We start from the raw sequence: 57,671 nt of genomic DNA, 5'->3' as shown, positions 1-57,671 counted from the left end.
TTGTCCGCCTCCAGTTTAAGGCTCTCTCCGAAGCCTGCGAATTTATGTTCGAACTCGATCTCATCTTCCATGAGGTACCTCGCATAAGCTGTTGTTCTTATGTCTATTGAGCTGCAATGATCGATTGAAATGCCTGTGCCAGGATGACGGCGGCCACACCATAAACGGTCAACCAAAGCCGACGCTCCAGCCGTTCCAGCATCTGTTCCAGACGGTCCTGCCGTCGACCAAGCGTATCAAGCTGGATCTGGCTCACCCGCTCATGCGCCGACAGCCGCATGCCCGGGGCACAGTCAAAGGGCGGCCTTGGGTTATCAGGCATCCGTTTCCTCCTCACTGAGGGCTGGAAGGCCCAGCATTCGGCGTTTTTCGGCCGGGCTGAGGAAATCCGCAGTCGACACCCGCCGCCAGTGCCGGTCGCGTTCTTCGGCAAGGGCCGGTACCTGATCAAGATCCGGCTTCAGGACCAGCGTCTCGGTGCCAAATCCTGACAGCCAGTCAGACAGGCCGGCCGCCACCCGCGTCGCCAAAGGCAGAACTGTTAGCCGGTAGAAGGCACGATTTGCTTCCTGATAATTGGCATAGGCCGCATCCCCAGGCAGGCCCAAAAGCATCGGCGGAACCCCAAAGGCTAGGGCAATTTCGCGCGCGGCGGCCTCCTTGGTCTTTTGAAACTCCATATCGGAAGGCGAAAACCCCATTGGCTTCCAGTCCAGCCCTCCTTCCAGAACCATCGGACGACCAGCATTGCGCGCGCCCTGGAAATTCGTTTCAATTTCGTCACTTAGGCGGCGGAACTGATCATCAGACATCATGCCCTGACCTTCGGACCCGGCCCAGACCAATGCGCCTGAAGGACGGGCTGCATTGTCCAAAAGCCCCTTTGACCATTGCGTGGCAGCATTATGGACATCCAATGCCAGCGCCGCCGCCTGCATCGGCGCCAGACCATAGTGATCGTCCTGCGGATGAAAGTTTTTCAGATGCAGAATGGAACTTCGGCCGCCATCTGAAAAGAACCGATGTTTGCGCGCGCCGACTGTATAATCATAGGCCTGTGGCCAGCCATCAGGCCCGGGGACAATCGACATCCGGTCCGGGCGTAAAACGTGCAGCTCATCGGGCCAGTCTTCTTCTGCATTGACGGCCTCAACATAAGCATTGCCGGTCAACAGAAGATGGCCAAACAGGGCTTCCAGAAAGTCTTGCCCCGTCTGCGCTGGGTGGGGACGGTTCACAAGGTTTAAAACCGGATGGGTCTCATAGCGCTCCGTGACATCCTGCAAAACAAGGGGCACTGCAGCGGCGGCCTCGGCGACCATGCGTACTGCTCGAAAACCAATGGGGTTGCCAATGAACCCCAACCGGGTCAGCGAGGTGGTATCGCGCGCGCTCCACCGTGGCATGGCAGAGCTTTGCCAGGCCAGGATGCGGGCCGCAGCACTGGCTTTGGTTTCACTGGCTTTGTTTCCACTGGCCTTGTTTCCACTAGCCCCGGTGCCGGGGGCCGCAATTGCGCGGGCTTCGGTTTTGCTGGTCTGCGTCTTGCGCCAAGGTAGGTTGAACCCCATGGGCCACTCCTTTGATCCAACTGTCGGGGCACAGCGCCCTTTGCTGAAAACTGGTATGACGGCAGGAGTTGAACAATCCCGAAGCCCAGCGTACAGCCCCCTGGCAACACCGGTGCAACCTATTGCATTTGTTGCACTTACTCATTTCCCCACGTTGCATCCCGGCTAGAGCATCCGCGCCCGGGGCAGCCGGTGCTGGGCCGCTGGCGCAAGGATCAGTTCAAACACGGCCCAGACCAGCGCATCCAAGCGGTCCGGGGACCCCTGACCACCATAGCCCTGTGGCGTCATTTGACACATTTGGTCCTCGAGTTCTGCCAGCCCTGCCAGGTGGTGAATACGGCGCTGCTCATAGAGAGCAGCCACTGGCTCTGCACGCGCCGCCTTGCCCCGGCTGGCATGAAGCGCACGAAACGGCATCAACGGGTCCACCTGCCTCAACAGGCTCTCGACGAGAGCCCCACCCTGGTTGACTTCGGCCACCACCCGGTCGGCGTGAAACTCTGCCGCAGCAGCAGCGACCGCTTCAGCCCAGGCGAGCGGTCCTTGCCCCTGCACTGTCCGGTCAGCCAGCACATAGCCCTGCCAGTTCTGTGGCGGCCCCTGCAAAGTTGCCCCAACAACGACAATGCCGCAGGCATCCGAAGCTTTGCCGACGCTGACAGCAGGATCAACGGCGACCACAACCCGATCCAGACCCGGAGCAGCAGCAATCTGTACCTGCTGCAATTGCGCTGAACGCCACAAGGCACCCTCGACCTCCGACAGCAGAACCCCGTCCAACTCCTGTCGCCCCAAGCGTGACCCGGCATAGCGGGCACGGACTTCCGCCAGAAATGAGGGCGCCAGATTGGCGCGGTTGGCTTCGGTCGGGGCATGGCTTTGGACTGTTGAGGGCGTCGCCAAAATATCACGCAGAACCTGCGTATTACGCGGTGTTGTCGTGATGCAGGCCCTGGGAGAGACCCCAAGTCGCAAGGAAAACTGCAGCATATCCCAAGCCTCGCGGGCGCGTTTCCATTTTGCCAACTCATCCACCCAGGCCGCATCAAACTGCGGACCACGCAGAGCCTCGGGATCACTGGCCGAAAAGGCCTGTGCCATCGCGCCGTTGGCCCACAGCAGTTTGCGTTCTGCCGCCTTCCACTGGGGCCGCCTGTCAGGAGGCGAGCAGGCCAGAATGCCACTGTCACCCTGGATCATCACATCACGCACCTGGTCATAGGTTTCGCCAATCAGGGCCAGACGCCCCGACTGGCCCGCAGCCGCAGACGTGCTGCCTTCGACCTGGCTGCGAACCCATTCAGCCCCGGCACGGGTCTTGCCCGCCCCTCGCCCTCCCAGGATCACCCAGGCGCGCCAATCCCCGGCAGGGGGCAGTTGATGCGGCAGCGCCCAGGCCTCAAACAGATATGGCAATGCGCAGAGGCTGCGGTCACTCAGCTCCTGAAGCAGGTTCCTCTCGATCCAGGCTGGCGCGGAGGCGATCCAGGCGCCCGCTGATTTCAATCTGGGCCGCCGCAAGGTCGAGCCCGGATTGGTCGCAGGCTGAATGATCATTTTGCTCGACAAGGGTTTTCTCCACTTTCTGGCAATCCCTGATAAGTCCCTCCAGCTTTGCGATGCGTGGCAATGTTCCCGCCAGCGCCTCTGCACCGTCACAGGCAAGTTGCGCGCGCAGCTCTTCTGCTTCTTGTCGCAGACGCAAAATTGACTGCTGCAAGGATTGCAACAGATCACGCGTCCGCTGGACCACGGGGCCCGTTTGATTGTCATTCATTTGGGATTTAGCAACTCAGGCTTTGGGTTTTCCCCGGCACGTAAGAGGCTGACAGCAAAGGCCCGGCTTGGCGATTGGTCGTTCAGTTTTCTTCCAGCTGCGGGGTAAAATAGTCCTGCAACGCGTGAGAAGTCAAATTGTGCAGGGTTGCCGGCCGTGCGAAGCCATTGGGAAGAGTTAACAAAATGGGAAGCACTACCAAAAAGACCTGCCCCATTTTACATGGGACAGGTCATCTTGTCTCATTCTCAGAAGAGAGGTGATCAGTTGTTCTGGCTCAGTTATTTTGGCGCTGTGCTTCGATTTCGCGCCATTTGACGACATTGCGATTATGCTCTTGCAGGGTCTCTGCAAAGGCATGACCGCCGGTGCCATCAGCCACAAAGAACAGATAGTCCGTCTGATCCGGGTTAACTGCGGCTGTCAAACTGGCCTTACCGGGGTTGGCAATCGGCGTGGGCGGCAAGCCTTCGATTACATAGGTGTTCCAGGGGGTCACCTTGCGCAGCTCGCTTTGGCGCAATCCACGCCCCAACACACCTTCGCCCTTGGTGACGCCATAGATCACCGTTGGATCCGTCTGCAGACGCATGCCGCGGTTCAAACGATTGGTAAAGACACTAGCGACTTGGCCGCGCTCTCGTGCAACGCCGGTTTCCTTTTCGATAATAGACGCAAGGATCAGCATTTCTTCAGGAGATTGCACTGCGGCATCAGGGCTACGGTTTTCCCAGGCCGCCGCAATCAGCAAGGCCTGCCGGTCCTGCATCTGCTGCAAAACGTCAGTGCGATCCTGCCCGGCGACGATTTCATAGCTGTCCGGCGCCAGCGCCCCTTCGGCTGGGCGTTCGCCCGGGTCGCCATCCAGAATATCGATCGTCTTCAGCGCATCCACCACCTGCCAGCTGGTCACACCTTCAGCCAGAGCCACCCGGAACCGGGTATCACCAGCGGATTTCAGATCGTTGAATATCGCAGGAGCCTCATCCACACCGGGTTCAAACTCGGCGCGTTCGACAAATTTTCCAGAGGCCGGATCAAGTTCACGCACTTCGGCACGCATCCGGGTGACACCTACGCGATAGACGATCTCGGTTCCGCAGGTACTGGCGCCACCAAGGGTGATCTGATCTAGGATCTCCTCCATCGAGGTCCCGGGCTTCACCAGAAAGCTACCCGCTTTCAATTGGCTGGATTTTTCGGTGTATTTGGCGCTGAGCCGAAAGATCGTCCCCGAGGTGACAGCGCCCTGCTCTTCGAGCGAAGTACTGACACGGGTCATGTTGGACCCCGGGCGCACCTGGAGACAGATCGCCGTCTCCAGTGGGCCTTCGGCGGTATATTGCGACTTTCCCCAAAGGATGACGCCGCCCAAAAGGAACAGCATCACCACTAGCACCGTCAGCATATTGGAGGCCAGGCTACGCCACATTTATTTGGGTTTCCCAAAGACAACAGAGGCATTGGTGCCACCAAAACCAAAGGAGTTGGACAGCGCCACGTCGATCTTGCGGGCACGTTTTGCATTTGGTGCCAGATCCACAGGCGATTCCACTGCGGGATTATCCAGATTGATCGTCGGCGGGGCCACCTGATCGCGGATCGCCAGGATCGAGAAGATCGCCTCGATCGCGCCAGCCGCGCCCAGCAAATGACCGGTTGCCGATTTGGTCGACGACATTGTGACATTACCCGCGTGATCACCGAGCAGCCGCTCTACCGCGCCCAGCTCGATTGTATCCGCCATGGTCGAGGTGCCATGCGCATTGATATAGTCGATATCCTTGGGCTCCAGCCCTGCGTGTTTCAGTGCCGCCCGCATGGAACGTTCGCCGCCTTCGCCATCTTCGGACGGGGCAGTGATGTGATATGCATCGCCTGACAGGCCATAGCCCAGAACCTCGGCATAGATCTTTGCACCACGGGCCTTGGCGTGTTCATAGTCTTCCAGCACCACGATGCCGGCGCCTTCACCCATGACAAAACCATCCCGGTCAGTGTCATAGGGGCGTGATGCCGATTTAGGATCATCGGCACGTTTGGTCGACAGCGCCTTGCAGGCGTTGAAACCGGCAATACCGATCTCGCAGATCGCCGCTTCGGCACCGCCTGCAACCATCACATCGGCGTCGCCTGCCTTGATCAGACGGGCCGCATCACCAATGGCGTGAGCCCCGGTCGAACAGGCGGTCACAACCGAATGATTGGGGCCTTTGAAGCCAAACCGGATCGAGACCTGACCGGAAATCAGGTTGATCAGCGCGCCCGGAATAAAGAAAGGAGAAACCCGGCGCGGGCCTTTTTCCTTGATCATCACGGCAGTGTCGGCAATCGAGCTGAGCCCGCCAATGCCGGAGCCGATCATCACGCCGGTACGTTCGAGGCTCTCGGTGTCTTCCGGCATCCAGCCTGCGTCACGTACCGCCATATCCGCAGCAGCAATGCCGTAGAGGATGAAATCATCGATCTTTTTCTGATCTTTCTTGATCACCCAGTCATCAGGGTTGAACGTCCCCTCAGAGCCATCACCGCGCGGAACTTCGCAGGCGTAGGTCGTGGTTACACCGCTGGCCTCTGCGTCAAACAGCGTGATCGGTCCGGCGCCAGACTGGCCATCCAGCAGACGTGACCAGGTCTCTTCGACCCCGGTTGCCAATGGTGTGACCAATCCAAGTCCGGTTACAACTACTCGACGCATTCCATGCTCTCCTTTGCCTCGGCAATTCGTCCACTCAGATAGCTTGGATTGCCCAAGAGGTGCAAGTGCGCCAGTCGTACCGAAAGAGGGCGAACACCCGTAAATGGCGGAAAATACCCGATTGGGCATATCGGTTTATTCCAGAGACCGCTTGTTCAACCCAGGTTGCACCGCTCCAAGCCCCTTGGAGCGGCCAAGAAACGAACGCCAAAAGGAGGCTGAGCCGTACAGAAACATTCGGCACAGCCTCGCTTATGATCAATCATATTCCTTACAGGAATTCAGCGACTTGTTCCTGTTCAGGCTGCGCGGTCGCCAATGCTTCTTGCAGCGTGAGGCTTTTGCGGAACAGGGCACGCCCCACCAAAGTTCCGGCGATATTGGGAATATACTTCAGCCGTGAGATGTCATCCGCACTGCGCACAACGCCGCTCGCGATCACCGGCGATGCGGCATCGGCCGCCAGTGCTGATATCAGGCCTAGCTGGGCGTCGAGGTCCGACATGTCGCTGTCGATGTCGGTCACTATGATTCCCGCAAAGGGCGCCGCGCCAAAGGCAGCGATGTATGAGCCCGGCTCAAAGGCGCCAGCCTTCAGCCAGCCTTCGGTCATCACCTGCCCCTGCCAGACATCAACAGCCAGAACAATCTGATCCGGGTAGTGCTTGGCAAGTTCAGCCACCAAGCTGGGATCCCAGGCCGCAAGGGTTCCAACGACAACGCGGCCCGCGCCTTTGTCGATCCAGCTTTCGACGGCTTCACGGCTGCGCATGCCCCCACCAAGCTGAACCGGGATGCCAACCGTGCGGATAATTTCTTCGACCAGCTCCCGGTTGCCATCATCGCCCTTGATGGCATTGAAATCTGTCAGATGCATCCATTCGGCACCGGCATCGGCAAATTCCCGCGCCTTCTCGACAGGATCCACATGCCAGACCATCGGCTCATCCAGGCGCCCTTTTTCAAGGGTGACACAGCCTCCGTCCAGCAATTCCATTGTCGGGTAGATCATCATCGCAAAAGCCCTCCTGTTTGCTCAACTTAAACACGATACCACAGGGGATCATGTCTGAGGTCCAGCTTCTGCGAGATCAGCGCAACAGGAGAGACGCAAAACGGCGCTTCCCTAGTGGAAAGCGCCGTTCACGTAATCACAAAACTGTGAAGTCGACTTAGGAAGCTTCGGTGATGAACTTCACTGCGTCGCCAAAGGTCTGAATGGTTTCAGCCGCATCATCAGGGATCTCGATGCCGAACTCTTCTTCGAAGGCCATGACCAGCTCAACGGTGTCCAGGCTGTCTGCGCCCAGATCGTCGATAAAGGACGCGTTTTCGGTCACTTTGTCTTCTTCAACACCCAGGTGCTCTACAACGATCTTTTTTACGCGGTCTGCGACGTCGCTCATGTCTCTTCCTCGTTCTTCAGGGCATCTGCCCGGTTTTGCCCTTGCCCGCATGGGGTGGCGTGATTTTGCCCGTTGCGGGCGGTTCTGCCCCCAGCAACGAGAGCTTTCTGATCACAGCAGTAAACGGCTGGATCAGAACGAATATGGGCCGCCTATAGCACAGACCAGCGCAGAGGCAAATGGTTTCGCACCGCATCTCGCTGTTGCTGCACCCTCATAGTGGGCGACCCGATTTTGCAAATGGCGCCACCCTTTGTTCAAGACAAGAGGTCGCACCAATGTTTTTTGTTACACCGCTGATTAAATGCAACTTTTCTCCGAAACACCGAGGTAGATCCATCTGTCTGCCAGCGGCTACTTCGGCCTTTGTCAGCGACGAAATGCGCGGCGATTACGGCCCCGACCAAGAAAAATTCCGTTACAGCATCGCCATGCCACCATTCACGTGCAGCGTGGTGCCAGTCACGTAGGAGGCCTCTGGGCTGGCCAGATACAGCACCGCGGCGGCGATTTCTTTCGAATCTCCCATACGGGCGGCCGGGATCTGGGTCAGGATCGCGTCTTTCTGGCTGTCGTTCAGCTTGTCGGTCATAGCCGTGGCAATGAAACCGGGAGCGACCGCATTCACGGTGATGCCACGGTTGGCGACCTCATAGGCCAGGGATTTCGACATCCCCACCATACCCGCCTTGGAGGCCGCGTAATTGGCCTGACCGGGATTGCCGGTGGCGCCCACAACAGAGGAGATATTGATGATCCGGCCCCAGCGTGCCTTCATCATGCCGCGCAACACGCCCCGGCACAGACGCATGGTCGAGGTCAGGTTCACGTCCAGCACGCTTTGCCATTCCTCGTCCTTCATCCGCATAAAGAGATTGTCTTTGGTGATCCCGGCATTGTTGACCAGAATATCCACCCGCCCCAGCGCTTCGGCTGCCTGTTTAGGCAGCGCCTCAACGGCCTCAGCATCGCTGAGATTGCAGGTCAGCACAAAGGCCCGCTCGCCCAGCTCTGCGGCCAGTGCCTTTAGCGGGTCTTCACGGGTGCCGGACAGAGCCACGGTGGCGCCCGCTGCATGCAGCGCACGTGCAATATCGCCGCCAATGCCGCCCGAAGCCCCGGTGATCAGCGCCGTCTTGCCAGTCAAATCAAACATGTCATTTCCTCAATTTCAGATCCCAGAAGCACGCCGCATCTATTTAAGAGAACAGCTGCACTGCCTGGGCTATCGTTTATTGCTCGTTTCAGGCGCCTTTAACGCCGGCCACATCATCCGGAGTGCCAAACTGACGGCTGCTCAGGGACCGGTCGATCTTGCGGATCATCCCCGACAGCGCCTTGCCAGCACCAATTTCCCAGAATTCTGTCACGCCTTTGGCGGCCATCATCTGCACGCTTTCGCGCCAGCGCACCGAACCTGTGACCTGTTCTACCAGCAACTGGCGGATCAGCGCCGGATCCGTCACCTCATCGGCGCGGACGTTTGCGATCAATGGCACGGCCGGGGCTTTGATTTCGACCGCGGCCAGGGCTTCTGCCATCACATCGGCCGCAGGCTGCATCAGGGCACAATGGAACGGCGCGGACACAGGCAACATCACGGCGCGCTTGGCTCCACGTCCCTTGGCAATCTCTGCGGCGCGTTCAACGGCGGCCTTGTGACCAGAGACGACAACCTGTGTCGGGTCATTATCATTGGCGGCCTGGACGACCTCACCTTCGGCGGCGGCCTCGGCGGCAACCTCTTTCACGGTGGCAAAATCCAGCCCCAGAAGGGCCGCCATGGCGCCAACACCCACTGGCACAGCGCTTTGCATCGCCTGACCACGAGTGCGCAAAAGGCGCGCAGTATCCGCAACCGAAATCGCGCCAGCGGCCGCCAGAGCGGAATATTCCCCCAGCGAGTGACCCGCCACACAGGCCGCCTGGCTGATCGTGATCCCTTCGGCCTCGAGCGCGCGCATGGCTGCCATCGACGTTGCCATCAGGGCCGGTTGAGCATTTTGGGTCAGGGTCAGTGTTTCGATGTCTCCCTCCCAGATCAGGCCACTGAGGTTTTCCCCCAAGGCATCATCCACTTCATCAAACACAGCCTTTGCGGCGGGATATGCCCCTGCCAGCGCCTGCCCCATGCCGATGGTCTGGGCACCCTGGCCCGGGAACACAAATGCGATTGTCATGAATGACCTCATCTTTCACTGCCGTTTGTCTCGGTTTAGACGCAGCTGCCGCCCGGCACAAGAGAACTGCCCTGCCACGACTGCTCAGCGCCAGGTTTGGGAGAGTAGCCTGACCTTCCAATGCTTCGGAAACCGCAAGGTTTCGATCCCTCAGACATGCTTTGATAAACAAACCCTGTGCGGAGACTGACAGAGCAGCCCATTGCACGATAGCTGGCGATGGCTAGATTGAACCTATCCTCTTTTGCACAAGGATTATTCTCCCGTGCCCCATAGTAACTCCTCGTCCAGCTACGGCAGCGTCAGCAAGACCTTTCACTGGCTGACTGCTTTTTTGCTGATCACCGCTTTCCTGCTTGGGATGATTTCCAGCAATCTGGCCCACACCATCCAAAGCCCGGACTTTGACGGTGCGCAAGACACCATCGACCGCGCGGTTCTCCTGTTCTCGCTGCACAAAACGATTGGCTTGGCCAGCTTTTTTGTCGCTCTGGCCCGTATCCTCTGGGCCCTGCGCCAGCCTAAACCCGGTCTACTGCACCCCGACAACAAACCCGAAGCCCTCGCCGCCGAAGTGGTACACTGGATGCTCTACGGAGCCATGGTTGCCACGCCACTGACGGGTTGGATCCACCATGCGGCCACCACCGGTTTTGCCCCAATCTGGTGGCCCTTTGGCCAGAACCTGCCCTTTGTGCCCAAATCCGAGCCGGTATCGGCGCTGTTTGCCTCTCTGCACTGGATCGCGGGCAAGGCCTTGCTGATCTCGGTCGTTCTGCACGTAGCAGGTGCCATCAAACATGTGGTCATCGACCGCGATGCCACCCTCCGCCGCATGCTTCCGGGTACGCGCGCCCTGCCCGAACCGCCCGCGCAGACACACAGCGCGGTTCCGGCCTTTGTCGCCCTGGCACTCTGGGCTGCTATTCTGACAACAGGCGCGCTCCTGGGGGGGCAAGCACAGGATCACAGCACTCATGATCATGGGCACACCAGCAGTACCGTGCAATCTGCGCCCGAAGATGCATCGGGTTCAACAGATCCTGCTGAAACCAGCGTTGATGACGGTATTGGCAACTGGATTGTTGACAGCGGTAGGCTGGGACTGACCATTAAACAGATGGGCAGTGATATCACTGGAAGCTTTGCCAGTTGGGCCGCAGACATCCAATTTGATGATCCTGAAACCCCAGGCCCTGCAGGGCAAGTGGCCGTAGAGATCGACATCAAATCCCTTAGCCTTGGCACCGTGACCGATCAGGCCATGGGAGCGGATTATTTCGACAGCTCTACCTACCCAACAGCACGGTTTGAGGCCACGCTTGAAAAACTTGAAACCGGGTATCAGGCTGTTGGGCAGCTCACCATCCGCGACAAAAGCCTGCCGCTCACCCTGCCGTTCACGCTCGCGCTCAAAGAGAACCACGCCGAGATGTCCGGACAGGTGACGGTCAACCGCCTGGATTTTGACATTGGTCTGGGAACACAGGATGCCGCTACCCTAGGGTTTGATGTGGTCATTGAAATCTCGCTCAAAGCCGAACGGCGGGGCTGATTTAGCTCCTTCAATATCTGCTGAGAGCACGGCTTGCGGCCCTTTCCAATTCACTTTGGAAAGGGCTTTTGCACGTCCGCCGCCCCCTTCCCCCGCTGTAGCCTTGCCCTTCGTCGCACGGCCCAAAACTCTAGGTCGCACGGCTTTCTTGGCTACCACATTTGGCCAGCATCACTGGCAGTGCAAACCATTCAAATCTACCGGCCTGCCGACTTATTTTCTTCCGAGCACAAAAAGACCGCCGCCCTTTCGCAGGGCGGCGGCAAATTGCAGTCAAAATTGTTGCGGCGGATTACTCGGCTTTCATCGCTTCGATGGAAATCTGCAGCGCCACTTCATCACTGACGAAGGGGGCAAATTTGCCCAGCTCAAAATCCGACCGCACCAATGTCGTCGTCGCATTGAAACCAGCCCAGGGCTTGCCCGCCATTGGGTGGTCGCCCATCTGGTTGAGGTTGGCATCCAGAACCACAGATTTGGTCACACCGTTCAGAGTCAGATCGCCGGTAATCTTGGCTGTTGTATCACCAGTCACTGCGATGCTTGTGGAGGTGAAGGTGACCATCTCATCACCCGCAGCGGCAAAGAAGTCTTTGGACATGAAGTGATCAAAACGCGCCTGCCAGCCTGTCAGCATCGAGCTGAGCGGCATGGAAACCGAAACGCTGGACTCAGCCGGAGCCTCCTGATCGAACATGATCTCGCCTTCGAACCCAGAGAACATGCCCCAGGTGGTGGAATAGCCCAGGTGGTTATAGCTGAACAGCACCTGGCTGTGGCTGGAATCCAGAACATATTTTTCCGGAGCCGCGACGGCGGCGGATGCGGTCAAGCCTGCAAGGGCCGCTGCAAAAAAGATGGTTTTCATGAGGGTAGAGCTCCATTGGATAAGACGATCAGGTGATCAGGGTCTATTGAACTGATTGTTCCCAGTGGTTCAAACCTGTGTCGTTCCCAGCCAAAAGAAAAGTCGCATTTGCCAACATGTTCTGTTGAGAAAAAAACATTGGCCCTGCGCATCTGTGCAGAGCCCTTGGTTTATTAGCACTTTCCAACAACGGCCTGCCGCCCGATCACGTTTTGTTGAAACCCCGGATGGTCAGCCGAATGCCGACCTTGGGTACGGCTGTGCAAATAAGGAGGAGCGTAAAAAAGCTGAACAAGAGCTGCGCGAGACGTTCCACCAAGCCTCGCGGCCCCGTACTTCGCCGACGTTCTTTCCCCGCAACTCTCGCCTTTGCTCTCCCAACCCAAGTTTCGTGATTGGGATTCAAGCACTGTCTCAGTTGAACAGTTGTACAGCACCACTCAGCTGATCGCGTAGCTGGCTTCGGGCTGCGGCGCTGCCAAGCGGCACTTCGATCAGCAAACTGCCATCATTTTCATATAGCTCTACCGCACCGGCTGTCAGGCGAGCGCCACCAAGGGTGTCATACCCGCGACGCAGGACCGTTTTAGGATGCCCCCGCGAATCCATGCGCAGTATGCGCAACTCGCGCCGCACAGGATCAAAGCAGGCTTCGGGCTGGCCGCGCGGGTCACGCACCGTCAGCAAGACAAGTCCCAGCACAAAGAACAGCACCGAAACGCCGACTTTCATCAAGCTCAGCTCAGGGTCCGACGTTTCCCCCGGGAACAGCCACAGGCCGCTTGCGCTCAGCAGGATCGCAGCCCCGAGGGCGCGGATCAGAACCGTGCGCGCACGCCAGTTGGCCTCAAAATTCAGCACCAATGGCATGGCCGCTGCAATGTTCTTGCTGCCTGCCAAATCATTCAAGGCCGCTGCAGGGCGCGCAGCAGGATACGAAAGGGACGCCGGACTGGTAAGGTTCATTCTCATCTGCCTCGTTCTGCCTGCCCGATTTTGACCTGCCGTTGGTCTTCGGGCTATTAACTTTTCGTTAACCATACATGACCTTACGAATGGGGCAACATTGGGGCAGCACGTGAAGAGACTGTTTTTGTGCCAATTAAATCACCCAAAGATCATGTATTTCCAAGGCTTGCCCACTTTGACACACCTCTTTGGTCTCCATTGGCACCTCCCGGTCTTTCTGTGCGACGCCTGCCGGGATGATCCCCCTCGTCTGGGGCTGCGCCATTTGACCTTGCTCTTTGCGTCAAAGCCGCTATATGAGGCCATCCTTCCGCGACACATTCGATCCGCGCAGACTCTCGTGACAGGGCAGCGGAAGGCTCAACCGCCCCGTCTATGAAATGCGCCTTGAAACAAACTGGAGTTCGCATGCCCCTCTATGAGCATGTCATGATTGCGCGTCAGGACCTGTCCAACTCGCAAGCTGAAGGCCTTATCGAACACTTTGGTGCCGTATTGGCTGACAACGAAGGTAAACTCGTTGACAGTGAATACTGGGGCGTCAAAACGATGGCCTACAAGATCAACAAAAACCGCAAAGGCCACTACGCCTTCCTGCGCACCGATGCTTCTGCAGCGGCTGTTCAGGAAATGGAACGCCTGATGCGCCTGCATGATGACGTGATGCGCGTTCTGACCATCAAGGTCGACGAGCACGCCGAAGGCCCTTCGGTCCAGATGCAGAAACGTGACGAACGCGACACCCGTCGCGAGCGCCGCTGATCTAGCTTGAGAAAAGGACGCTAAACCATGGCCGCAAAACCATTTTTCCGTCGCCGCAAAGTCTGCCCCTTCTCGGGCGACAATGCTCCGAAGATCGACTACAAAGACACTCGTCTTCTGCAGCGCTACATTTCTGAGCGTGGCAAGATCGTACCTTCGCGTATCACCGCCGTTTCGGCAAAGAAGCAGCGTGAACTGGCCCGTGCTATCAAGCGCGCCCGCTTCCTCGCCCTGCTGCCTTATGCCGTTAAGTAAGGAGACCTGAGCAATGCAAGTTATCCTTCTTGAACGTGTCGCCAAGCTGGGCCAGATGGGTGACGTCGTAGACGTCAAACCCGGTTATGCCCGCAACTTCCTGCTGCCCCAGGCGAAAGCCAAGGTCGCATCGGAAGCCAACCTGGCAGCATTTGATGACCAGAAAGCGCAGCTGGAAGCACGCAATCTGGAAACCAAAGCAGAAGCCGCTGCTCTGGCTGAAAAGCTGGACGGTCAGCAGTTCATCGTGATTCGTTCGGCATCTGATGCCGGCGCTCTCTACGGTTCCGTCACCCCGCGTGACGCCGCAGAATCCGCCATCGAAGCTGGTTTCACAGTCGACAAAAAACAGGTCGTTCTGATCAACCCGATCAAAGACCTGGGTGTTCACACCGTTGTCGTCAAACTGCACCCCGAAGTCGAAGCACAGATCAATCTGAACGTCGCCCGTTCGGAAGAAGAAGCTGAGCTTCAGGCCTCTGGCAAATCGATCCAGGAGCTGGCCGCCGAAGAGGAAGCCGCTGCTGAATTCGAAATCGCCGAGCTGTTCGACGATATCGGCTCTGCAGCATCGGATGATGACGAGGGCGATGCCCCCGTTGCCGCCGATGACGAGACCAACGCCTGATCCGTAAGCGATCTTTTGCACAAATCAATGAGGCCACTCCCCTGCGGAGTGGCCTTTTTGCTGTCCAGTCGCTGACCAACTGCTGCCCTAAGGCCTTGCGGGGCTGGCTCTCTCCAGAACTCGGGCCTATTCTGCATGCGTATCATCTGTGAATTCCAAAGGAGCAGAATAATGAGTGGTAGATTTTTTGCGGCTCTGGCCAGCGGCATCCTTCTGATGGCGGTTGCCGCCTGCGACACCGTCCCACTGGAAGCGCCGCTTCAGGTCAGTGGGACACTCGGGGCCAGCTTCAACAGCGATGAAGCCCAGTGCCGCGCCGAAGCCCGTCGTGTCGGACAGGGGCATATCGGCAAGACTGCCGCGGTCGGTGGGGTCGGAGGCGCCTTGGCCGGGGCAACAGAAAGCCGTGATAAAGCCCTCGCGGGAGCTGTCATCGGGGCGGCAGTTGGGGCCGCGATTGGCGATGCCGAGATCAAACAGGCCCAGCGGAACTATCTGGTTCAATGCATGCAGCGGCTTGGTCATCCGGTCATCGGCTGACTTATGAAAACAGCCAGAGCACAGCTTCATCGCTCTGAAAAAACAGGTCGGGCTTGTTACAGTTCGGCCGCGTCGTCCGGCAGATATTCCAGAATATCGCCGGGCTGACACTCCAGAAACTGGCAAATCGCATCCAGCGTCGCAAAGCGGACGCCCTTGACCTTGCCGGATTTCAGCAAAGACAGATTAGCCTCAGTAATGCCCACGGCGGCAGCCAGAGCACGCGACGTCACCTTGCGACGCACCAGCATCATGTCGAGGTTTACCCGGATTGGCACCAGCGTCTCCTCATAGGAATTGATTGTTCTCGTCTTCGATTTCAGCTGCCCGCGTCAGTGTCCCGGACAAGGCGACCATGACCACGGCGAGAACCAGAAACACCGTATCAATTTCAAAAGGGGCCCACTGCACCTCCATGAGTTCCGGCGCAACCCGTCCCATGGACATCGCCAGGGGGACTACATTCATAAAGGCATAGAGCGCCGCCCACATCATCGCCAACCCAGCACCGCAGAAGCGCAGCCCACGGGCCAGAGCGCGAAACATGTGAGTGCGCCCAAGCTTGAGAAGCAGGTGCGCCTGCCAGAAGGTCGTGAGTATACCGCAGAGAAAAACCGTGGAGAAAAACAGGCCGAGCGCGATGCCCAGCGTGGCAGGAGCAAAGTCTTGCGGCGGAAAATCAGCCAGATCCCAAATCTCGTCATAGTCCCCGATGATCACCAGCCCAAAAATCATGGCCATATAGACCAACATCAACCCGCCGGTTGCCGCCATCAGAATTCTTGCGACCAAAGCCATGGCTTCTCCTCTCGTTACACAGGTCATCGCAGCCAATCGGCGCCAAAGCAAGTGTTTTCGTAATTCTTGTATGTTTTATTGTTTTACAGAAATTTATTGTTGCAGATCAAAAATTCCCCCCTATGTTCCAGGCCTATCAACAGAGGCTGTGTTGCGGCCTGCCATTTTAACAAGGAACTCCCCCATGACGCCCCAAAAGACGCCCAAATTGATCCTGACCGCTTCCGTCACCGCGCTTGGTCTGATTGTGACCGCCTGCGGTCTATCGCCCACAGCAGAGCCACTGCGCCTGAGTGGGCCTGCCAATGCGGCCTATGCTTCCGATCTTGCGGACTGTCGCCAAATTGCGATGCAATATGACAATGAGCTGACTTCTGAAGGGGCCATTGCGGGGGCGCTGATCGGGGCAGCGGCAGGGGCGACCGAGTCGCATGAAGATGCCTTGGCGGGGGCGGCCATTGGCGGGCTGATCGGCGCCGGCGAAGGCACCATGGAGAAAGAAGAAAAGCAGCGTGAAATGATCATCCGTTGCATGCAGAACCGCGGACACCCCGTCATCGGATAAACGGCCCGCAGCCAAGGGGGCAAAGCAGCATGACATTCCTGCTTTGCCCCTTTTGCCTGCTTTGCCCCTTTTGAATGCCACATCGGAAAGGAACCGCCGATCAAAAGCCTGCATCTTTTGTGTCCGTCACGAAAAAGATAGCATCCCACAAAACACTGGGCTGCAAGCCAGCCTGCACCGGTTGCACCCGAGTTAGACCGACGGTGAACCAGATCGCGGTGCCAGATCGAGGCGCCAAGCGCATAAGACCTCAGAGCGGAGCTTTCATTAGATGACCACATCCCTGCGTCGCAGATTTTTTCCTGTACTGATTTGCCTGCTTCCCAGCCTCGCAGTCACCGCCTGCAGTGACCCAACGCAGGGAGCCGGCAGCCGCGCTGACACAGGATCGGAAACGCAGCGCAGCCTACCGCTTTACCCAAATGAAACCCCTGCCCTGCGGCAACGCATCAATTTTTGGGCCGATGAACATGAGGTGCCGCGCGCATTGGTGCATCGCCTAGCCGTGCGCGAAAGCACCCATCGCCCGGGCGCCATCAACCCTCCCTATTACGGGTTGCTGCAAATCCATCCGGCTACTGCCCGCTCCATGGGGTTTCAGGGAGAACCGCGAGAGCTGCTCGATGCAGATACCAATCTGGAGTTCTCTGTCAAATATCTGCGCGGAGCCTGGCTGTTGTCTGACGGTAGTTTCGACACCGCCGTCAAACACTATTCCCGCGGCTATTGGCATGAGGCCAAGCGGCGCGGCATGCTGAAAGAGACCGGCTTGATTGAATAGGCGCGGGCACAAACAACACAGAATTGATCTGCCGCGCTGTCATTTTGCTGTTATCCTTGCTGGATACCAACAAGAAAACCGCTTTTGGGAGTAAAGTGATGCCGATCACCTTTAACCGCCGATCCTTTCTTGCCGGAACCGCTGGCTTGGTTGCGCTCCATCCATTCTCGTTGCAAGCCGCCAGTAATCAGGTGCATCTGCGCCTGATGGAGACGACAGACCTGCATGTCCATGTCTTTCCCTATGACTATTACGCCGACAAACCCCGCAACACCGTTGGCCTGGCGCGCACTGCCTCTATCGTCAAAGAAATCCGGGCCGAGGCGACTAATTCCCTGCTGCTCGACAATGGTGACTTTTTGCAGGGCAACCCAATGGGGGATTACATCGCCTACGAACGCGGCATGCGCGAAGGCGATCTGCACCCGGTGATTGCCGCAATGAATGCAGTTGGATTTGACGCCTCGACGCTGGGCAATCATGAATTCAACTATGGGCTTGAGTTTCTGATGAAATCCCTTTCGGGTGCCGGTTTCCCCGTGGTCTGTGCCAATATCGCAAAAGAGCTTGGTGCAACCCCGCGTGACGACAAGACCCTGCTTCCCCCCTACGTTCTGATCGAGCGCGAACTGGTTGATGGCGTCGGCCAGAAACACCCAATCAAGATCGGCCTCATCGGCTTTGTGCCGCCTCAGGTGATGAACTGGGATCGGCGCCATCTCGACGGAAGCGTCCAGGCACGCGACATCCTGCAATCGGCGCGCGCCTATGTGCCTGAAATGAAGGAAAAAGGCGCCGATATCATCATCGCGCTATCGCATTCCGGCATTGGCAGTGCGCGCGAAAGCGAAGGTATGGAAAACGCCTCTTTGCCACTGGCCGCAGTCGAAGGCATCGACGCCATCCTGACAGGCCACAGCCATCTGGTTTTCCCCTCCTCGCGCTATGCAGACCTGGAAGGGATCGACGCCGACAAAGGCACCCTGCACGGCAAACCGGCCACCATGGGCGGCTATTGGGGCAGCCATCTTGGCCTGATCGACCTAATGTTGGAACGCGACGGCAATGGCTGGCGTGTCGCCGGGCACGCATCAGAGGCGCGGCCTATTTCGCAACGCAACGACGATCGCTCCATCACCGCCCTAGTCGAGAGCGATGCGACTGTGCTGGCAGCCGCCGCCAAGGAACACGAAGAAACACTGGCCTATGTGCGCCGCGCGGTGGGCAAGACTGACGCGCCCCTGCACAGCTATTTTGCCCTAGTGGCAGATGACCCCTCGGTGCAGATCGTGTCGATCGCGCAAAGCTGGTACATCGCCCAGATGTTGCAGGGAACCGAATACGAAGGTCTGCCTATCCTGTCGGCTGCCGCTCCCTTCAAGGCCGGTGGTCGCGGTGGTCCGGAGTATTTCACGGATGTCCCCAAGGGGGATGTTGCGATCAAGAATGTCTCTGACCTCTATCTTTATCCCAATACAGCGCGTGCAGTTCTGGTCACCGGGGCGCAGGTCAAGGACTGGCTGGAACGCTCTGCTGGGATGTTCAACCAGATTGAGCCTGGCAAAGCCGACCAGCTGCTGCTGAACTCCGATTTCCCCAGTTACAATTTCGATGTCATTGATGGGGTGAACTATCAGATTGATCTGAGCCAGCCGTCCAAATTCGGCCCCAAGGGCGCATTGGATAACCCGGCAGCAAGCCGGATTGTCAATCTCACCTACCAGGGTGCGCCTGTTGATCCGGCTGCCCGTTTTGTCATTGCCACCAACAACTATCGCGCCTCTGGCGGCGGCGCCTTCCCCGGTGCGCTCGGCGATACTGTGATCTTTGAAGGGCCGGATACAAACCGCGACGTCATTGTCCGCTACATCGTCGAAAAGGGCACCATCAGCCCACGCGCCGACTCCAATTGGCGCTTTGTGCCGCTGCCAGGAACCAGTGTTCTATTTGACACCGGGCCAAAGGCTGCTGACTACGTCGATAGTCTCGAGGGCCTGAACATTCAGGCCGACGGCGAAAGCCCTGATGGCTTTGCCCGCTTTAAAATCCAGCTCTGAAAGCAGCCCACCAAATACGAAAAGGCCCGGCAAATTGCCGGGCCTTTTGAATAATATGAAAGCACAGGAACCCTAGAAATCGTCCCAGGCACGTGCACTGTCGGTACCCGTTGCTGTCAGCTTTCCTGCCCCCTCCAACTCTGTGTCCCATCCCTCGCCCATATCATCAGCGAGCGGTTCTGAGGAAACCACAGTCGGAGCTGCCCGCGCGGGGCCATTCAGGTTTGCTGTTGCAGTACTGATTTCGAAATGCGCCATCAGCTCAGTCAGTTTCGTCGCATCCGATTTCAGCAGGTGCCCGGCTGCCGTCGCCTGTTCCACCATGGCAGCATTCTGCTGCGTTACCTGATCCAGCTGGGACACACCTGTGTTGATCTCATGCAGGCCCGTGGATTGCTCCACAGCCCCTTCGGCAATGCCTGACACCTTCTTTGAGATTTGGCTGACCTGGGTCACGATGCTCTGTAGGGCTTCGCCTGCCCGACCAACCAGATCCACACCGCGTTCCACCTGGCGAGAACTGTCATCGATCAGCGTTTTGATTTCCATCGCCGCACTAGAGGAGCGCTGCGCAAGGGCACGCACCTCGGAGGCGACAACGGCAAAGCCACGCCCTGCCTCTCCGGCCCGCGCCGCTTCAACCCCGGCATTGAGCGCCAAAAGGTTGGTTTGGAAGGCGATATCGTCGATAACTGAAATGATCTGTGAAATGCTCTGCGAGGATTGCTCGATCTCGGTCATCGCCGCGACAGCATTCTGCACAACCTCATCGCTGGTTTCAGCCTCGACACGGGCATTCTCCATCGTCTGCTCCACCGAGCGCGCGCCTTCGGCTGCGGATTTCACCGATGCCGTCAGCTCATCCAGTGCTGCAGCAGTTTCTTCCAGCGTTGCAGCCTGGCTTTCGGTACGGTGTGACAGATCATCTGAGGCCTGGCTGATCTCGCCTGCGCCATTGCGAATACTGCCAGAGGTTTCCACGACCTTTCCAACGATATCGTTGAGCGTACCAACCGTGGTGTTGAAGTCACTGCGCAGCCCTTCATAGTCTTCAGGGAAGGCGTCTTCGATACGCACGGCAAGCTTGCCCTGCGACAGGAGTGACAACCGGTTACTAAGCTCCTGCACAACTCTGTTGAGTTCTGCATCCCGTCCTTCGGCCTTCTTTTTCTCCAGCTCCTGCATCTCAACCAATGCATCCCGGAACACTTCCAGCGCCCGAGCCATCTCGCCGACTTCGTCGCCACGATCCTGCCCCTGGATTTCGACGGCATTGTTGCCTGCGGCCAGCCCCTTCATCGAACCAGTGATCCGGTTAACTGCTCGCGCCAGACTTGTGCCGACGATCAGAGCAAATGCTCCACCCAGCAGAATTGCAATCCCGATCGCCGCTGGAATCATGGTCCGTGCGGTATTGGAAATGGCTGTATTTTCGGCCTGCCGGGCCTTCATCAGTGCCTGTTCTTCGATCTGCACTTTCGCCATGATGGAGGTAAAGCTGTCAAAATATGCAGCGCCATGGCCTTCGCGCACCAGGTCCGCCATGTCATCCATGGTTCTGGAATCGCCGATTTGGCGGCGCATAGCCAGCAGTGGCTCAACCGCTTCGACGCGCCATTGGGCGACCGTCTTCGAGATCTTCTCTAGCCGGTTGACTTGAAGAAGACGGTCAAAGACCGATTCAGTCAGTTTGACAGTCAGCCCATCAAAATGCGTTACGCCCGTTTCATAGGGCTCCAGAAAAACCGGATCCCCAGACAGCAAAAAGCCACGCATGCCGGATTCCATGCTGACGGCCGTTGCCAATAGATCATTGGCCTGACTGATAACCTCATGGGCCAATTCTACCGCCTGCAGCGAACTGTTCAGATAGTCAGGGCTGGCGATACCAGTTCGCACCAGGGTGCTAAAAACCTGTCGACGATCTGTCAGAAGGACTTCTTCTTCTTCGATGAACTTGAGGATTTCCCCACGGAGACTTTCAAAAAAGACCTCACTCTTGGCCTTTTTCACCTCTGCGGCCATGTCATTCATGGTCAGGGCATCGCCAATGTCGCGGCGCAACTGAATTGCCCCTTCGGCGACATCGCTTTGCCAGGCACGCAGGGTCTCTTCGGCCTTGCTCAACTGTTCCAGTATCGCAGGCTCCTCCTGAACGGTTTGGCGCAACTCAGCAAATGCTGCATAGGTCTCAACCGAGCCTTGCTCATAGGGGGTCAGGTATTGCTCCTGCCCTGCCAGCAAATAGCCCCGCAGACTTGCCTCCATCTCGAGCGCCGAGGCGGTAATATGGGAAACCTCATCCAAAACATGCTGCGTATGCTCGACCTTGTGAGAGGTCTCCTCCATACGCCGAAGGTCAACAACGGTAAGAACACCAACACCTGCAATCAACAGCAGCGGAAACAGCGCTGCTGAAATAACTTTTGTCTTTGTTTTCAGATTAGCGAGCGAGAAACGCCGCCGTTTGTGCCTATCTTTTTCGGTCATACCCTATGCCCTGTTGTAGCAGTCTCAATCTGAGCTTGGCGGCAAATCCTTACAAACTTGTTAGTTGTGTGCGTAAATCGGCAAATATCTCAAGTTGAGTTTCAAAAAACAACATTCATACAAAGAAAATGGGCAGCTAGCGGCTGAAAAACTGAAAAAGCTGTTTACACCTTGGAAAAACAAAAAGGCCGCCCAGAGGGCGACCTTTCGTAACTTGCCAGTCGTAGCCGACCAGTTGGAATTTTCCTGGGCAGAAGTTTACTCTTCTTCCAGCGCCTCAACGGCCTTTTGCAGATCTTCTTTCGAGACTTCCTTGTCTTCAACCTTCGCCTGCTCAAACAGGTGGTCGATGACTTTATCTTCGAAGATCGGTGCCCGCAGCTGCTGCTGCATCTGTGCGTTCTGCTGAATGAATTCAAAGAACTGACGTTCCTGACCAGGGTACTGACGCGCCTGCGCCATGATCGCCTGGGTCATTTCAGCGTCGGTCACTTCGACTTCGGCTTTCTGGCCAAGCTCTGCCAGAAGCAGGCCTAGACGCACGCGGCGTTCGGCCAGCTTGTTGTGCTCTTCAGTGGCTTCGATCTCATCGTGGTCGTGGCCCTGAACGTCAGGGTTTTCTTCGTGCCACAGCTGGTGTGCGATCTGCTTGGCTTCTGCTTCAAGCAGCGACGGTGGCAGGTCAAAGGAGACCAGCTCGTCGAGCTTGTCAAGAGTGGCGCGCTTCATCACGGCGCGGGCAGCACCGGCATATTCAGCTTCCAGACGCTCACGGATCTGTGTTTTCAGACCATCGAGATCTTCGGCACCGAATTTCTTGGCCATCTCGTCATTGATCTCAGCAGCCTTGGGCGCCTTGACCTCTTTGATGGTGCAAGAGAACACAGCTTCTTTGCCCGCCAGGTGCTCGGCCTGATACTCTTCGGGGAAGGTTACTGTGACGTCTTTTTCGTCGCCAGTCTTCACGCCAACCAGCTGCTCTTCGAAGCCGGGGATGAAGGAGTTGGAGCCCAGAACCAGTGGGTAGTCGTCAGCCGCGCCGCCTTCGAAGGCTTCGCCGTCAACTTTACCCAAGAAGTCGATGACAACCTGGTCACCGTCTTCAGCGGCTGCGCCCTCTTCGCGGGCTTCGAATTCCTGGGCGTTTTCAGCCAGGTTTTCCAGCGCCTCGGTGACGGCTTCGTCCTCGGCCTTTACGACCAGCTTTTCCAGTGTAACACCGGAAAGATCAACTTCAGGGATCTCGGGCAGCGCCTCATAGGACATCTCGACGTTGACGTCGTCGCCCTCTTTCCAGTCTTCGTTGGTCATTTTGACGTCAGGCTGCATCGCAGGACGGTCGCCGCTGTCTTCGAAATGCTTGTTCATAGCGCCGTCTACGGCTTCCTGCATGGCTTCGCCCATCAGACGTTCGCCAAACTGCTTTTTCAGCAGCGCCATTGGGACTTTGCCTTTGCGAAAGCCCTTCATTTCGACTTCTGGCTGAGCTTCAACCAGTTTTTCATTGACCTTCGCGTCCAGCTCGGCAGCTGTAACCGTGATGGCGTAGCCGCGTTTCAGACCTTCGTTCAGCGTCTCGGTGACCTGCATCCTATACCCCATAGAGATTCGGGGCGCGCGCGCAGGCTCCGCCCCCAGACAATTTGAGGCCTTCTATTGTTACTGGCGGCGCGGTGCAAGAGGCATTGCCTCTTTCGCCCACTCAAACCGGCATTTCCCGCGCTTTTTGCGGGTAAAACGAAAAAAGACACGCCCCCGATTTGGGAACGTGTCTCTTGTTTTGAAAACGCGAGGGAAGCGTGTCTTCAGAACTTCCAGCGTGCACCGGCCAGGATTACATTCGCATCCTGGTAAGTGGTTGCCGAAGTATCCGCGTAGGAATAGTCGCGGTAGGCCAAGTAGGCCTCGACATTGTAGCGGTCGATTTTCTGAACTGCGGCCAGGCCCCAGGATTCCGACGAGTCGCCATTGGAGACCAGGTCGGAGCCATCATAGTAGTCAACCGAGAAGGACGTTGTACCAGCAGCAATCAGATCAGCCGAATAGCCGAGTTTTGCGTAGGCGTAGTTGCCGGAGATATCACGATCGCCTGCAGCCAGCGACAAAGACAGACCGGTGTCTTTGTGCAGCACAGAGATCGATCCAGTGACATCGCGACGGTCCTGACGACCAGTCTGCTCGGTCCAAGCAGCACCGATACCAGCGTCCAGTGCAAAGGCACCGAGTTCGTCGTTGCTATAGCGCACGGCGACGTCATAGGTTTCGCGATCGTTGTTGGCGGCCAGGATATCGGTACCATAGGACGCCGAGAAGACAAAACCAGCATAGTTGTTGGAATCGTAGCGCACACGGCCCAGACGGCTGCCGTCGAGATCGGTGAAGGCATCGCCCACGGTAACGCCGCTCAGGGCACCAGCCGAGGTGCGGAAGGCATAGCCGCCCGCGGAGTCAGCAACAGATGTGCTGGCGCCGAGACCGGTTCCGGAGAAATCAGCGTAAGCAATCCCATCAGTGGCCATCGAGCCCTGACCAGCAGAGAACTTGCCGTAGTTAGCGGTCTCGAACTGGAAGTCTACGTGACGGATATTGGTGCGGCTCCAGCTGACGGCGTCGCCCTTGGTGGTCTGATTGATACCATCCGAGGCGCGGAAGCTGAACGCGGTTTCAAAGTTGAACCGCAGAGTGTTGGCGCCATAGGCCTGTTCGACCCAGAAGCCGATCCGCGAATTGGAACCGGAGTTGTCGACGATACGATTGTAGTCGTCGGTCCCGTCGTCGAAGGATTGGAAGGATGGGTTGAACTGACCATACCAGCGGAAGCTGCCACCGTTGTCATTGGTGTAGGTCGGGCCCGCAAAAGCCGGTGCCGCAAGCAGGACGGCTGCCACAGCCGCGCTGCTGCGCAATACGAGTTTGGTGCTCATGGATCTGAGTCTCCTAGTTGTACCTATAGGGACCAGGCTCCCTCCATCCCAGGGATCCCGTCCTCTCTTGATGGGTATCATTCAGTTTTCGCCTCGCGCAGTCTTGAAAAACAAATAGGAATTCCAGCATCGCAAAAAAGGTCAAATAACGCCAAATGCCTGTTGAAATCGGCAATTTTTTGCAACCATGCGATAAACTTAAGTGAAGCAGATCACTTAACGCCTGCACTCAAGACAGGGCAGCTTTGCACTCAGCGAAACCCTCCCCGGTTTCGAGTTATTTCCCCCCTATTCACAGATTCTTTTTTCTTCATTTTTAGGGCTCCGGCTGGCTCATCTTTGTCTCGAAAGCCCTGTCTCGCAGCCCGGTGCATGGCCTTGTCACAGGATCCTTCCGCAGTTCAAAGCCTATTCAAGATCCGCACAGCAAGTGCAAATCGCAGCGATTTTCCTTCAGATCATTGTCTGTACGTCGCCCAGACGCCGAAAAACCAACACTGTAGGATAGCTAGACCGTTTCTTGGACAAATCCATCGCCGATCAACCAAAGAGGCGCAATTGTTTGCCAAATCCCGCAGACGAAGCCCCGCGTATTCCATTTCGGTTTCGGGTCTCGTCTCCAACCCACCGCGCTCATAGAGTCATGCTACAATTTGTCCGCGTTCAGGAAAGCCAATGAGCTCAAAAGACGAGAAACCATGTTCGGCGATCTTGCCCACAGAAGGCATGTCAAAAGTTATCATTTGCTGAAAGGCCCTCCTCGCACAATGTCAAAAGCCGACCCCAAAGAGTACGTTCCGCCCGCCGCACCTGCCATCCTGCAGCTCGCAGACAGATTTGGCATGCGTTTGGTCGACAAGCATCCTTGCATCGATTTTCCAGTGTTGATTTATCCAGTGTTGATCTGACCAGTGCCGACAGCACGTGGTTGGCGCAATTGGATTTTTGTGATCGGGCCCTTCCAGGCTGAGAGGTCCAGGTCGGGACGCAACAGTACACGGTGTTACAGGTCACAGCGTTCTCGAAATGCCTGCCGCCGACGATCCATTCCTATTTTCTTATTGCCCGCTTTTCTTATAGCCCGCGCCGAAATCGCATTGTGCTTGGCAAAAGGCGTTGGGTCGGCGTCTATTTTTCTTTTAAATACTCTATCTAAACGGGGCTTACTGCCAGAACCTAGCAATGACATCAAAGTCGAGCAAGACGCCGCCTCCTGGGGCATTTTCTTGTAGCTCAGGCCTTTCGAACGACAACAGTTTCCTCCCCAGCCCCTGCGATACGCCTGTATTGAAACCAGACAGCCTTTTGGGGTGTTGACTGACATCAATGTAAAGTGCTCGCAAACGTAAGATATTCACACCCAAGCACGACGCCAACGCCATTTCCCTTTTGAGGTTTGAATGTCAGACTCAACGTCCTGCAAACGCGTAGTCTCTGTCGGTTCGATGGGGCTCGAAGGGTTTCTTCGCCTGCCACCAGATCCTCTAGGATTAGTGATTTTCGCCCACGGCGCGGGTAGCAGCCACCTGAGCCTTCGCAATAATTTCGTCGCTGAGGAATTCGAAAAGCGTGCAATTACAATCCTTCTTTTCGATCTGCTCACAGAAGAGGAAACGCAAAATCACGCAAATGTATTCGATATCAAGCTGCTCAGCATGCGGATGGTTGATGCAATCTTTTGGTCGCGGGCCAATTCAGACATTCCGGCGCTCCCCGTCGGGCTCTTCGGATCAAGCACCGGAGCGGCGGCGGCGCTCGTTGCTGCCGCAAGAACGCCTTCCGATGTCATAACGGTGGTTTCGCGCGGAGGCCGTCCCGACCTGGCCGACGATGCCTTACCGCAGGTTCACGCGCCCGTTCTTTTGATCGCTGGCAGAAAAGACTATCCGGTAGTCCGGTTGAATGAGGCCGCTGCAGAACGGCTGACCTGCACATGGAAGCTGGAAGTCGTGGATGGTGCCACGCATCTGTTCAAAGAGTCCGGCGCCTTGGAGCAGGAGGTGGTTAGCCTCGCAGGCGCTTGGTTCGAAACGCATTCGACAAAGGCGGAGACAAGATTATGAGCGAGTTTCTCAACCGAACCGAGGCCGGAAAGGCGCTTGGCGCCGCGCTGGCCCTCAAAGGCTACAAAGATCCGGTTATTTTAGCCCTGCCCCGCGGTGGCGTACCCGTTGCGATCGAGGTCGTGCGCGCGCTTCGCGCGCCGATCGATCTGGTGATGGTTCGCAAGATCGGCATGCCCGGACAGCCTGAACTCGCCGTGGCGGCCATAGTAAATGGTGACCATCCTCAACTTGCCATCAACGAGGACGTTGCTGAACATGCCGGTCTGTCGCATGATGCCATTTGGCGAATGGCGCAGACCCGACTGACAGAGATACGACGCAGACGTGAACTCTATGTACAAGGCCGTGGCTCGATCCCTGTTGAGGGCCGCACGGCTATCGTGGTTGATGACGGTATAGCAACAGGAGCAACGGTTCGCGCCTCGCTCAAAGCGGTGCGACTGCGCAAACCGGCAAAACTTGTCTTGGCAGTGCCCGTCGCTGCATCGGATACGCTTGAGGAACTAAGCACAGAAGTCGACGAAATCGTCTGCTTGCTAAAGCCGCATAGTCTGATGGCGGTCGGCGCGCACTACGCAGATTTCGATCAAACATCGGATGAGGACGTCGTTCGGTTGCTGGAAGAGGCCGATCACTTAACACAATGATCGCGACATCAAGTTGATATCTTGTTTGTTTCAAGGTGTGTCGGAAAGCGTACGGGGTGGTTTCCATAGCACCCTGCCACTTACCCAAATGACCGATTTCTCCCGAGGGAAACCTGACGACCAAATACTCAGTTCAGATAGAAAGGCCCAGCAGGCTGCCCAGTTGAACGCGACTTTGACTCGCAACTTTACAAATTACGTTTTTCACCCAAAACTGACATGAGAGCCGCCACTCAAGACTGGTGCCGCTAAAACTGGGGCGCTTTTCAATACATTCAACCCGGACCAGGTACTTTAGGGATCGCACAGATTCAAAGGATCGAAAGGCTTTGTTTCGCGCCCTCGTATCGGGCGAGTATGCTGCAAGCCAGACGTCGGTGAAGCGACCATTTACCATATGGCACACCCAACTCGCAGGTGTGGACCTGCAGACCCGACAACGGTGTAAACACTTAAGCCTGCGACTGCCAAAGGCGTGAAACGACTGGCCGAGGAGATGATGGATCTGTGCAGACTCAAGGACGGGCTGGATAGGGAAGCAGGAGATCGCAAAATTGTCTGGCACGACGTCGCGCCAGGCAATCCGGTTCATCGAACGAAAGCTTCAATACACGCATGAAAGCATGAAAGAGGCAAATTTGAACGCGTCCCTATACGACTGTCCGCGCCATGCCCGTAATTTGGTGGCGGCATGGCGCATCGACTTTGACCACCACCGCCGCCTTTTCTTACATCGCGGGCCTGACACCAGCAGAGAACGCCAATCAGTCAAAACCAATCAGAAGTCTAGACGAAGAGAATATCGCCATCCAGCCCGACTGTAGAGGACACGCCAACAAGCGTAAACTCAGTACCGCCGCCGAAATCGAACACGACATCAGCTCCGGATACAGCGGCGTATGTACTCACCACTTGGTTCGCGGTCAGTCCGCCGCCCCACAGATTCTGATCCAACGCAAGTGTGTCGGTTCCCGAAAGAAAATCGTTTACTGTATCGTTTCCGAAACCGGTATGGAACGCGAAGAAATCCGCTCCAAGGCCACCCGTCAGGTCATCGTCGCCGCCGTCACCCCAGAGCCAATCGCTTCCGTCGCCTCCGTTCATGGTGTCGTTTCCGTCGCCGCCGCCTAATGCGTCGCCACCGTCGTTACCTTCGATATTGTCAGCTCCGGCCAATCCCCAAAGCCTGTCATCGTCAGCGCCCCCCCAGAGCCAATCTTCACCGTCACCACCGTTGATGGTGTCGTTGCCGACATCGCCACCGAGCCAGTCGTTACCACCGTCCCCGGCGATATAGTCAGACCCAGAGAGGCCCCAGACTTTGTCATCGTTGGCACCGCCCGAAAGCCAGTCGCCGTCCTCGCCACCATTGATGGTGTCGTTGCCTCCCTGCCCCAGAACGGAATCCATCCCTTGGCCTGCCATGATGTTATCGTCGCCATCCAGACCCAAAATTGTGTCGTTGCCTATGAAGCCCGACATCAGATCGGCATTGGGCGTGCCAACCAGGTAATCGTCACCTGCTCCGCCAGAGGAGGGGTAGGCCGACTGAGTCGACGTGAAGAAGCTCTCGGCACCGAGAGGCTCTGTCACTCCGTTGAGGGTGACGATGAGTTTCCCATCGACAGAGATCTCGAGATTTCCGCCAACGCTCTCCTGTCCGATATTGGTCGACGCCATCGCGGTATCGAGTTCGATGTTGTCCGCTCCAACGCCGATGAGCCCGACCACGTCTTGACCAGCAGTGAAGTCGAGGACCGTGCTGGAATTGAAGGTTGCTCCGGGATATCCGCCATAAGACACAACGAACAAGTCATTCCCTGCGCCGCCGGTGAAAGTGTTGCCGCCCTGGCCGACAAGATAGTCGCCAGAGGCAGAGCCAGTAATTGCAAGGTTTTCATCAGTGACCGTCAACTTATCATAGCTCATGATCAGCTCTGTATTATACAGAGTCGCCGGTTTGGTATCGCCCTTTACGTAGAATGCAGCATCAAAATTCCCTGTCATGCTCAAACCCTCGTCGGCGCTGCCAACGTTGTTTTGGTAGCCAGCACTGATCGACAGCGGCGACACTGTGGTTTCCCAATCGAGCAGATTGATCACGGTCAGGGTGTCTTCTCCAACCTCATACTTATGATCGGAATTTGTGTATGGGGGGGACTGGCTCGGGTCATTGGGAATGACAACGCTTGGCAGGTCCTGACCGTATTTATCAGGCTGCAAACGCCAACGTGGCCCCATAGTGTACCCTCCTGAACCATCGGGGATGGCAGTGAAGGGCTCACGATCCAATGTCGTGTAGTAGGCGTTGGTATAGCCTTCCAAGAGATCTGGTGACGCGGCACCGATATCAGCCAGCAAGGTCCCGTCAATCTCGTCTGGGATCGCGGTATCCAGCAAAACGGTTCCGGCGGGATAGAACGTGCCATCGCCAGCATAATAGTCGTCTGTCGACACCAAGTTGCCGGAAACTGCGTCCACTGTGAACGAGGGCAGAACGCCGATCGCCGCTTCGTTTTCGAAGTTTTCGGGTCGTATCTGATCGTTCGGATTGTTGGTAATCGTATGCGTTGTCGCCAATTCTGCAGAGGTGACCTGATAAAGAGGAAGCAACCCGGTGGATGGATCAACCTGCGACCAATCATCGGGCAGCGGAATCTCCACCTCAATGCGAATATCATTGGGTCTTTTGATGGTGTTGCCCCAGCGATAAAGCAGCTTTCCGTCGTCTTTCACGGTCACGGAATAGTCGTCACCATAGGCGATGTCTTGGGTGACCGAGCTTTCGTTGGGTTCCATGAGGTCAACGATCCCGGCATCTCCGCCATAGCCATTGAGACCCTGGTCGATAATGTCCCAGGTGCCATCCTCGCCGATATCGACAGCCGAAACCTCGAACCCATCGATAGTCACCGTCCCCGTCTGGTAAGTTTCGGCGACGCCATCCCGGTCGAAATCCATAGACAGCCCTGTCGTAGGCGTGCCGAGCTCCTTGTCCTCAAAGGATTCTTCCAGGGCTTCGGTCATCTCGTAGACGTAAAAGTCGTTAAGCGGTCCGGCCACTCCACCTTCGAAGTCAACCAAGCGCAGGTCGTCATCCAATTGGTAAAGGGCATCAGGATCTTCGGGAAACTTCTGGTCGGACAAAACCGCTTGCATGACCGAGTAATGTTCGGTCGAGGCCTTGACCGTGTTTCCGCCCAAACCGGACAACCAGGTTCCCAGCACAGCCGGTGTCTTTAACGTATCCGTGGGAGCGTTGGAAACGACGATACCAACCTGTTCGCCTCCGTCTCCCTTCAAATCGCCTGCCCAACCTTCGGTGTAGCTGCCATCGATTTCCTTCTCTTCACCACCGACGAAGTCGGTAACGTGGAAACCGAACTCACTGTCAATCGGGAAAAGTTCCATGCCTTCCTTCGTGACCTCAGGGTCAGCAGCCCAATCGATGAACGATGGATTGTCCGCAACGGAGGTCCCGTCGAAAGTGCCAACAATGTCTGAAGTGCTGAAGGTATGGGTTACAGAGTAGTCGGGGACTGCATTTTGAACGACATCAGGATCACTCATTGTCTTTCCTCCATCTGGAACATGTGGGCAAAGGCCTCATGCAGAAAAGTTGAAATGGGCAGACAGGCCGATGCATCGTCGTATGGATCGCCTCTTGCACAACTGGCACTTTTTTGAACCTGTCCAGTCGGAGAGGCTTTGATTTGAGTCAAAAGATATTCAAAAAGCTTAATGCACCCGAGAAGGGCCTTGATCTTCACGACAGACCTTGGTCTTCACGACAGAGGCTGATCCACAGCTGGCGACGCCAATGTGATCAGTTTGGTTTTCTTATCAAAGGACCACTTTGGTGGAAGGCTAAGACAATTGTGCTGGATTTCATGACTACCCCCTTTGGCTCAAAATCCTTTAGGTCGGTCGAACGAAGTTGTTAATGTCAGTGTAGATGTGGCATGAAACTCACGATTTTCATGAAGCTTGAGCTTTTCGGATCTCACCCAAACTTTCAGGAAAGAAACAGTACCAATGACAAACAACGTACTTCCCAAGATGGGCACGGATGCATGGGACAGCCGCGCCGATAGTGAAGTCAATTTTTGGCGCAATTGGGTGGCAACAAAGGGGGGGAGATGGCCCGAAGACTTTCTACACCGAACAGATCGAGAGACACCTCTCATCGAAGCGGTAGATAGCCAGCTGGAAGACATGAAACTGGACCCGTCCACCGCTGCCGAAATACTGGACATAGGCTCCGGCCCTCTGAGCCTATTGGGATACAGCAGCCCCAATCGAGCTATCAACCTGACCCTCGTTGATCCGCTGGCTGACGCCTACAATGAGATTTTGGAAAGCAACGGTATCATCGACATTCCACGACCTCAGAAAGGATATTTTGAAACGGCTTTGGGCCAATTGGGGGAAAACCGCTTTGATGTTGTCTGGTGTCGCAATGCGCTCGACCATTCTATTGATCCGTTGCTAGGGCTCTACAATCTGATCGCGATGTGTCGGCACGGCGGGCGCTTGATACTGAGCTTTCATCCGAACGAAGCGGATGGAGGAAACTATGGTGGGCTTCATCAATGGAACCTGAACAAACAAGATGATAAGATTGTCTTGTCGCAAAAAGGTCTGAAAGTTGATCTCACCCCCCTGTTCTCACAACAAGAAATTCTGTCTGTTTCACAACATAATCATACGGAACAGGACAAAGGAGATGTGACGATCACACTCAAAAAAAATTGCGACCCAAACCTATCGCAAGCCATGATGTGGGCATCGGCATCTTAGTCATCGGATCAAGTGCCGCGAACGAATGCACTAGAGTGGCTATCCGCGCTTCCAGTGGCAAGTGTTAATTTGTTTGCTTACTGGTGCGGGATTGCGTCGCAGCTTCAATTGAAGGCCTTCGTTCTAAAGTATTCATTGTTATCCCTGCAGATCAGCTGATCCTGGTTGGAGCGCAGGCATAAGACAACAAGGTAGTAAATTTTGACCGCATTCTCTCTATCTGGCTTGAAGCTTACGCTTCCCGACGCTCTGTTGACCGAGCCAATTCAAAACATGATCGATAATGGCTGGTATGAGATCGAAGAAATGCGGGCTCTGAACCGACATTTACGCACTGAAGACAGGTTCTTGGAAATCGGGGGCGGCATGGGGTTCATTGCGGCGCTGAGCGCCCGTAAGGTCAGCCCTGAGCGTGTCACGACCGTCGAGGCCAACCCAGACATGATACCGGTTATCAAAAAGAACCTGGCGGATAACGGTTTTGAGGCAGCAGAGGTCATTCATGCGGTTGTGGTACCTGAAGTCAAGGACCAGACAGCGCAGTTCTTTCTTCCCCGGTCGTTCTGGGCGGCGTCGGTAACCGCTGATGGCATGGAGGAGGCCCATCGCGAGGTCACTGTGCCCGCGATTTCTCTGGCCGATTTACTAGAAGAAAAACAGCCTACGGTGCTAATGGTAGATGCAGAGGGCGCCGAAACTAATTTTTTCACCACCAAACTGCCGGAAGTTTTGCGCCAGATCATTTTGGAACTTCACCCTGACAAGTACCCAGCCAGTTCGATACAAAAGATTTTTCGAAGGCTTGATCAGAATGGTTTCGTGTATCAGCCTAACGGATCTCAAGGCGCGGTCGTTTGCTTTGAGCGGATTTCGCAATGAAGTGTGCGCCGCATTGCGGAGATGAGCCCAAAACCTCGATACTGAGCGGAAATCCCTTTAGAAAGAAATGATAGTATGGAATATCCAAAGATCGCAATGACGCTCTTGGTCAGGGATGAAGAGGAGATCATGGAAGACAACCTCTGGTTCCATCATGCGCAGGGGATCGACACCTTTCTTATTACCGACAATTTATCAACGGACCGAACCGCAGAAATCATCAAGAGTTTGTCCAGAGAGCTGGATATCGAATACTTCTATCAGGTGGAAGATGACTACAATCAGCACAAATGGGTTACAGACATGGCACGGCGAGCAAGCCAAAGCCATGCGGCTGATTGGGTAATCAACAACGATGCGGATGAATTTTGGAAAGCCGGAAGCGGCACGATCAAAACGTTTCTCTCCAAGATCCCTCAAGAAGTCGGCGTTCTGAATCTGCATAGGTACAACGCGATCTTGACGTCTGGCCGAGGAAATTCAGGGAATGCAACGGCACATCAACAAACAACTGAAATATTCGAATGCACCAGCCTGAATAGCTTTGGTCAACCACTTCCAACAAAATGCATTCATCGTGCCAGCGACTACGTCATTGTCGAACAGGGAAACCATAGCGTCGCGGGCGTAGCTGGGGAACGGCTCGACATCGAAGAAGACCTGATCATTCTACATTATCCGCATCGAACTCTGGATCAATACAAGCACAAGATCTCAGTTGGCGGTGCCGCATATGCCGTAAACACGGAATTGCCAGTCACGACCGGTGCAACCTGGCGCGATCAATATCGAAAGCTTCAAACCGAAGGTTTGGGCGCCTTCTGGAAAGATCTAGCACTATCAAAACAAGATATTGTTTTTGGTTTGAGAGCAGAGACTCTGTTTCGCGATTCCACTGTTGTGGACACGCTTCAATCCTTCAAAGACCGGTCGAAAGACCGGAATTTACATGATGCGCTCAAGCGGCTCGAACAGAAAAGTCAGCCTCTCATCAAAGAGGTTGGCAAAACTCTGGCGGGAAATATCTCTCGTGTCCCCAAAGAAATTCGGCCAACACGCCCCCTGTACTACAATCTCGAGTTTTGCGTCAGCGGCCCAGAACGCCAATTGGAAGAGATTTCTGACCTTCAGGATTCCAAAAGCGCTGCGGATCTTTGCAAAGATTTTGCCAAGCTGCGCGACATGTACTCACTCTTTCCTAAAAACGTCCACCTGAAGCGGTTTCTTGGCGATGTGCTGGAAATAGAATTCCCTGAGGCGGTTGCCCGGCTACGCACCGACTGCAAAGACAAGATTGTCATTCTTCACACAAGTTGTGAATCACGCATTCGCTATGCTAAGCAGTCCATCGCCTCCTTTTCAGAATGGGATAAGAAGCATCACCATATCCTGCTGATTGGGGAAGATCAGGTTCGCCACGAGAACGATACGGTACTGTCCTTGAACTACGACGATCAGACACTGATCGTGCCAGTCCCTGACAACTATGAAAGCCTCCACCGGAAGGTCTTTTACGCTCTGACACTGCTCGATCTTGTAGCCAACCCGGCATTTGTGTTGAAGCTGGATGACGACCTCTTCTTGGCTGATGGACCGGAACTCTCGGTCTTGATGGACGATCTTGAAGCGCAGAACGTCCACTATGCCGGAAAACGGGTCGGTACATCTCATCACAAGAACCAATGGCACGGCTGGCATCTCTCGAAATGCGAAGACCCGGTCATAGAACAACGAGGTTATCAATTTCCTCTTCCCCGGGAATATGCGGCTGGTGGATATGGATATGTGCTGGGTCGCAAGGGGCTGGAAGCTTGTTCCTACATGTATTTGGCTATGAAAGAGTTCTTTGCGATGAGAACTATAGGATTGGAAGATGTCTATATTGGCCACGCCATTTATGCAGAAAACCTGAAACTCTACGATATCTCCAGGGAAGAGAACCTTTTGGCGATGCCGGGCCTGACCTTTCGCCATTTAAACAATCAAGAAGACTTTGACTAAGAAACATCAAAACTGAGGTGCCCCTAGATTTGTAGACGCTTTGCTTGGTATTTTTGGAACCAAGGAGAGGAGGATATGAACAAGGGAATACGGTTTACAGACGAGTTCAAACAGGACGCAGTGGCGCAGGTTGTTGAGCGTGGGTATGCAGACAGTGAAATGGCTGATCGACTAGGGATCAGCACCAAGTCGCTGTACACGTGGAAGGCGCAGTTTGCGAAGTCGCCACGTGTCAGGTCAGAGGTTGCGGAACAGGCTGCCGAGATTGATAAGGCTGTTTCTTAGGAAGGCGACCGCGTACTTCGCGCGCGGTTCTCAGTGAAGTACGCGGTCATAGAGGCTCACCGTGCGGAGTTTTCGGTACGGTCGATGTGTCGGGTGCTGGCTGTGCATTTCAGCGGTTTCTATGCATGGCTTAAAGAACCGCTAAGCCCGCGTGCGCTTGAAGATGCGCGTCAGACGGAGCTGATCCACTAAGCATGGAAAGAGAGCGGAAAGGTCTATGGCTATCGGAAGCTGACCGATGATCTACGCGATGCAGGCGAAATCTGTTCAGAGAACCGTTTGACACGTCTGGCCAGTCTTGCAGGCATCGCCGCACAGATCGGTTATAAACGTCGTCCAGGCCGCTATGGCGGCAAACCAGCCATCGTTGCAGATAATATGCTGGACCGGCAATTCGGTGTTGATGATCCCGACCTCGTTTGGGTGACAGACACTACATACATCAGGTCTCATGAAGGCTGGTCATATCTGGCTGTCGTAATCGACTTTTTCTCAAGACGCGTTGTAGGGTGGTCCATGCAGCTTCTATCACGAGTTGGACTTGGTCACACTGGACGATCTTGTACGCGGAAATTGCGGCTTGCTGGATTTATTGGCCATTCAGCCTGACACGTCCGGTGGATGTTCGGTGCGTCCGTTCGAGGCCTAGAGCCGGACAAGCGTCGGCGTATAATGGCTTTGTCGAAAAAACCAATCCTTGGTACCCCCCTCAGACAAACGCGCCTCGCCCGCCTTGGAAGTTTGCGGCATCGAACAATCAAATCCTCACCAGGCTTCCAGCTTTCCCAGGCTTCCAGCTTTCTAAGGGCGCGACTTTGTGTATCCGAGGTCTGAAGCACCTGAATAGGCCGGTAAAACTCATCAACTGAGCGGCCTGTGGTCATCGGATAATAAATCGTTGCACGCAACATGGCTCCTGGGTCGATGATGAACGTCGCGCGCACCGTTTGACCGCGTTGAATTTAACCGCGGTGAATTGGCCCTGCCAAGAGCGCCACGTGTCCGCCGCCGCCCTGCTCTCTTAGACTTTCCCCTTGGCCGTTTCACCTTGCCCGGAAGAAATGACCCGTGGAAGTTACCGGTAGAAAATCAGGTTGACGGACTGTGCAATATCCACAACAAATGTCCAACATTTTCGAAAATATGGTACAAGATGTTATTCTCTCGCAAAACGACCGAAGATGACACAGTGGTCGAGATGCTTGCATCCGCTCTGAGACGCGACATCTCCTTTGGGGTTCTGCGTCCTGATGAAAAGCTCAAGATCGAAGCCCTGCGCCAACGCTATGGGGGATCAAACCATTCGATGCGTGAAACCCTGCGCACCTTGGTCGCCGAAGGCATGGTCGAGGCAATCACTCAGCGTGGGTTTCGTGTGACCTCGGCAACCCAGGATGACCTGCATGATATTTTTCTGATGCGGGTCGAGATCGAAAGAATTGCCCTGGCCCGTGCCATCGCGCGCGGCAACGTCGATTGGGAGGCCGCAGTGATCGCAGAAGAGCATCGGCTGGCAAGGTTTGACGCAAAGGTGCAGGCCGAGCCGGATGATGTGACAGCACTGGAATGGGACGAGGCCTGTAGGTCCTTCTCGGCCACCTTGATCAGCGCCTGTGGCTCCCCCCGCCTGATCGACACGGCGGCGCGGTTTCACAACCAGTCCCGCCGTTTTCGGCTGGCATCCCTGCGCGAAGGGCGGATTGATTTCGCCGCACGCGCGACACGGCAAGCAGCACTCAGGACTGCGATTGTAGAGCGAGACGAAACCGATGCCCTGCAGGTGCTTGAGGAGAGTATTAGGGCAGATTTAGCTTAAACCAAAGATCCGTGGGAGGAAAACATGGTTCATTTCAACAGACGACAGACACTGACACTTATGGGCGCTGCGGCCGCATCCGGGCTGGCTGCCCCGGCCCTGGCTATGAACAAAAAGATCAAGGTCGGTGCGCTGCGCTTTACATCCCATTCCGGCAGTTTCATTGCTCAGGAACGAGGGTATTTTGCCGATGCCGGGCTGGACGTGGAATTCGAATTCTTCCAGGCCGCCCAACCAATGGCGATTGCCATAGCTTCGGGCGATATCGACTACGCCGTCACTGCCGTCTCTGGCGGTCTGATCAGCCTCGCCCAGAAAGGCGCGATCAAGGTGATCGGTGGTGCTCTCTCCGAAGAAAAGGGGATCGACGGTCAGAAGTATCTGATCTCGGACGCGTCCTATCAGGCGGGTATCAAAACAGCCAAGGATCTGGACGGGAAAAGATTCGCCGTCACCCAGGCCGGATCATCCTTTCACTACATGGGGGCCAAACTGGCCGCCGCCGAAGGCATCGACCTCCAGTTCACACCGCTGCAAAAGGTCGGCGCCATCATTGGTGCAATGAAATCAGGCCAAGTTGATGCCTGGTCAATCGTGCCGCATATCGCCAAACCACTGGCTGCAGCCGGAGCTTGGCACATGATCGCCAATGTCTCTGACTATATCCCCGACTATCAGGTCACGACTGTATTCACCTCCTCCGGCAATGCCGCAAACGAGCGTGGCATGACCGAGAGCTTCCTGAACGGGTTTTCTAGAGGCGTAGATGACTATGCCGCCGCAATGATCGACAAGACCGCCGACCAAGACGCGATGGTCGATCTCATCCACAAATATGTCTATGCGGATCGCCCCCGTGAAAAGGCGGCGAAGTCTATCATCAATGGCACCATGCGCCTGAACACCGGAGCTGCCCTCAACCTGGCCTCGATTCAGGATCAGTTGGGCTGGTTCCAGTCCGAAGGTCTGGTTGATGCAGACATCGCGCTCGACCATCTGGTGGATGCGTCCTACGTCGACACCATTCCCGCCTAGGTCCTCACATCTGGCGGTGGACCGTCTGACGCGATCCGCCGCCGACCACAACACACGAGACACGCATGGACATTCGTCTGGACCGCATCAGCCATTCATATGGCCGCTCCGAAATTTTGCGCGATATCTCTCTGGATGTGCCATCTGGTCAGATTGTCTGTCTGGTTGGGCCATCTGGCTGCGGGAAATCCACGCTTTTGCGCTTTCTGGGCGGGCTGGAGCGCCCCTCTGCCGGGCGTGTTCTGCAATTGGGCACCCGGCCACGGGGCTGTCTCAATCCGCTAACCTATGTGTTTCAGGATTTTGCGCTTTTGCCCTGGCGAACAGTGCGTGGGAATATCTCGCTGGTTCTTGAAGATCACGGTGTCAAAGGTGCTGCCGCAGACGCCATCATCGAGGATGTCCTGAGCCGCACCAAACTCTCTGATTTTGCCGAGGCACTGCCAAAGCAGTTGTCGGGCGGGATGAAGCAACGGGTTGCCATTGCGCGCGCGCTGGCAGTGCGCCCTGCCGTTATGCTGATGGACGAGCCGCTGTCGGCGCTGGACAGCCAAACCCGCGAATTGCTGATGGATGATCTGGTCGCGCTCTGGACCCGGCAGCCTTTCACAGCCGTATATGTCACCCATAATCTAGCCGAAGCCGTCCGGCTGGGGCACAAGATTGTGGTCCTGTCGCGGCGTCCGGGCCAGATCCGCCAGATCGTGGATATCGAAAAGCCTCTGTCTGAACGCAGCTATGGCGACGCAGATCTCGAAGCGATCCAAAAACATCTGTGGGAGTTGATGCGCGAAGAAGCCCGCGCCGCCGACGAGGAATTGCTTGATGTCTGATACCCCTTCTCTCCCCACGTCGCCACTGAAAGAGCCTCTGGAAGTGCGCTTTCGCGGCGGCGGTTTTGCCCCGACCAGCCATCGCTGGATTGGTATGGCAGTGTTTGTGGTCCTGATTTTGGTGACCGAATGGGGCACGCGCACGGGTTGGATCTCACCTTTGTCGCTGCCCCAGCCCTCAGATGTTCTGGCTACATTTGGTGAGTTGTGGCGTTCGGGACAGTTGTTCAAACATCTCGTCCCGTCTTTGACACGATTTGTTGTTGGGGCCCTCATCGGCGTCAGCCTCGGGATCATTGTCGGTGTTCAGATCGGGCTGTTTTCCTATATCCGCTCTGGGATGGTTCCTTTGGTGGCGGCCATCTTCCCCATTCCAAAGATCGCCTTACTGCCGCTCTTTGTCATTTGGTTTGGCATTGGCGAGGGGTCAAAATATGCCCTGATCGCCTTTGGCACCTTTACCCCGACTGTTGTCGCCACCTATGGTGCCGTGGATAACGTGGACCGCTCGCTCATCCGGATGGGGCAAAGCTTTGGCCTGTCGTGGTTTTCCATTGTGCGCAAGATCGTGCTCCCTGGGGCCATGCCCGGCATTTTATCCGGGTTGCGGATCTCTTTGGCCATTGCGATCATCCTTTTGGTCGCCGCCGAAATGCTCGGGGCGCAATATGGTATTGGCGCCTATATTCTGGAAGCCGGGTCTTTGTATGATCTGGAGCGGCTGTTTGCCGGGGTTGTCATGCTGTCCTTGCTTGGGATTCTGACCTCGGGGGCGATTGGCCTGATCGAACGACGCCTGCTTGGCTGGCGCATCTAGCCCGTTCCGCCTAGCTCGTCCTGTCTAACCAGTCCTATCGGGCGGCTGGCTAGTGCCCACCGTGGCGGGGCAAACCTCTGAAGGTGAAAAAAGCCCGACGGCACACAGGGCTTTCGGGCTTTTCTTCTATTTGACTGCGCAGAAAAGCGCTAAGCAATTTGGCAGTCGGCCAAGCCATCCTGCAACACGGCCAAAACTGCTTCCTTGGGGACATCTGCAGTCACAAAGGCCTCACCGATGCCACGTGCAAGAATGAAACGCAACTGGCCATCGACGACCTTCTTGTCCTGCCCCATCAGTGCCAAAAGGGCTTCGGCATCGGGCAATGTCCCGCCGATATCGCTAAGATCCGTTTTCATCCCCATGGCTTTCAGATGCGCACGCACCCGGCTGGGGTCTTCCTGGCTGCACAGTCCCAGACGAGCCGACAGTTCAAAGGCCAGCGCGCAACCGATTGCCACGCCTTCGCCATGGAACAGGCGATCAGAATAGCCGGTTGCGGCCTCCAGCGCGTGACAAAAAGTATGTCCAAGGTTCAACAGCGCGCGATCGCCCTGCTCGGTCTCGTCGCGCACCACGATATCGGCCTTCATCTGTACAGAGCGCGCCACAGCTTCGACCCGTACCGCCATATCGCCTGCGGCCAATGCCGCGCCGTTGTCTTCGAGCCAGGCAAAGAAATCAGCGTCACCCAGCATGCCGTATTTCACCACCTCACCGTACCCGGCCAGAAAATCCCGCGCTGTCAGGGTTCCCAGAACCTCGGTATCTGCCAGCACAAGGCTGGGCTGATGAAAGGCACCGATCAGGTTCTTGCCCTGCGGGGCATTGATGCCGGTCTTGCCGCCAACAGAGCTGTCCACCTGCGCCAGCAGCGACGTCGGGATCTGGATGAAGCGAACACCGCGACGCAGCACCGAGGCGGCAAACCCGGCAAGATCGCCAATCACTCCGCCGCCAAAGGCGATCACCACATCATTTCGTTCGACCTTGGCCTCCAACAGCCATTCCACCGCGCGGCTGAACTGCGGCCAGCTCTTGGTTGCCTCTCCCGGCGGCAGCGCCAGGGCCTGCATTTCGATCCCCGAAGCCGCCAGACCGGCGCGCAATGTGTCCAGATGCAGATCGGCTACTGTTTCATCGGTCAGCACGGCAACTCGCGGACGTTTCAGAAAAGGCGCGATGCGCGCGCCGACCTCTTGCAACAGACCCGGCCCAATCACCACATCATAGGCACGCCCTTCCAGGGCCACATGCACCTTGCGTTCCATCTTTGTCAAAACTCCAAAACATCCGGGCGGGTCCGTAGCGCATCCAGCACCCGGTCCACCATTTCCTCAATCGAGGCCTGACCATCCGACACCACCGTCAAATCCGCCTTGGCATAAAGCGGCACCCGCGCGCGATACAGATCGGCCAGTGTGGCATGCGGATCCGCCGTCTGCAGCAAGGGACGGGTATCGCGATGGCGCACCCGATTCCACAGTACATCCAGATCAGCTTGCAGCCAGACCGACGCCCCGTTGCGGGTGATTGTCTCGCGGTTTTCTTCTGCCAGAAAGGCACCGCCCCCTGTTGACAGCACGCCGCATTCTTCGGTCAGCAGGCGCGCGATGACCTGGCGTTCTTTCAGGCGGAAAAACGGCTCGCCATCACGGGCAAAGATTTCCGGGATTGTCATATTGGCAGCGGTTTCGATTTCGTGATCGCTATCCAGAAACGGAACCTTCAGGCGGGCAGCCAGCGCACGGCCCACTGCAGTTTTACCTGCGCCCATCATCCCCACCATGACAATGGTCTTTTTCAGCCGTCCTGGCTGCAGTTCAGGGGCGCGGGCCTCAGTAATTTGCTCTTTTTCGCTCATTCTTCAGTGAATGACGTGATATTGCAAAAAAGGCCATATATAACTTGAGCAAAACACAAAGAAGCAGGCAGCGGGTGTGCAATGGCGCGATTGATCAAATATCTTCTCATTTTCGGGGTTCTCGCCGTCGCGGGGCTGGTGGCCTATGCCTATCTTGGGCCCTGGTTTGGCGCTGATTTTAGCGTTCCGGTGCAAGAAATCCGCAAGCCGGTGTTGTTGGATGCCAACTAAATCGGCTTTTCTATCTTTTGTTTTCAGCGCCCTGTGCGCTTCAGCTGCGGTTGCTCAGGCGCCCCTTACGGTGATTGACTGGCTGGGTCAGCCGGACAATTCCCCGCCCCTGCCCAATACGGTACTGCTGGAACCACCAGTCGCTGGCAGCGCAGCTCAGCCGCAAATCACCGTGACCCCTTTGCAAGCCCTTCTGCCGCCGATCGGATTGGTGGCTCCGGCTGCAACCGGTCTGCCGGTTGATCTGTGGCGCGGTAGTGATCCCAAAACCATTGCCAAGCTGATCCGTACCGTGTCGGTGCAGGACAGCCCGGCGATGCAATCGCTCCTGTTCACGCTGCTTTTATCCGAAAGTCGCCCCTTGCTCGAAACAGGCGACCCAGTACTCTTAGCGCGGCTGGATCGCCTGATCATTCTTGGGGCAACTGATCCCGCCCAGGCGCTGGTGGAACAGGTGGGACCCGCCAAAACACCTGCAATTTTTCGGCGCTGGTTTTTCACCACCTTGCTGAGCGGCGATGAAGATCGCGCCTGTGCGGCAATGATTGCAGCCCCCTACCTGGCGCCAAACTATAGTGCCCGGGTCTTTTGTGCCGCCAGAAGCGGTGACTGGCCAACGGCGGCCCTGATGCTGGAAACAGCCCATGCGCTGGAGATTTTACCAAATGATCAGCTGCAGCTGCTCGACCGCTTTCTCAACCCAGACATCTTTGAGCTGGCGCCCCCGCTGCCTATCCCAACAAAGCCGGATCCGCTGACTTTTCGCCTTTATGAAACAATCGGAGAACCTCTGCCGACAGCGCCGCTCGCGCGGGCCTTTGCTGCGGCTGATCTGCGGGATGTGGCCGGTTGGAAAGCGCAGCTTGAAGCGGCAGAACGACTGACACGAGCGGGAGCTTTGAACCCGAACCAGCTATTGGGGCTTTATACGGAACGCAGCCCTGCTGCGTCGGGGGGGATCTGGGACCGGGTCGCCGCACTTCAAAAGTTTGAAGCCGCCCTCAATTCTGCCAGCAGCGACGAAGTGGCCAACACGCTGCCTGCGGTGTGGGCCGCGATGCAGTCTGCCGGACTGGAAGTGGGATTTGCTGATCTGTTTGCCATAACCTTAGCCCGGTTCAAACTTTCGGGCGACGTTGCCGATTTGGCCTGGCGTATTCGCTTGCTCGCACCTTCTTATGAAATTGCCTCTCACAGTCCGCCCAGTTCTTCCGCCCGAAATGACTTCCTGAGCGCACTCGCGCAGGGCAGGCTTGGCAACCTTTCGGCTCAGGCCACGACGTCAGTGGACCAACCCGGGACAGATCAAAAGGATACAGAACAGTCGAATGCGGAACAGGCTAATTCACGGGGAACCTTAGTTTCGCTCTCTCCTGCTGCAGCTTTCAGCGCGCTGGCGCATGAACCGCTGGCACAGTCGATCGCTCGCGGGTTTAACGACGTAACCCCAGTGCCGCAGCAAATTCGCACGCTTTTGGATAATGGTCAGCTGGGCGAAGCCATCCTGCGCAGCATGGCGCTGTTTGAGCAGGGCGCACAGGGGAACCTCGGGGACCTCAGTGGCTCCCTTGCCGCCTTGCGCGCCATCGGGTTGGAAGACACCGCACGCCGTGCCGCCATGCAACTGATGCTTTTGGAGCGCGGATAGATGACTGCTCCTGGCAACGATCTGCAGTGGATCTCCACCTTTCTCGAGGCGCAGGCCGCCGAAGCCGGGGCTGCGCGCAACACCCTATTGGCCTATGGCCGCGACCTGAAAGACCTGGCGGCCTGGCTTGCCTATCGTGATCTGGGTTTCTCCAATGCTACACGGTCTGAGGTCGAGGCCTATCTCATCAGTTGTGATGCAGAAGGCCTGTCGCGCGCCACCCGTGCGCGCCGCCTGTCCGCAATAAAGCAGCTCTATCATTTTGCGTTTGACGAAGGCTGGCGCGCCGACAACCCGGCGATCCAGATCAAGGGGCCGGGGCGTGACAAAAAACTACCCAAAACGCTTGAGGTCATCGAGGTTGATCGCCTGTTGGATGCCGCCCGCCAGACCGGGCGCAAGACCGAAGACAGGCTGCGCAATACCTGCCTAATGGAGCTGCTCTATGCCACTGGTATGCGGGTCAGCGAACTGGTTTCGCTGCCGGTCACTGCTGCACGTGGCGACCCCAATATGCTCTTGGTGCGTGGCAAAGGCGGTAAGGAACGCATGGTGCCGCTTTCGCCGCCTGCCCGTGACGCGCTGCGGGCCTGGCTCACGATTTGGGATCAGGAAGAAGAACTGCGCCGCAAAAAGGGTCAGGCCAACAGCAAATTCCTGTTCCCCTCACGGGGCAAGGAAGGCCATCTGACCCGGCACTGGTTTTACCTGCTGATCAAGGATCTGGCCAAGACTGGCGGCGTTGATCCGCAAAAAGTCACGCCGCATACTCTGCGCCACGCCTTTGCCACCCATCTTTTGGCCAATGGCGCCGACCTGCGGGCCATTCAGGCGCTGCTGGGCCATGCCGATATTGCCACCACGGAAATCTACACCCATGTGCTGGATGCCCGCCTCAGCGAATTGGTGCTGGAACATCACCCTCTGTCGCGCAGCGGCACAGTTTCAAAACCGCCAGCCGAAGACGATATCTAGCGCCACAGCCGCCTCCCTTTTCTTTTCCGCAGTGGATTTCCAAGTAGGCCCCACTTGCCTGCGGCCCATGGGATGCGCATAACCATTGATAACAACAACAGAACCTGGACCCGTCATGGACACCGCCCAAACCGTTTTGGATAGCGCATTCTGGATCTCGGCAGGGGCAATCCTGCTGCTTTTGGTCCTATCGGCCTTTTTCTCGGGCTCAGAGACGGCCCTTACAGCAGCCTCGCGTGGCAAGCTGCGGACACAGGCGGACAAGGGATCACGCGGGGCAAAACGCGCGCTGGACGTGACCGAAGACAGCGAAAGGCTGATCGGCTCGGTCCTGCTGGGCAACAACCTGGTGAATATTTTAGCCACTTCGCTGGCCACAGCGCTGCTGACGCGCGCCTTTGGCGAAAGTGGCGTTGCCTTTGCCACGCTGGTGATGACCCTTCTGGTTCTGGTCTTTGCCGAAGTTCTGCCCAAGACCTACGCCATTTCCAATGCCGAAAAGGCCGCCTCTGCTGTGGCACCGGTGATCGCCGTGCTGGTCACCGTTCTGGCACCCGTTGTTGGGGCAGTGCGTCTACTGGTACGCGGAATTCTACGTCTCTTCGGGGTCAAGATCGACCCCGACAGTCACATCATGGCCATGCGCGAAGAAATCGCCGGCGCGCTGCAGCTGGGCCATTCCGAGGGCGTGGTGGAAAAGGAAGATCGCGACCGGATCCTGGGCGCGCTGGATCTTTCGGATCGCTTCGTCGAAGAGATCATGCTGCACCGGTCTCATATCCAGATGATTGATGGCGACGCCGAGCCAGCCGATATTCTCGAACAATGCCTGACCTCGCCCCATACGCGGCTGCCCGTTTTCAAGGATGAACCGGAAAACATCATCGGCATCGTCCATGCCAAGGATCTGCTGCGCGAAATGTATGCCCAGATTGGCGGCCCCGAAGGCGACGCGGCAGCGCTGCGCGATTTCAAGATCACCACGGTGGCGAAACCGCCATATTTTGTACCCGAAACCACCACCCTGGACGAACAGATGCGTCAGTTTTTGCGCATGCGCAGCCATTTTGCCCTGGTGGTCGATGAATATGGCGCCCTGCAGGGGCTGATCACGCTTGAGGACATCCTGGAAGAGATCGTCGGCGAGATCACCGATGAATTCGACCCCGACGAACAATCGCTGGTCAAAAAGGACACCGACGGAAACTTCACCGTCGAAGGCGCCACCACTATTCGCGACCTCAATCGGGCCACCGATTGGAACCTGCCGGATGACGAGGCCAATACCATCGCAGGTCTGGTCATCCACGAGGCACAGATGATCCCAACCGTCGGGCAGGTCTTTTCGTTCCACGGCTTCCGGTTTGAGGTCACTGCCCGCACCGGCAACCGGGTCACCGAATTCAAGGTGCGCCCCCTGCTTCGCCCGCTGACATGACCCGCGCATATCAGTGGCTGGACCAGATTGTCTTTGATCTTTTCCGGCAGTTGCGCTGGAGTTTTCTACCACCACTGTTGATCTATTTTGCCTATGGCATACAGGGCGTCACCTCGATTGCTGGCACGTTTTTTGTCAAAGAATACCTTGACCTAGAAGCAGCCTTTTTGGCCGGGTTGGCCTTTTGGGTTGGCCTGCCTTGGGCGTTGAAAATGCCGCTGGGCCATCTGGTTGATCTGATCTGGCGCTGGAAATATCTGTTGATTGTGCTGGGGGCCGGCTTGATGGCAACCAGCTACAGCATCATTGCAGCATTGCTGATGATCCCGGATCAGATGGCACAGATCATGCCTGCCAATGCCTGGTATGTCACCTCGGCCCTGCTGGCGCCCTGCGGCTTTGTCCTGCAGGATATCGTAGCCGATGCCATGTCAGTCGAGGCGGTCCCTTTTCGTCGCCCGACCGGTGAGCAATATTCCGTAGCTGAAACCCGCGCCATGCATACCACAATGCAGACCTTGGGCCGGATCACCCTGATCGGTGGCTTCAGCGCGGCCGCCAGCCTGAACGTCTGGCTGTTCAACGGCGCCGAAGCCCTGCCCCAGGCTGACAAAGGCGCGCTTTATGCGTATGTGTTCCTACTGGCTCTGGCCGTGCCTTTGTTGTCTCTGACTGGCATCCTGGTCGCTCTGCTGCAACGTTTTAGTCAACGGACTAAACTGCAGCGCAACGGCTTGAGCCCCGAAGAGATAACGCAGCGCCTGACGCAACCACGCGATCCAGTAGAGCTGAACTGGTGGTATTTCATCGGTGGTGGTGCCTTTGTTGCATTGGCACTGGGTGCTGGACTAAGTGATCTGGAGCAGGCCCAGGAACTGGTTTTTGCCGGTTCAATGCTGATTGTTCTGTTGCTGATCCGTCAGCTCATCAAATCGCTGACACCAGAACAGGGCCGCGCCTTGGTCGGCACCGCGATCATCATTTTTGCCTATCGCGCCACGCCGCTGAATGGTGCCGCCTCCAGCTGGTTTGAAATCGACGTGCTCGGGTTCGATCAGCAATTCCTGTCGGTACTGTCGCTGATTGCATCCTTACTGACCCTGCTAGGGATGTTGGTTCTGCGTCCGATGATGGCCAATAACACCATTGCCTGGATTGTCACCTTTCTGGCGATCACCGAAGCCCTGCTGAGCCTTCCCAATATCGGCCTGTACTACGGGGTGCACGAATGGACTGCTGCTAAAACAGGCGGGCTAGTGGATGCGCGCTTCATTGCATTGGTCGACACCGCAGTGGAATCTCCGCTGGGGCAGATCGCCATGATCCCCATGCTGGCCTGGATTGCCCGCAACGCGCCCAGCAATCTCAAGGCGACGTTTTTTGCGGTGATGGCGTCTTTCACCAATTTGGCACTCTCGGCTTCCAGTCTGGGCACTAAATACCTCAACCAGTTTTTCGTGGTCACCCGCGAGGTCACAGATGAATCCGGCGTGATTGTCACGCCTGAGGATTACAGCGCTTTGGGTGCCCTGTTGATCACCGTGGCGGTGCTTAAACTTGCAATGCCCTTTGCCGCCGTCGCTTTGGTCCAGCTCAGCCCGCTGCGCAGCACCGACTGAGCTGCAACGGGCTGAAAATTGCCCTGGATCCCGAAACTTCTAATGAAACTGCTGAATCCAGTTCAACTCCGACAAGGTGGGTCGCTTTTTTACTGGACTACTGTTCACTTCTGTCCAGAATAAATCAAAACCTATCTCAGGGAGTGACCTCATGAAGACCTCAACCCGTGTGGCCGTCATTGGCGGCGGTGTCGTTGGCTGTTCCGTGCTTTACCATCTCACCAAGCTGGGCTGGAGCGATGTCATGTTGATCGAACGCTCGGAGCTGACGTCGGGATCCACCTGGCACGCTGCGGGCGGGTTCCACACCTTGAATGGCGATACCAACATGGCGGCTCTTCAGGGTTATACCATCAAGCTCTACCGCGAGCTGGAAGAGATCACCGGCATGTCTTGCGGCTTGCATCATGTCGGCGGCATCACTCTGGCCGACAATCAGGAACGCTTTGACATGCTCAAGGCAGAGCGCGCCAAACATCGCTTCATGGGGCTCGAAACTGAAATCGTCAGTCCGGAAGAGATCGCCAGAATTGCACCGGTCACCAATATCGAGGGAATCGTTGGCGGGCTATATGATCCACTTGATGGGCATCTGGATCCTTCTGGCACCACCCATGCCTATGCGAAGGCCGCCCGCATGGGCGGGGCCACAATTGAGACCCATTGCAAGGTCGAAGCCACCAACCAGCGCGCCGACGGAACCTGGGATGTGGTTACAAGCAAGGGTACTATTCATGCGGAACATATCGTCAATGCCGGCGGTCTTTGGGCGCGCGAAGTCGGCGCCATGGCGGGGATCTATTTCCCGCTGCATCCGATGGAACACCAATATATCGTCACCGATGAAGTCCCGATGATTGCCGAGATCATCGATGCAGGTGGCGAACATCCCCATGTGATGGACCCCGCTGGCGAAAGCTACCTGCGCCAAGAGGGTCGCGGGCTCTGCATCGGTTTTTATGAACAGCCCTGCAAACCCTGGGCGGTGAATGGCACCCCTTGGGATTTTGGACATGAGCTGCTGGGCGATGACTTTGACAAAATCGAAGACTCCATTGATTTTGCGTATAAACGCTTCCCCGCGCTGGAGGCCGCTGGGGTGAAATCGGTGATCCACGGCCCCTTTACCTTTGCCCCCGATGGCAACCCTCTGGTGGGACCAGTGCCGGGGATGCGCAACTACTGGTCCGCCTGCGGTGTCATGGCCGGCTTCAGCCAGGGCGGCGGCGTCGGCCTGATGCTGGCCCAGTGGATGATCGAAGGCGAGACAGAGCGCGATACCATGGCGATGGACTGTGCGCGCTTTGGCGACTGGATCACGCCGGGCTATACTCTACCCAAGGTGGTTGAGAATTATCAAAAACGCTTTTCGATCTCCTATCCCAACGAAGAACTGCCAGCCGCGCGTCCCTTCCGCACCACGCCAATGTATGACGTCTTTGACGGCATGGGCGCGGTCTGGGGGCAGCAGTTCGGCCTCGAGGTTCCAAACTATTTCGCCCAAGGCGATGAGCCGCGCTTTGAAACCCCGTCCTTTCGCCGCTCCAACGCTTTTGACGCCACTGCGCGTGAAGTCAAAGCCGTGCGCGACTCCGTGGGCATCAACGAGGTGCATAATTTCGGCAAATACCTGATCACTGGTGAGGGCGCGCGCGCCTGGCTGGACCGCATCATGGCTGGCCGCGTACCGCAGCCTGGCCGCATCAGCCTGACTCCGATGCTGTCCCCCAAGGGACGCCTGATTGGCGATTTCACCATCTCGTGCCTCGCAGAGGGCGAATTCCAGTTGACGGCATCTTATGGGGCCCAAGCCTATCACATGCGCTGGTTCCTGAAGCACCAGGACAACACCGTGCAGATCGAAAACATATCAGACACCCGCAATGGGTTTCAGATCGCCGGTCCCAAGGCGCGTGAGGTTTTACAGGCCTGTACCCTGCAGGATGTGTCGAGCATGCGCTTCATGGATCTGCGCCGCATGACCGTCGGCATGGTGGACTGTATCGTTCAGCGGGTCAGCTACACTGGCGATCTTGGCTACGAGATCTACTGTGATCTGCCTAGCCAGCGTGCGCTTTGGTCGACGCTCTGGCAGGCAGGCCAGCCGCATGGCATGAAACCTTTTGGGATGCGCGCCATGATGTCCCTGCGCCTGGATAAATTCTTCGGCTCCTGGATGCGGGAGTTTTCGCCCGATTACACCGCCGCCGAAACCGGGCTGGATCGCTTCATCTCGTTCAAGAAAAACACCGATTTCATTGGCCGCTCAGCAGCCGAAGCGGAACGCGAGGCAGGTCCACAGCGCAAACTTTGCGCATTTGAGGTCATGGCAGAGGATGCAGATGTTGTGGCGTATGAGCCGATTTCCATCGATGGCACCGTCGTGGGGTTCTGCACATCCGGGGGGTATTCCCACCATGCGCAAAAATCCATTGCTCTGGGCTTTGTTCCTACAAAGGCTGCAACAGATGGGTTGGTAGTTGAGATCGAAATCCTCGGCAGAATGCACAAGGCACGCCTGATCACCACCCCGCTGTTCGACAGCGATGGCGACCGCATGCGCGGCTAATCCCCTGACCCCAAACAACGCCATCCGTCATTCGGTGGCGTTGTTCGCCCCCAGGCGGCAAAAACCTCTGGTCTTTCCCCTTCATCTTTCTAAAAATATTCCCGCCGGAGGCATCTCAGCTGACGGCCATGTGAAACGGTGGATGAATGAGCGAGATTTCCATTCTCTTGCTAGCGGCGGGCAGTTCCTCGCGCATGCAGGGGCAAGACAAACTCCTGCAAGAGATTGACGGTGAGCCGCTGCTGTCGGGGATGTGCCGCCGTGCTGCGCTCACAGGCCTGCCTTGCTATGTCACGGTACCCAGTCACAGTCACCCGCGCGTCACGGCAACGGGAACGGCCACAGTCGTGCCTGTTGCGGACGCAGCCGAAGGCATGGCGGCCTCGATCCGCGCCGGGGTCAAGGCTTTACCAAGCGATACCGAAGCCGTGATGATCCTGCCGGCCGACATGCCAGATCTGCAAAGCCAGGACCTGGCGCATATCGCCAGTCATTTTCACGGCGCTGACAGCCCAATCCTGCGGGCCACCTCCAGTGACGGACGCCCCGGCCATCCGGTACTGTTTCCCAGGCGTTGCTTTGCCGCTCTGATACAATTGAGCGGAGATCAGGGCGCCCGTGCCCTGCTTAAAACCGTGCCGGTACAAGATATCGGCTTGCCAGGGCAGCGCGCTCTTACAGATCTGGACACCCCGGAAGCCTGGGCCGCCTGGCGCGCCGCCCGTGCCCGCAGCTAGCAGCCATTTTACGTTACGACAGATTCACAGGCTTGGTGTCACGCTCAGTGTATCAGCAGACGTGCCTCATGACCTCTGAGAGAGCGGCGTGCCGAGGAATAGGCCGCCAAACCCTGTTCGGACTTCAGATCCGGAAACAACTCATAGATCTCGTTTCGCTGGGCGTTATCAAGCCCGCGCAACGACTGATCGCCGGGCTGAAAACTCTCGGTCCAGGCGCCATCTGACAGCACCACCTCATGCTGATCAAACATAAAGTGAATATAGCTGACAGCACTTGTCCGGACCGCATCGACGCCGGTCAGCCCGATCAGGTGTTTCGCAGCCACCAGCACTTCGCGATCCTCAAAATAAAGCGCCGTTTTGTCGTTTGCCACCAAAACCCTATGGTTCGGACTGACCATCATATCCCGTTCTGGCAAGTCGTCGCCCAGAGCCCCTTCGCGGATCAGGATCGGTTGCAGATGTTCTGCATGTTGCAGCCCCTGACCTTCGATGCGACGATTACCCACCCATCGGATCCCCTGAATGCCATTGTCCCGGGTTATCACCCGATCCCCCACAGCCAGATCCTCTACTTTGCGCTCACCGGCCGGGGTGGCGATCAGCGTTCCCGGCGTAAAGCAGGGGGTCACGACATGTTCGATCTCACAGAGATTTGCAGTGCCAGTCACTTTTCCGGCGGCATTCAAAAAGGATACCATGCCACTTTCAGGCTCGCACGCATCACAAGGGGCTGACACTTGGCCAGAAACCAGGCTGGCCGAATGCAACATATCAACTTTATCGGCCATCCTGTTCTCTCCTTCGCTCCGAGGCCGCTTTGATTTGCCTACAAAGGCAGCGGTCCATCGGATTCCCGAACCACCCCGCAAGGCAGCCAATTCTTTTAGCCCCGACCCACAGCGCATCTTGCCCCGCGTCCTATCGGCCAAACACCCGGTCCAGTTCTCGCTCGGTGACGACCGTCGCTGGCAAAGCCACACACCGTGGATGCGGTCGCAGTTCTCCTGATCCGGTGTTCCCAGACCAGGTTCTGAAACAAAAACCATGTCACCCTGCCGTAAAACGTGGGTCACAAAATCCCTTTTACTCATCCGGAACTGTCACCTGGAAAAACCAGGGCACTCTTCACCTCCAGGCACCTCCAGGCACCTCCAGAGGAGCGGGGATATGAGTATCCCGGTGAACTAGGCAAACAAAGACTAAAATTTATTGGAAATCTTCTGAAACAAGGTTTCGGCGATAAATCCCGAAAAGCCTTCAGCTCAAGACGGCACCATCAAAGCGCGGCAATTGTACCGATCTGCTCCCCAAAAGAAGCGGTTCAGCCCGATCATTCCCCGTAGGGAAACAAAAAGGGGCCCTTTCTAACAAATCTGTCGCTGTTATCGCGACAATCACAGCACTGATCTTCGGAAGAAAGACCGGCACCGCCACAGGTTTGAATGGACATAAAAATTTCATGCCAGACCGCCCGTCAGGTCAATTGCAAAACAATTGCGCCATAACATTCGATTGGGAAACAATGCCTCGCAGCGGTGAGCAAACATAGTGATTGGCCCGCAGTTTGGTCGAATCGGGATTTGAAAGCTTGATAAATCCAACCTTCGGCTGCCTACTCAGGAAGCACTGCTCTGGGCAGCTTCCAGCCGGTCTGAAGCCAAATAAGCGTTCCGGAAAAAGACCCATTCTGAAACCTGGACCGGCATAGGTTGTGAGAGCTGGCTGAAAGACCTGACTGTGTGAACTGCCTAGGCAAAATGGCTGTAAGAACTCAAGCAACCAAAACAGTCAGTCCTGATGCACGCAGCTCAAAATTCGGGCCAAACAACTATCCGTTTTGCGCATGATCTAAACGACGCAAGACGTCAGAAAGTTTGCTGCGAGCCATATTTCAAAATGGGTAATGGCGGAGAGACAGGGATTCGAACCCTGGAGACGGTCTCCCGCCTACACACTTTCCAGGCGTGCGCCTTCGACCACTCGGCCACCTCTCCGTGAGGCGGACTTTTGACGGATGGCAGGGGGAATAGCAAGACCCTTTTTGACAAAAGCCACATCTTTTTCAGATGCTCTTTCAACCCTCCGCCCCCAAGATACAAAGACGGGACTGCGACGGAACTGCGACAGCGGATTTTCGCGCGGCCCATCCCGAAAAAATAACTCTTTTCAAAGAATTCCGACCGAGCGCAGGAGGCGACATCCGGGCACAGACCTAGCCAGGAGGCGGCCAGGAGGCGGCCGAGACCGCAGGCTCTGCACCTGCGCTGCTCGATGACAGCCACCAGCGAACGGCGGCCCTTTCAGATCGCACTGTCAGTCGGTCAAAAACGTCAGAAGAAAGCGGCGCAAGCTTTCGAAAAGGTCGCGCTACTTATCCCCGTCTGCATCGCCATCCGTGTCCGCCTGCCCTAGATCTTCAAGGTCCGGCTGCGCGGGTTTTGGCATGTTTCCATTCTCAGCTGTGGTGCCTGCCTCTGCGACTGCGGTGGCAGCCAAAGCCCCAAGTGCCTCAGGGTTGCGGATCCAGAGATCACGCTGGGCATAGGGGATTTCGATGCCTTCTGCTGCAAACCGCGCCACGATCTCGTAGTTGAGGTCAGACTTCACCGAAAGCACCCAGTTCACATCGCGCAAAATGGCGCGAATCTCGAAATCCAGGCTATCTGCACCAAAGCCTTGAAACACCACATTCGGCGCCGGCTTCATCAGCACCATTGGATGCGCACGGGCTATTTCAGACAGGATCGCCTCGACCTGCCTTGGGTCGGTGCCATAGGCGACACCGACAGGGACGATCACCCGCCCCACGGTATTGCCTCGGGTATAGTTGGTCACCGTACCGGTAATCAGATCCGAGTTCGGAACAATAACATCGCTGCGATCAAAGGTTTCGATCCGGGTCGAGCGCACCGAGATATCGCGCACATAGCCCATCAGACCGCCAACTTCGATCCAGTCTCCCTTTGAAATCGGACGTTCAACCAAAAGGATGATACCAGAGACAAAATTCGAAACGATGGTTTGCAGACCAAAGCCAATGCCAACAGAAAGAGCCCCCGCAACAATGGCCAGCGATGACAGATCAAGCCCTGCCATCGAAATGGCCACCAGGGCAGCCAGAAAGATACCGACATAGCCCAATCCCGAGACAATGGCATTCTGACCACCAGGATCGATTTTTGTCTTCGGCAAGAGCGAATTTCGCAGACTGCTTTGGATCAGCCGCGTCAAACCGTAACCTGCGGCAAAAACCACCACGAAGCTAAGAAAAGCCATCGGTGATATCCGGGTATCGCCGATTTGAAACCCGGCGAGGAAAGTTGACCACAGCTCTGTAAGATCCGCCACCCGCGCGCCCCAGATCAGGGCCAGCAGCGGCAAGGCCAACAATGCCAGCAAAAAGCCGATGCCAACAAAGAGCAGCGAATCCTGCGCCGCCTGGCCCTGCCCTGACAGCCAACCATAAAGATCACCGGCAAACCGCTGCACCACAGCCAAGGCAGTTAGAAGAAACAGCGTATTGATCGCAGGATAGATCAGGGCTTCGGCGGCATTCACATAGCCCAAAGCCGCCAGAACCGGCGCCACGAAGCCCAGCAGGTAGGAGCCTTGGCGCACCAGAGCGATGATGCGGCTGGCACCGGCTGCGATACGGCCTTCACCGTCCGGGTCCGCTTCGGCATCCGGTTTGCTGTTCAAGGACCCGTACTTCTGTAGACGCAGCAAGATCAATGCTGCAGCAACAATCAACGGAAAGGCCAGAACTGCACTGGTTTCCTGCGATGTGTTCTCAAGCAGATTGAACTGGGTCAGCACATCCTGCAGCACCAGAACTGCCGCCAGCATGTCAATCATTAGCCGCACTTCGCCGCGGCGCCCCTCCCCGACAGAAACCAGATCAACCTCGCGACGCGATGCCACAAGTTGTTCGCCCAGCCAGTGGAAGGTCAAAAGGATGAAAGCCCAGCTCGGCAGGTTTTCCAGCATCAAGGTCCCGCGCACCCCAAGGATGCCCGCCAGGTCAACTGCCGTGGTAAGAACAAGTACCCCCAAAAGCGGCAGCAAAACCTGTAGCAGCGAGACTACAAAGCTCCAGACTCCTGTGCCGCGCGCCCCAAAGGCACGCAGATAGTTCCCCATCGCGCGCGCCCAGGGACGTCCTCTCAAAACCAACAAGATGCCCGTGATCAACAGGACCAAAATGCCGGGCAAATCATCGCTGATCCGTTCGACCGTTGTGTCGTTGCCAATCTGGGCTTGCGTCTCATGCCAAAGCGTTCTGCCGGATTTGCTCAGCGCGCCAAAGGCGCCGGGCCAGTGCTCCGGGTTCAGAGGGGACGGCCCACGCTCCAGCAGGCGCTTGGTGCGGCGATCACGAATGATGATGTCAATTTCGCCAATCAAACCATTGGCGCGGCGAAAGGCCTCTTCGGCCACAATCCGCGGCACTTTCAGCTGGTTGAGCTGCAGAGTAAGGCTCGCCCGCAGGGCCGCAATATCTTCAGGCTCGTCGCTGCCCTCGGCTGGTGGATCACCAAGAGCCGCCAATTGACTTTCAAGCGTTGAAATACGCTGCTTGTTCTCGCCACTGACGCGTTGGAATGACTGGCGATACCCAGTCAGATCTTTGCGCAATTGTTCAAAGGCCGCGCTTGAGGCGCGACTGGCATCAATGACCTGTTCGGCCCTGAGCGCGGTTTTCAGCCAATTCTGATAATAGTCCGTGTCCCGTTCGCTCGTCTGGGCAAGACTGCCGCCCGCAAGCGTCAGGACAAGAAAAGCTGCCGCCAGAACTGTAAAAGTCCAGAAATACAACGCCCGCAACCACGCTATCGCGGTCACGGGGCTGATGCGGTGCATCCCAGACGCCTGCAGGGCGGCCGTTCTCATACGTCCTCGAATACGCCCGGAATGGACGCCGGAATATGCGTCATCCACTCAGGCACCGGCAGATCCTTTTCGCGCAGGAAATCCGGGTTGAAGAGTTTCGACTGATACCGGGTGCCATAGTCGCACAGCACGGTGACAATGGTCTTGCCCGGCCCCAGATCACGGGCCATACGCACGGCCCCCGCGATATTGATCGCCGAAGATCCGCCAAGTACCAACCCTTCTTCGTGCAGCAGATCAAAGACATAGGGCAGCGCCTCGGTGTCTGAGATCTGATAGTTCAAGTCGGGTTTGAAGCCTTCGAGATTTTTGGTGATGCGCACCTGGCCGATACCTTCAGCGATCGAGGATCCCTCCATCGCGATTTCACCGGTGGTATAATACGAGTAAAGCCCTGCCCCCATCGGGTCAGCTAAGGCAATTTTCACGCCCTTGGGCTGCAACGCTTCGGCAACCCCCGCAAGTGTTCCACCCGAGCCGACAGCGCAAGTAAAGCCATCGACCTTGCCATCTGTCTGTTGCCAGATTTCAGGGCCAGTGGTTTCCACATGGGCCTGTTTGTTGGCGATATTGTCGAACTGATTGGCCCAAATCGCGCCATTAGGTTCGGTCTTGGCAAGCTCTTTTGCCAGACGCTCGGAATAGCGCACGAAATTATTGGGATTTCGATAGGGCGCTGCGGGCACCTGAACCAGCTGAGCACCGGCTAGACGCAGCATGTCCTTTTTCTCTTCGGACTGGGTTTCCGGGATCACGATCACCGTTTTGAACCCCATCGAAGCACCAACCAGTGCAAGCCCGATTCCGGTATTGCCGGCGGTGCCTTCGACGATGGTGCCGCCGGGCTTGAGTTCGCCGCGCGCAATTGCATCCTTGATGATGTAAAGCGCTGCCCGGTCCTTGACCGATTGGCCCGGGTTCATGAATTCCGCCTTGCCAAGAATCTCACATCCGGTCTCGTCGCTGACGCGGTTCAGACGGATCAGCGGGGTGTGGCCAATCGCGTCGGCCAAATCGCGTGCAATGCGCATGGTATCCCTTTCACTCATTCGCCTTCAGATGTACCCAAGCCGAAAGACCTTCACAAGCGGCGAAGCAGGTTTAGCGCCGCTCTGACCGCAGTCGATCACGGTGACGTGACAGCCACAGCGCAGCCGTCACCAGTGGCATATCCCGGTAGATCAGATCATCAATGCCGCGCATCAACTGGTCAAACCCCAGGATTTGGCTGCGCAAATCTTCATTCTCTCCGGCAACTCCGCCGCCGCCATCAATTTGACAAAGGTCCGTAAGGCCGACAAAAACATGAATAAATTCACTAGAAGAGCCGCTTGAAGAATAGGCCTGTGTCACCGGTTCCAGCTTGGCAATCGTAAGCCCTGCCTCTTCCTTGGCCTCGCGTATTGCGGCCGCTTGCGGGGTTTCGCCCGGATCAATCAGCCCGGCAACCGGCTCCCACATCCAAGGCTGTTTTTCACCACCAATAAAGGTCGCGGCGCGAAATTGTTCCACCAAAAGCACCTGATCACGGAACGGATCATAGGGGAGCACCACCGCAGCCTGCCCCACCATCGCCACGCCACGGTTCACCACCTGGCTGAGACTGCCATCATAGCGGCGAAACTGCAGATCCATTTCCTCCATGGCGAAGAAATTCATGTAGGCCCGTTTGTGACCGTGGACTATGA

At 56.6% G+C, this 57,671-nt stretch carries 48 protein-coding genes, 1 tRNA gene and 2 pseudogenes (2 of these 51 only partly in view); 25 read left to right on the top strand and 26 right to left on the bottom strand.

Features of this window, described 5'->3' with window-relative positions; translation table 11 throughout:
* The 11 genes from PH5382_RS06760 to fabD form a co-directional block, all read right to left on the bottom strand.
* Window positions 1–71, bottom strand: the start of a protein-coding gene (locus tag PH5382_RS06760) for an HK97 family phage prohead protease (RefSeq protein ID WP_058333583.1). The gene continues 523 nt to the left of window position 1, outside the view; only the first 71 of its 594 coding nucleotides appear in the window; its start codon is at window positions 69–71; its stop codon lies off the left edge, out of view.
* Between the two features lie 32 nt (window positions 72–103).
* Window positions 104–322, bottom strand: coding sequence for a GTA head formation protein, RCAP_rcc01685 family (locus PH5382_RS06755; protein WP_058333582.1), 219 nt, complete (start codon window positions 320–322; stop codon window positions 104–106).
* Window positions 315–1,571, bottom strand: coding sequence for a phage portal protein (locus PH5382_RS06750; RefSeq protein ID WP_082645585.1), 1,257 nt, complete (start codon window positions 1,569–1,571; stop codon window positions 315–317). The genes PH5382_RS06755 and PH5382_RS06750 overlap by 8 nt, the downstream gene beginning before the upstream one ends.
* Window positions 1,572–1,736: 165 nt before the next feature.
* Entirely contained in the window at window positions 1,737–2,990 is a 1,254-nt protein-coding gene (locus PH5382_RS06745; protein ID WP_231751810.1) for a DNA-packaging protein, read from the bottom strand.
* A gap of 16 nt (window positions 2,991–3,006) precedes the next feature.
* Complete coding sequence (locus PH5382_RS20115) at window positions 3,007–3,351, bottom strand: hypothetical protein (RefSeq protein WP_058333581.1); 345 nt, start codon at window positions 3,349–3,351, stop codon at window positions 3,007–3,009.
* A 277-nt stretch (window positions 3,352–3,628) separates the two neighbouring features.
* On the bottom strand, window positions 3,629–4,783 hold the full coding sequence (mltG, locus tag PH5382_RS06735) for an endolytic transglycosylase MltG (protein WP_058333580.1): 1,155 nt from the start codon (window positions 4,781–4,783) through the stop codon (window positions 3,629–3,631).
* Window positions 4,784–6,049, bottom strand: coding sequence for a beta-ketoacyl-ACP synthase II (gene fabF / locus PH5382_RS06730; RefSeq protein ID WP_058333579.1), 1,266 nt, complete (start codon window positions 6,047–6,049; stop codon window positions 4,784–4,786). It abuts the gene before it with no gap.
* Window positions 6,050–6,320: 271 nt separating this feature from the next.
* A complete protein-coding gene (locus tag PH5382_RS06725) occupies window positions 6,321–7,064 on the bottom strand; it encodes a 1-(5-phosphoribosyl)-5-[(5-phosphoribosylamino)methylideneamino]imidazole-4-carboxamide isomerase (RefSeq protein ID WP_058333578.1) in 744 nt (247 codons plus the stop codon).
* Between the two features lie 157 nt (window positions 7,065–7,221).
* Window positions 7,222–7,455, bottom strand: coding sequence for an acyl carrier protein (locus tag PH5382_RS06720; RefSeq protein WP_028091986.1), 234 nt, complete (start codon window positions 7,453–7,455; stop codon window positions 7,222–7,224).
* 418 nt (window positions 7,456–7,873) lie between these two features.
* Window positions 7,874–8,611, bottom strand: coding sequence for a 3-oxoacyl-[acyl-carrier-protein] reductase (gene fabG, locus PH5382_RS06715; protein WP_058333577.1), 738 nt, complete (start codon window positions 8,609–8,611; stop codon window positions 7,874–7,876).
* 88 nt (window positions 8,612–8,699) lie between these two features.
* On the bottom strand, window positions 8,700–9,635 hold the full coding sequence (fabD, locus tag PH5382_RS06710; RefSeq protein WP_058333576.1) for an ACP S-malonyltransferase: 936 nt from the start codon (window positions 9,633–9,635) through the stop codon (window positions 8,700–8,702).
* Between the two features lie 265 nt (window positions 9,636–9,900).
* On the opposite strand from fabD, the gene PH5382_RS06705 reads away from it, so the two are divergent.
* The gene (locus tag PH5382_RS06705) at window positions 9,901–11,190 is read left to right on the top strand and encodes a cytochrome b/b6 domain-containing protein (RefSeq protein WP_058333650.1); all 1,290 of its coding nucleotides are present in this window, start codon (window positions 9,901–9,903) and stop codon (window positions 11,188–11,190) included.
* 292 nt (window positions 11,191–11,482) lie between these two features.
* On the opposite strand, the gene PH5382_RS06700 is transcribed toward PH5382_RS06705, so the two are convergent.
* Window positions 11,483–12,058, bottom strand: coding sequence for a YceI family protein (locus PH5382_RS06700; protein WP_058333575.1), 576 nt, complete (start codon window positions 12,056–12,058; stop codon window positions 11,483–11,485).
* Between the two features lie 414 nt (window positions 12,059–12,472).
* Window positions 12,473–13,024 carry a hypothetical protein gene (locus PH5382_RS06695; protein WP_231751809.1) on the bottom strand — a complete coding sequence of 184 codons (552 nt, stop codon included), beginning with the start codon at window positions 13,022–13,024 and terminating at the stop codon, window positions 12,473–12,475.
* 411 nt (window positions 13,025–13,435) lie between these two features.
* Here PH5382_RS06695 and rpsF point away from each other — a divergent pair, with 411 nt between their 5' ends.
* The 4 genes from rpsF (at window position 13,436) to PH5382_RS06675 (ending at window position 15,212) form a co-directional block, all read left to right on the top strand.
* Window positions 13,436–13,789 carry a 30S ribosomal protein S6 gene (gene rpsF / locus PH5382_RS06690; RefSeq protein ID WP_058333574.1) on the top strand — a complete coding sequence of 118 codons (354 nt, stop codon included), beginning with the start codon at window positions 13,436–13,438 and terminating at the stop codon, window positions 13,787–13,789.
* Between the two features lie 27 nt (window positions 13,790–13,816).
* Window positions 13,817–14,044 carry a 30S ribosomal protein S18 gene (gene rpsR / locus PH5382_RS06685; RefSeq protein WP_005982441.1) on the top strand — a complete coding sequence of 76 codons (228 nt, stop codon included), beginning with the start codon at window positions 13,817–13,819 and terminating at the stop codon, window positions 14,042–14,044.
* Window positions 14,045–14,057: 13 nt separating this feature from the next.
* Window positions 14,058–14,672 carry a 50S ribosomal protein L9 gene (gene rplI, locus PH5382_RS06680; protein WP_058333573.1) on the top strand — a complete coding sequence of 205 codons (615 nt, stop codon included), beginning with the start codon at window positions 14,058–14,060 and terminating at the stop codon, window positions 14,670–14,672.
* A 171-nt stretch (window positions 14,673–14,843) separates the two neighbouring features.
* Window positions 14,844–15,212, top strand: a complete 369-nt coding sequence (locus PH5382_RS06675) for a hypothetical protein (RefSeq protein WP_058333572.1) — start codon at window positions 14,844–14,846, stop codon at window positions 15,210–15,212.
* Between the two features lie 56 nt (window positions 15,213–15,268).
* On the opposite strand, the gene PH5382_RS06670 is transcribed toward PH5382_RS06675, so the two are convergent.
* On the bottom strand, window positions 15,269–15,490 hold the full coding sequence (locus PH5382_RS06670; protein WP_058333571.1) for a helix-turn-helix domain-containing protein: 222 nt from the start codon (window positions 15,488–15,490) through the stop codon (window positions 15,269–15,271).
* A 10-nt stretch (window positions 15,491–15,500) separates the two neighbouring features.
* Complete coding sequence (locus PH5382_RS06665) at window positions 15,501–16,010, bottom strand: hypothetical protein (RefSeq protein WP_058333570.1); 510 nt, start codon at window positions 16,008–16,010, stop codon at window positions 15,501–15,503.
* Between the two features lie 184 nt (window positions 16,011–16,194).
* Here PH5382_RS06665 and PH5382_RS06660 point away from each other — a divergent pair, with 184 nt between their 5' ends.
* The 3 genes from PH5382_RS06660 to PH5382_RS06650 all read left to right on the top strand — a co-directional run bounded on the left by PH5382_RS06660 (window position 16,195) and on the right by PH5382_RS06650 (window position 19,413).
* Window positions 16,195–16,575 (top strand): glycine zipper domain-containing protein, encoded by a 381-nt coding sequence (locus PH5382_RS06660; protein WP_058333569.1) that lies wholly within the window; start codon window positions 16,195–16,197, stop codon window positions 16,573–16,575.
* A 271-nt stretch (window positions 16,576–16,846) separates the two neighbouring features.
* The gene (locus PH5382_RS06655) at window positions 16,847–17,356 is read left to right on the top strand and encodes a lytic transglycosylase domain-containing protein (protein ID WP_058333568.1); all 510 of its coding nucleotides are present in this window, start codon (window positions 16,847–16,849) and stop codon (window positions 17,354–17,356) included.
* Between the two features lie 98 nt (window positions 17,357–17,454).
* Window positions 17,455–19,413 carry a bifunctional 2',3'-cyclic-nucleotide 2'-phosphodiesterase/3'-nucleotidase gene (locus PH5382_RS06650; RefSeq protein WP_058333648.1) on the top strand — a complete coding sequence of 653 codons (1,959 nt, stop codon included), beginning with the start codon at window positions 17,455–17,457 and terminating at the stop codon, window positions 19,411–19,413.
* Between the two features lie 72 nt (window positions 19,414–19,485).
* On the opposite strand, the gene PH5382_RS06645 is transcribed toward PH5382_RS06650, so the two are convergent.
* The 3 genes from PH5382_RS06645 to PH5382_RS06635 all read right to left on the bottom strand — a co-directional run bounded on the left by PH5382_RS06645 (window position 19,486) and on the right by PH5382_RS06635 (window position 24,827).
* Window positions 19,486–21,903 (bottom strand): CHASE3 domain-containing protein, encoded by a 2,418-nt coding sequence (locus PH5382_RS06645; RefSeq protein ID WP_082645582.1) that lies wholly within the window; start codon window positions 21,901–21,903, stop codon window positions 19,486–19,488.
* Between the two features lie 258 nt (window positions 21,904–22,161).
* A complete protein-coding gene (tig, locus tag PH5382_RS06640; RefSeq protein WP_058333567.1) occupies window positions 22,162–23,493 on the bottom strand; it encodes a trigger factor in 1,332 nt (443 codons plus the stop codon).
* A 215-nt stretch (window positions 23,494–23,708) separates the two neighbouring features.
* Complete coding sequence (locus PH5382_RS06635; protein ID WP_058333566.1) at window positions 23,709–24,827, bottom strand: hypothetical protein; 1,119 nt, start codon at window positions 24,825–24,827, stop codon at window positions 23,709–23,711.
* Window positions 24,828–26,272: 1,445 nt separating this feature from the next.
* Here PH5382_RS06635 and PH5382_RS06620 point away from each other — a divergent pair.
* Together PH5382_RS06620 and PH5382_RS06615 are read left to right on the top strand one after the other, a co-directional pair.
* Window positions 26,273–26,890: a dienelactone hydrolase family protein gene (locus tag PH5382_RS06620; protein WP_197410008.1), complete on the top strand. Its 618-nt coding sequence runs from the start codon at window positions 26,273–26,275 to the stop codon at window positions 26,888–26,890.
* Window positions 26,887–27,540, top strand: coding sequence for a phosphoribosyltransferase (locus PH5382_RS06615; RefSeq protein ID WP_058333562.1), 654 nt, complete (start codon window positions 26,887–26,889; stop codon window positions 27,538–27,540). Before PH5382_RS06620 ends, PH5382_RS06615 begins: the two co-directional genes overlap by 4 nt.
* Window positions 27,541–28,326: 786 nt before the next feature.
* Here PH5382_RS06615 and PH5382_RS06610 read toward each other — a convergent pair.
* Entirely contained in the window at window positions 28,327–31,110 is a 2,784-nt protein-coding gene (locus PH5382_RS06610) for a calcium-binding protein (protein WP_058333561.1), read from the bottom strand.
* Window positions 31,111–31,575: 465 nt separating this feature from the next.
* On the opposite strand from PH5382_RS06610, the gene PH5382_RS06600 reads away from it, so the two are divergent.
* The 8 genes and pseudogenes from PH5382_RS06600 to PH5382_RS06565 all read left to right on the top strand — a co-directional run bounded on the left by PH5382_RS06600 (window position 31,576) and on the right by PH5382_RS06565 (window position 40,006).
* On the top strand, window positions 31,576–32,340 hold the full coding sequence (locus tag PH5382_RS06600) for a class I SAM-dependent methyltransferase (RefSeq protein WP_058333559.1): 765 nt from the start codon (window positions 31,576–31,578) through the stop codon (window positions 32,338–32,340).
* Between the two features lie 273 nt (window positions 32,341–32,613).
* Window positions 32,614–33,219, top strand: coding sequence for an FkbM family methyltransferase (locus PH5382_RS06595; protein WP_058333558.1), 606 nt, complete (start codon window positions 32,614–32,616; stop codon window positions 33,217–33,219).
* Between the two features lie 75 nt (window positions 33,220–33,294).
* Window positions 33,295–35,220, top strand: a complete 1,926-nt coding sequence (locus PH5382_RS06590) for a glycosyltransferase family 2 protein (RefSeq protein ID WP_058333557.1) — start codon at window positions 33,295–33,297, stop codon at window positions 35,218–35,220.
* A gap of 75 nt (window positions 35,221–35,295) precedes the next feature.
* Window positions 35,296–36,027: pseudogene (locus PH5382_RS20110) on the top strand (IS3 family transposase); the annotation flags it as partial.
* Between the two features lie 631 nt (window positions 36,028–36,658).
* Window positions 36,659–37,321 carry a GntR family transcriptional regulator gene (locus tag PH5382_RS06580; RefSeq protein ID WP_058333556.1) on the top strand — a complete coding sequence of 221 codons (663 nt, stop codon included), beginning with the start codon at window positions 36,659–36,661 and terminating at the stop codon, window positions 37,319–37,321.
* 24 nt (window positions 37,322–37,345) lie between these two features.
* A complete protein-coding gene (locus PH5382_RS06575) occupies window positions 37,346–38,356 on the top strand; it encodes an ABC transporter substrate-binding protein (protein WP_058333555.1) in 1,011 nt (336 codons plus the stop codon).
* A 65-nt stretch (window positions 38,357–38,421) separates the two neighbouring features.
* A complete protein-coding gene (locus PH5382_RS06570; RefSeq protein ID WP_058333554.1) occupies window positions 38,422–39,189 on the top strand; it encodes an ABC transporter ATP-binding protein in 768 nt (255 codons plus the stop codon).
* Window positions 39,182–40,006 (top strand): ABC transporter permease, encoded by an 825-nt coding sequence (locus PH5382_RS06565; protein ID WP_058333553.1) that lies wholly within the window; start codon window positions 39,182–39,184, stop codon window positions 40,004–40,006. Before PH5382_RS06570 ends, PH5382_RS06565 begins: the two co-directional genes overlap by 8 nt.
* A 149-nt stretch (window positions 40,007–40,155) precedes the next feature.
* On the opposite strand, the gene aroB is transcribed toward PH5382_RS06565, so the two are convergent.
* Together aroB and PH5382_RS06555 are read right to left on the bottom strand one after the other, a co-directional pair.
* Complete coding sequence (aroB, locus tag PH5382_RS06560) at window positions 40,156–41,277, bottom strand: 3-dehydroquinate synthase (RefSeq protein WP_058333552.1); 1,122 nt, start codon at window positions 41,275–41,277, stop codon at window positions 40,156–40,158.
* Between the two features lie 5 nt (window positions 41,278–41,282).
* Entirely contained in the window at window positions 41,283–41,870 is a 588-nt protein-coding gene (locus PH5382_RS06555; protein WP_058333551.1) for a shikimate kinase, read from the bottom strand.
* Window positions 41,871–41,951: 81 nt separating this feature from the next.
* On the opposite strand from PH5382_RS06555, the gene PH5382_RS19970 reads away from it, so the two are divergent.
* The 7 genes from PH5382_RS19970 (at window position 41,952) to PH5382_RS06525 (ending at window position 51,087) form a co-directional block, all read left to right on the top strand.
* The gene (locus PH5382_RS19970) at window positions 41,952–42,101 is read left to right on the top strand and encodes a hypothetical protein (protein WP_197410006.1); all 150 of its coding nucleotides are present in this window, start codon (window positions 41,952–41,954) and stop codon (window positions 42,099–42,101) included.
* A complete protein-coding gene (locus tag PH5382_RS06550; RefSeq protein WP_058333550.1) occupies window positions 42,091–43,749 on the top strand; it encodes a hypothetical protein in 1,659 nt (552 codons plus the stop codon). The genes PH5382_RS19970 and PH5382_RS06550 overlap by 11 nt, the downstream gene beginning before the upstream one ends.
* Window positions 43,750–44,724 (top strand): tyrosine recombinase, encoded by a 975-nt coding sequence (locus PH5382_RS06545; RefSeq protein WP_058333549.1) that lies wholly within the window; start codon window positions 43,750–43,752, stop codon window positions 44,722–44,724.
* A gap of 115 nt (window positions 44,725–44,839) precedes the next feature.
* Complete coding sequence (locus tag PH5382_RS06540; RefSeq protein WP_058333548.1) at window positions 44,840–46,162, top strand: HlyC/CorC family transporter; 1,323 nt, start codon at window positions 44,840–44,842, stop codon at window positions 46,160–46,162.
* Complete coding sequence (locus PH5382_RS06535) at window positions 46,159–47,781, top strand: MFS transporter (protein WP_058333547.1); 1,623 nt, start codon at window positions 46,159–46,161, stop codon at window positions 47,779–47,781. Before PH5382_RS06540 ends, PH5382_RS06535 begins: the two co-directional genes overlap by 4 nt.
* A gap of 151 nt (window positions 47,782–47,932) precedes the next feature.
* Complete coding sequence (locus PH5382_RS06530; RefSeq protein ID WP_058333546.1) at window positions 47,933–50,350, top strand: GcvT family protein; 2,418 nt, start codon at window positions 47,933–47,935, stop codon at window positions 50,348–50,350.
* Window positions 50,351–50,496: 146 nt separating this feature from the next.
* On the top strand, window positions 50,497–51,087 hold the full coding sequence (locus PH5382_RS06525) for a nucleotidyltransferase family protein (RefSeq protein WP_058333545.1): 591 nt from the start codon (window positions 50,497–50,499) through the stop codon (window positions 51,085–51,087).
* Between the two features lie 44 nt (window positions 51,088–51,131).
* On the opposite strand, the pseudogene PH5382_RS20105 reads toward PH5382_RS06525, so the two are convergent.
* The 5 genes and pseudogenes from PH5382_RS20105 to PH5382_RS06500 all read right to left on the bottom strand — a co-directional run.
* A pseudogene (locus tag PH5382_RS20105) lies at window positions 51,132–51,797 on the bottom strand (Hint domain-containing protein); the annotation flags it as partial.
* Between the two features lie 1,200 nt (window positions 51,798–52,997).
* Window positions 52,998–53,087 (bottom strand) — tRNA-Ser (locus PH5382_RS06515).
* Between the two features lie 373 nt (window positions 53,088–53,460).
* Window positions 53,461–55,953: a DUF3772 domain-containing protein gene (locus PH5382_RS06510; RefSeq protein ID WP_082645580.1), complete on the bottom strand. Its 2,493-nt coding sequence runs from the start codon at window positions 55,951–55,953 to the stop codon at window positions 53,461–53,463.
* Window positions 55,954–55,979: 26 nt separating this feature from the next.
* A complete protein-coding gene (locus PH5382_RS06505) occupies window positions 55,980–57,014 on the bottom strand; it encodes a cysteine synthase A (protein WP_058333544.1) in 1,035 nt (344 codons plus the stop codon).
* 70 nt (window positions 57,015–57,084) lie between these two features.
* Window positions 57,085–57,671, bottom strand: the 3' portion of a protein-coding gene (locus PH5382_RS06500) for an NUDIX domain-containing protein (RefSeq protein WP_058333543.1). 538 nt of this gene lie beyond the right edge of the window; the window shows 587 of its 1,125 coding nt (coding positions 539–1,125); its start codon lies beyond the right edge, outside the window; the stop codon is at window positions 57,085–57,087.

Source organism: Phaeobacter sp. CECT 5382 (assembly GCF_001457775.1).
Classification (GTDB): Bacteria; Pseudomonadota; Alphaproteobacteria; order Rhodobacterales; family Rhodobacteraceae; genus Pseudophaeobacter.
The sequence above is the reverse complement of the archived record's forward strand: the minus strand, read 5'-3'. Positions and strand labels throughout refer to the sequence as shown.

Coding starts and splice junctions, on each gene's coding strand:
- PH5382_RS06655 (WP_058333568.1), top strand. CDS start 16,847: ATGACCACATCCCTGCGTCGCAGATTTTTTCCTGTACTGATTTGCCTG.
- PH5382_RS06645 (WP_082645582.1), bottom strand. CDS start 21,903: ATGACCGAAAAAGATAGGCACAAACGGCGGCGTTTCTCGCTCGCTAAT.
- PH5382_RS06505 (WP_058333544.1), bottom strand. CDS start 57,014: ATGCGCATTGCACGCGATTTGGCCGACGCGATTGGCCACACCCCGCTG.
- PH5382_RS06700 (WP_058333575.1), bottom strand. CDS start 12,058: ATGAAAACCATCTTTTTTGCAGCGGCCCTTGCAGGCTTGACCGCATCC.
- fabD (WP_058333576.1), bottom strand. CDS start 9,635: ATGACAATCGCATTTGTGTTCCCGGGCCAGGGTGCCCAGACCATCGGC.
- PH5382_RS06550 (WP_058333550.1), top strand. CDS start 42,091: ATGCCAACTAAATCGGCTTTTCTATCTTTTGTTTTCAGCGCCCTGTGC.
- PH5382_RS06610 (WP_058333561.1), bottom strand. CDS start 31,110: ATGAGTGATCCTGATGTCGTTCAAAATGCAGTCCCCGACTACTCTGTA.
- PH5382_RS06555 (WP_058333551.1), bottom strand. CDS start 41,870: ATGAGCGAAAAAGAGCAAATTACTGAGGCCCGCGCCCCTGAACTGCAG.
- PH5382_RS06565 (WP_058333553.1), top strand. CDS start 39,182: ATGTCTGATACCCCTTCTCTCCCCACGTCGCCACTGAAAGAGCCTCTG.
- PH5382_RS20115 (WP_058333581.1), bottom strand. CDS start 3,351: ATGAATGACAATCAAACGGGCCCCGTGGTCCAGCGGACGCGTGATCTG.
- PH5382_RS06590 (WP_058333557.1), top strand. CDS start 33,295: ATGGAATATCCAAAGATCGCAATGACGCTCTTGGTCAGGGATGAAGAG.
- PH5382_RS06535 (WP_058333547.1), top strand. CDS start 46,159: ATGACCCGCGCATATCAGTGGCTGGACCAGATTGTCTTTGATCTTTTC.
- PH5382_RS06695 (WP_231751809.1), bottom strand. CDS start 13,024: ATGAACCTTACCAGTCCGGCGTCCCTTTCGTATCCTGCTGCGCGCCCT.
- PH5382_RS06545 (WP_058333549.1), top strand. CDS start 43,750: ATGACTGCTCCTGGCAACGATCTGCAGTGGATCTCCACCTTTCTCGAG.
- PH5382_RS19970 (WP_197410006.1), top strand. CDS start 41,952: ATGGCGCGATTGATCAAATATCTTCTCATTTTCGGGGTTCTCGCCGTC.
- PH5382_RS06750 (WP_082645585.1), bottom strand. CDS start 1,571: ATGGGGTTCAACCTACCTTGGCGCAAGACGCAGACCAGCAAAACCGAA.
- PH5382_RS06720 (WP_028091986.1), bottom strand. CDS start 7,455: ATGAGCGACGTCGCAGACCGCGTAAAAAAGATCGTTGTAGAGCACCTG.
- aroB (WP_058333552.1), bottom strand. CDS start 41,277: ATGGAACGCAAGGTGCATGTGGCCCTGGAAGGGCGTGCCTATGATGTG.
- PH5382_RS06595 (WP_058333558.1), top strand. CDS start 32,614: ATGATCGATAATGGCTGGTATGAGATCGAAGAAATGCGGGCTCTGAAC.
- PH5382_RS06510 (WP_082645580.1), bottom strand. CDS start 55,953: ATGCACCGCATCAGCCCCGTGACCGCGATAGCGTGGTTGCGGGCGTTG.
- PH5382_RS06620 (WP_197410008.1), top strand. CDS start 26,273: ATGGGGCTCGAAGGGTTTCTTCGCCTGCCACCAGATCCTCTAGGATTA.
- PH5382_RS06570 (WP_058333554.1), top strand. CDS start 38,422: ATGGACATTCGTCTGGACCGCATCAGCCATTCATATGGCCGCTCCGAA.
- rpsF (WP_058333574.1), top strand. CDS start 13,436: ATGCCCCTCTATGAGCATGTCATGATTGCGCGTCAGGACCTGTCCAAC.
- PH5382_RS06580 (WP_058333556.1), top strand. CDS start 36,659: ATGTTATTCTCTCGCAAAACGACCGAAGATGACACAGTGGTCGAGATG.
- PH5382_RS06635 (WP_058333566.1), bottom strand. CDS start 24,827: ATGAGCACCAAACTCGTATTGCGCAGCAGCGCGGCTGTGGCAGCCGTC.
- PH5382_RS06660 (WP_058333569.1), top strand. CDS start 16,195: ATGACGCCCCAAAAGACGCCCAAATTGATCCTGACCGCTTCCGTCACC.
- rpsR (WP_005982441.1), top strand. CDS start 13,817: ATGGCCGCAAAACCATTTTTCCGTCGCCGCAAAGTCTGCCCCTTCTCG.
- PH5382_RS06600 (WP_058333559.1), top strand. CDS start 31,576: ATGACAAACAACGTACTTCCCAAGATGGGCACGGATGCATGGGACAGC.
- tig (WP_058333567.1), bottom strand. CDS start 23,493: ATGCAGGTCACCGAGACGCTGAACGAAGGTCTGAAACGCGGCTACGCC.
- PH5382_RS06650 (WP_058333648.1), top strand. CDS start 17,455: ATGCCGATCACCTTTAACCGCCGATCCTTTCTTGCCGGAACCGCTGGC.
- fabF (WP_058333579.1), bottom strand. CDS start 6,049: ATGCGTCGAGTAGTTGTAACCGGACTTGGATTGGTCACACCATTGGCA.
- PH5382_RS06665 (WP_058333570.1), bottom strand. CDS start 16,010: ATGGCTTTGGTCGCAAGAATTCTGATGGCGGCAACCGGCGGGTTGATG.
- PH5382_RS06615 (WP_058333562.1), top strand. CDS start 26,887: ATGAGCGAGTTTCTCAACCGAACCGAGGCCGGAAAGGCGCTTGGCGCC.
- PH5382_RS06575 (WP_058333555.1), top strand. CDS start 37,346: ATGGTTCATTTCAACAGACGACAGACACTGACACTTATGGGCGCTGCG.
- rplI (WP_058333573.1), top strand. CDS start 14,058: ATGCAAGTTATCCTTCTTGAACGTGTCGCCAAGCTGGGCCAGATGGGT.
- mltG (WP_058333580.1), bottom strand. CDS start 4,783: ATGTGGCGTAGCCTGGCCTCCAATATGCTGACGGTGCTAGTGGTGATG.
- PH5382_RS06540 (WP_058333548.1), top strand. CDS start 44,840: ATGGACACCGCCCAAACCGTTTTGGATAGCGCATTCTGGATCTCGGCA.
- PH5382_RS06530 (WP_058333546.1), top strand. CDS start 47,933: ATGAAGACCTCAACCCGTGTGGCCGTCATTGGCGGCGGTGTCGTTGGC.
- PH5382_RS06755 (WP_058333582.1), bottom strand. CDS start 322: ATGCCTGATAACCCAAGGCCGCCCTTTGACTGTGCCCCGGGCATGCGG.
- PH5382_RS06725 (WP_058333578.1), bottom strand. CDS start 7,064: ATGATGATCTACCCGACAATGGAATTGCTGGACGGAGGCTGTGTCACC.
- fabG (WP_058333577.1), bottom strand. CDS start 8,611: ATGTTTGATTTGACTGGCAAGACGGCGCTGATCACCGGGGCTTCGGGC.
- PH5382_RS06525 (WP_058333545.1), top strand. CDS start 50,497: ATGAGCGAGATTTCCATTCTCTTGCTAGCGGCGGGCAGTTCCTCGCGC.
- PH5382_RS06675 (WP_058333572.1), top strand. CDS start 14,844: ATGAGTGGTAGATTTTTTGCGGCTCTGGCCAGCGGCATCCTTCTGATG.